Source organism: Galactobacter valiniphilus (assembly GCF_003575975.1).
Classification (GTDB): domain Bacteria; phylum Actinomycetota; class Actinomycetes; order Actinomycetales; family Micrococcaceae; genus Galactobacter; species Galactobacter valiniphilus.
Genome location: NZ_QQXK01000012.1, coordinates 1 through 55,508 on the forward strand (window position 1 = coordinate 1; position 55,508 = coordinate 55,508).

Sequence of the window (55,508 nt, forward strand, 5' to 3'; positions counted from 1 at the left end):
TCGCGTTCTTCGACCGGTCCGGCACCAGCAACGGCCCCACGGAGGCCATCAACGGCCGCCTCGAACACCTCCGCGGCACCGCCCTCGGCTTCCGCAACCTCAGCCACTACATCGCCAGATCACTACTCGAGTCAGGAGGATTCAGACCCCAACTACACCCTCGTTCGTGAAGAGCCCCAAAAGGCCACCAGCGGGGGCCATCCCAAATAGATCGCTCCTCGGTCGATGCCGTTTGAGCGCGGCTGCGTCTCCACTTACGCACTCGTTCGTGTCGAGCATGGGCACTTTGGCCGCTAGCCGCCGGCCGACGAGACCCTTGCCCGATGAGCGGCGGTCCGGCGGCTCGTCTCGCTCGAGGAGCGGCGAGAGCAGAACCGTTGGACGCCCGACGCCCCCGAGGTGCCTCACGAGGTCTGGGCTACCGACGACGTCGACGCTGGCGGCAAGCGTTGGAGCGAGCGGTTTCCCACGAAGTACCCGGCGGTAGCGTAGATGGCAGAGCAGGTGCCGTCGGTGCGCTCGGGGGTGCATCAGCGGCATGAGGTGCGACGGTCTGGTTGTGCGGCGCTACCGACTGCGGGAATGGCGAGCCGATGAGCCAGCACCGCCGCGACGGGCCAGTGCGAGGCCAGCTCCTGTTAGATCTCAATGCGGCGACGCGCGGGTCGCGCGGGGACTACCCGCTCGCGGCTCCGACGAGGCGGTCGTGAACGAGGAAGATGTGGCGGACGTGTTGGTAGGCCGCGAGGGCGGCGACCGGGCTCGAGAGTTCCACGCCCACGAGTGGGGTCACGCGGCGCTTTGCTGGGCCTTCCAGGAAGGGCGTTCAGAGAATGGCTGGGCGCACGTCGGACGCGATGACGCCGCACGGCTACGGCCTCCTTTGGGACGTTCAGCTCGAACAGTCGCCCGAGCGCGGGGATGACTTCTTCGCCCAGCGCCCAGCACAGGGCCGGCAAACAGGCTGAGGCACCGTAGACCGAGTAGTTGGCACGCAATCGGCGCCCGAGTCGACGCATCCCCCGAGGCTAGCTTCTCCTAAATGGTGGCACAGACTTGGCCCTGTCTTGTTAATAGGGGGGCATCGGTTCGAATCCGGCGAGGGGCTCGAACGCGGTTCCCCTGTCCTGACGGGGGTATCGCTTTTCTTCTGCATGGATGCGACCGGCCAGCGCGGCCGGCGCGAGCCGGTGACCGGGGCATCAGTGGCATCATGGGCGCAACTGTTGGCGACGCTGGGGGAGTGCCGTGAAGAAGTCCAGGTCCATGACCGCGCTGGCGGTCGCAGCCGTGCTTGCGCTGACCGCCTGCGGCCAGGGCGGGGTGCCGGGGGTGCCCGGGCTCAGCTCCGGGGGAGGCGCCACCGCGCAGTCGGTGAGCCCGCCCGCCCCTGGAGGGGGCGTTGATCCGAGCGGCCCGCCGTCCCTGCCCTCGGCCGGCCCGGTCAGCCCAGGCGGCCCGGAAGGCACGCCGGACACCCCGGGGTCGCAGGGCCCCGAGGGCGCAGCACCCATCCCCGCCACCGGCAACCGCGCTGGCGGCGTGGTCCTGGAGACCCCCAGCAGCATGGCGCCGACGGGCGGCGGCCACCTGACGAGCGCGGAACTCCAGGCCGCGGAGGACGCCACCTCGGTGGCGCCCGGCGGGGCCCGCCCCCGCGGCGTGGACTCCTCCGGATCGCCCGAACAGCTCATCATCTACGCGGACCTGCTGTGCTCGCACTGCGCCAATTTCCAGAACACCAACGCGGCGGCGATCTCCCAGTAGCTCGCTGAAAAGAAGGTCACCGTGGAGTACCGGCTCGTGCCGATCCTGCCCTCCGGCTCCGCGTACCCGGCGCGCGCCGCCAACGCCCTGTACTGCGTGGCCGACAAGGATCCGGCAGGTTTCCTCCCAGCCATGAAGGCCCTGTACGCGGATCAGCGCGAGCGCAGCGACGAGGAACTGGCTTCTGTGGTCACGCAGGCCGGCGGTCCCGACGTGAGCGAATGCATCGCCAGGGGCACCTTCCGTCCCTACGCCGCGGTCTCCAAGGGCAACATGCTGCTGGACGGCGTTCCGGGAACCCCTGCGATCTTCATGAACGGTGAGGAGTTCGACGGCGCGAGCTTCGACGAGTTCAAGGCCTGGGTCGAGGAGCGCTTCTAAACAGCACTGGGTGCTCAGCGCTGGCGCAGCCGAGGAATGGTCGAAAGCTCCGCAAACCATTGTTGGGGGAGCTCGTGGGACTTGGTCGCCTGCAGCGTGACTTGCGTGGACACGGCGTTCCCCTTCAACCTCAGCCATGCGAGGGCCAGTACCCCTCCCGAGGCGAGGTGCTGGACTACCGGAGCGAAGTGCACGCTACTCGCGGCGGACAACGTACCGACGGGCTGCCCATCGATGCGGACTTCGATGACGTCCTTCGGTGACTTGGCCGTGCCGCCAACCGTCACGTGGAGCGTGCCGAGTGCGAGTCCGTCGCCCGCAGGCGAGACGTATCGCGCCAAGGTGCCCTGGTACTTCTCCTCGCCGGTGAGTTGGAGGGCGTTGCCCCACGGAAGCAATGACGAGGCGGCTTCGGGAGGGTCGTTGACGGGGATCAGCAGGTGCGGATCTTTGAGGGCCAAGCGGAGATTCGCGAAGTAGCGGGGCTTGCGCGGCTTGTCGTAGTCCTTGCGCGCGACGGCCCACAAGTTGGCCCGCGCCGTGGGGGCGAAGCCCGCCCTGACGAGGTCCATCAGCACCGGTTGGTACTCCCGCGCGTCGTCGCGTCCGAGATATCCGGCGGTGCGGCCGCCCAGTTGCACGGCGACAGCGTTCGCATCGTGCGGATTGTCCGGCTCCGGCACGAGAGTGGCGGTCAGGTCCTCCAGAACCATCTCTTCGTCGAGCCGGGGTGCGCGCCCCAGCGCGGCGTGAATCGCCTCCATGTAGGCAAACTCCGCCTCGACCTCGACTCCCGGCCGGCCGCTTCCGCCGGCGAGCGGGTAGGGGGCGCGAGCACCCGTGGGCTGGCGCTCGCGCGTGCTTGCGGGAGCCGGGCGGCGACCGAACAGCCTGCGCTTGCGGGGCGCCTCCTCGGTCGCGGCGACGACAGCGGCGGACGTGGCCGAGACTCGAGCTTCAACGGGACGTTGCAGCGGAACCAGCGGGTCGTGGACCGCTGCCCCGTTACTCGCTGCCGTGTCGGTCCAGTTCGTCCCGTCCCAATATCGGTGCTGATGCCGTCCCGTCGGGTCCGGGTACCAGTCGGCGGGCGGGGACGGGGGCAGCTGATTCATGCGGAGACCTCCGGGGGACGGCGCTGCAGAATGAAGTGAGCACCACCCAAAGGAGAACGGGCGTTTGGCGCGAGGGGCCGGCCCGGATCACAGGCCATCAGGGGAACAACGCCCGACGCCGCGTCGTTGAGTCTTCATGGAACCTCACCTCGAGCGGCGCTCGCCGCCGGTGGCGGCTCCGCCCCAGCAGCATCCCTCCCCAGGAGTAGTAGACGTGAGCAACCCCGCCTCCCCGCTGAAGGTCGCCGTGCTCGGTGCCGGCCACGTGGGCACCGTGCTGGCCCGCCTGTCAGTGGCCGCCGGCCACGACGTGCGCCTGGCCACGACCCGAGACGCCCGCGAGCTGGCCCTCATCGCCGACTTCCTGGTCCCCGGCGTCACCGCCACGTCCATCCCGGAGGCCGTCTCCGACGCCGACCTGGTCATCGCCGCCGTGCCGCTGCACCGCTACCGCACGCTGGATGTCGAGGCGCTGCGCGGCAAGGTCGTGGTTGACCTCATGAATTACTGGGCAGGCACCGACGGGCGCATCGACGAGTTCGAGGTGCCGGACACCTCCGCCGAGGTGATCGCCGCCTTCCTGGACGGCTCCCAGACCGTCAAGACGCTGAACCACATCGGCTACCACGAGATGGAATCCGACCACCGCCCCGCCGGCGACCCCGAGCGCCGTGCCGTGGCGCTTGCCGGCAACGACGAGGACGCCAAGGCCCTCGTGGCCCGCTTCCTCGACGAGATCGGCTTCGACCCGGTGGACGCCGGCGACCTCGCCGCGAGCGCCGGCTTCCAGCCAGGCACCCCCATCTTCAACGGCTCCTTCGACGCGCAGCAGATGCGCGCCGCGCTCGACGTCGCCGTGCCCGAGCCCCAGCGCGCCTGACCCGGACGCCCGGCGCAGCCGGGTTCAGCCCGGCCAACCCGGCCCGCGCCCACCGGGCGTTGCCCGCGAACGCGGGCACGCGCCGTCGGGCACCGGGCCCCTGATCGCAAGGCCCCCTGCTGACAAGACAGGTGCCCGAGCAACGCGAAAGGCCCTCCCCGTGAAGGGGAGAGCCTTTCGCGTGGTCGGCGCTACGGCTCAGGCGTCGTAAGTGTAGAAGCCCTTGCCGGTCGCGCGGCCGAGCTCGCCGGCGTCGATCTTTTCCTTGAGCTTGGCGGCCACGGCCTGGTGGGCCGGGTCGGGGTTCGAGGAGGTGATGTTGTAGGCCGTGGTCAGGCCCACCACGTCGAACACCTGGAACGGACCCATGGGCGAACCGGTGGCGAGCTTCCAGGTCTTGTCGATGGTCTCCGGATCGGCGAAGTCGCCGGCCCACAGGCCCGCCGCGGCGTCGAGCCACGGCACCAGGAGGGAGTTGAGCAGGTAGCCGGCCTTCTCCTTCTTCAGGACGATCGGCACCATGCCCATCTCGGCGGCGTACTCCTCGACCTCGCGCTTGGTCTCCTCGGAGGTGGCGGGCACGGGCATGACCTCGGCCGTGTTGTGCTTCCAGATCTCGTTGGCGAAGTGCAGCGCCAGGAACTTCTCCGGGCGGTCCGTCGCGTCGACAATGTCGGAGGGCAGCAGGGTGGAGGAGTTGGTCGCGAAGATCGTCTTCTCCGGGGCCACGGCCGAGAGCTTCTCGTAGGTGCCGCGCTTGATCTCGATCTTCTCCGGCACGGCCTCGATGACGAGGTCGGCGTCCTTCACGGCCTCGGCGAGATCGGCGGTGAAGGTCATCGACTCGAGGGCGGCCTGGGCCTTGCCACCGGCGGCGCCGTCGACCTCGGCCTCGTAGCGCTTGGCCAGGCCGGCCGCGCGCTCGCGGCCGGCGGCCACGGCGTCGTCGTTGATGTCATAGGCCGTGACGGTCTTGCCGGCAAACGCCGCCTGGTAAGCGATCTGGGAACCGAGGACGCCGGTGCCGAGGACCGTGACGTGCTGGATGTTGCTCATCGTGACTCCTGCTGTGTGGTTGGGGTGTTGTTGACGACCTCGGTGCGGTTCAGGGCCCGCACGAGGAGTTCGAATTGGCCTCGCAGGTCCGCCCGGGAGAGCAGCGGGAAGCCGGCGCGAGCGCGGCGCGCCACGCTGAGTTGGATCGCGTCCCAGGCGGCGGAGCCCGCGAGGCGGGCCTCCGTGGCGAGGTGCCCGACGGCGGCCGGGGCCGCGGGTGCCTCGCCCGCCGGGGCGGGGGGCTGGGTGGGATCCACCTCAGTGGCGGCCGCGCCGGAGGCGCTCGCGAGCGATGCGGCGAGCTCCTCGAAGGGCTCGGCGATGGCCAGCTCCCAGCGGCGCGCGATGCGCTCGCCCTCGCTGAGGTAGTCGCCGCCTATGGTGGGGAAGAGTAGCTCGCGCTGATAGAGGGCCGCGTTGTCCGGGCGCTCGTCACCGATCGCCAGGAGCGCGCCGGCCAGAGCGTCCACGCGTCCCACGGTGTCCAGCGGGTCCAGCGCGGCGGCGGTCGAGAGGCCGCGGTCAAGGGCCGCCTCGAAGCGCGTGTTGAGCGCCAGGACGAGCAGCTCGGTCTTGGAGCAGGCGTAGCGGAAGAGGGTTCCCTCGGCGACGTCTGCGGCGCGGGCGATGGCCTCCGTCGTCACGTCCGCGAAGGGGGCCTCGTCGAAGAGGGTGGCCGCAGCGTCTGCGATGCGGGCCGCGCGCTCGAGCTTGCCGCGTTCGCGGCGGCCGAGCGGCTGGGGCTGCGTGCTCACGGGGCCTCCTTTCCGGGTCGCTTTCCCACCGAGGCGAATTCCTGAGTGGACTCATGAATGAGTCTACTCATTTTTTCGACGGTGGAGTGTCTGCTCCCTCACACGCGATGTTGCCCCGCGCAGGCCCCACGCCGGCCGCGCGCGTTGTAGCGTGGGCGCCGTGATCGAGTTCCAGCACGTGGGCAAGGACTATCCGGACGGCACGCGCGCCGTGGGCGACGTGTCGCTGAGCCTCGAGGCGGGCAGCTGCACCGTGCTCGTCGGCTCCAGCGGCAGCGGCAAGACGACGCTCCTGCGCATGGTCAACCGCATGGTGGAGCCGAGCCGCGGGCGCGTGCTCGTGGACGGCCGCGCTGTGCGCGAGGCCAATCCCGTCCAGCTCCGCCGCGAGATCGGCTACGTCATGCAGGGCTCCGGCCTGCTCCCGCACCGCACGGTCCTCGCGAACGTGGAGACCGTGCCGCTGCTGCGCGGGGAGAGCAAGCAGGAGTCGCGGCGCCGCGCCCTGCTGCAATTGGAGCGCGTGGGGCTGGACCCCCTCAGCTACTCCCGCTATCCGGGCCAGCTCTCCGGTGGCCAGCAGCAGCGCGTTGGCGTGGCCCGCGCCCTCGCCTCCGATCCCGACGTGCTGCTCATGGACGAGCCCTTCGGTGCCGTCGACCCGCTCGTCCGCGCCGAACTACAGGCCCAGCTGCGTGCCCTGCAGGACGAGCTGAAGAAGACCATCCTCTTCGTTACCCACGACATGGACGAGGCCCTGCTCCTCGCCGACCGGATCGTGGTGCTGCGCCCCGGCGGCGAAATCGCCCAGGACGCCACCCCCGAGGAGATTGTCTCCGCCCCCGCCGACGACTTTGTGCGCGGCTTCCTGGGCCTGGACAGCGCCCAGCGCGCGCTGCACCTGCAGCCAGGCGCGGCCGGCGATGTGGTGCTCGATCGTTTCGGCCGGCCGCTCGGCGTGGTGCCGCGCGCGCCCCAGGAGTCCTGAACCGTGCAGTGGATCCTCGCCAACGGCCAGTTGCTGCTGCAACGCACCCTAGAACACCTGTCCCTCGCGCTGCCTGCCGTGGTGCTGGCCCTGCTGCTCTCCCTGCCGCTCGGTTGGCTCGCCGCGCGCTTTAGCGCCTCGCGTTGGTTGTTGGTCTCCGGGACGGGCCTGCTCTACGCGATCCCCTCGCTCCCGCTCTTTGTCATGCTTCCGGCGATCCTCGGCACGGGGCTACGCAGCCCCATCAACGTTGTCGCGGCGCTCACGCTGTACGGCGTGGCGCTCATGGTGCGTTCCGTGAGCGACGCCCTGCGCGCCGTGGACCCCACCGTGCTCGACGCGGCCAAGGCCCAGGGCATGGGCGGCTGGCGGCTCACCTTCGGCGTGCAGCTACCGCTCGCGATCCCTGCCCTCACCGCCGGCTGGCGCGTCGTGGCGGTCTCGACCGTCTCGCTCGTGACCGTGTCAGGCGTGCTCGGCCTGCCCTCGCTCGGCCTGCTCTTTGTTGACGGCTTCCAGCGCGGCATCACGGAGGAGATCGTGGCCGGCCTTGTGCTGACCGTGGTCCTCGCCGTGCTGCTCGACCAGCTCATCAGCCTGCTCGGCCGCCTCCTGGCGCCGTGGGCCCGGCGGGCGGTGGCGGCATGAACCTCTTCGCTCAAGCCCTCGCCTGGGTCTTCGACCCCGCGAACTGGGCCGGCCCGGACGGCCTCGGGATCCGCCTGGCCGAGCACCTCGGCTACACGGCTCTCATCCTGGCCATCTCCGCCGTCGTCGGCATCCCCCTCGGTTACCTCGTGGGGCACACCGGCCGCGGCCGCAATCTGGTGGTGTTGCTCTCTGGGGCCGCCCGCGCCCTACCCTCGCTCGGCCTCGTGACGCTCCTGGCGCTGTGGTTGGGGCTCGGGCTTCCGGCTCCCGTCATCGCGATGGTGGTGCTCGCGCTGCCGCCGATCCTCGCCGGCGGGTACGCGGGTGTCGACGCCGTGCCTCGCACCGTGACGGACGCCGCCAAGGCCCAAGGCATGAGCCCCCTCCAGGTCCTCACCAAGGTGGAGGCGCCCCTGGGGCTGGGGCTGCTCATGGGCGGCGTGCGCTCGGCCACGCTTCAGGTCGTCTCCACCGTCATGCTGGCCGCCTACGTCAGCGCGGGAGGCCTGGGCCGCCCGCTCTTCCTCGGCCTGAAGACGCAGGATTACCCCATGATGCTCGGGGCCTCCTTGGTGACCATCGCGCTCGCCTTGGCGCTCGACGTCGTGCTGGCCGGCCTCCAGCGCTGGTTTGCCCGCCGGGGCAGGTGACGCTGTCGGGCCAGCGGGTTAGGGTGGCAAAGCCCGGGTACCCGGGCCCTGTCGGACGAAAAGAGTTGCCATGCGTACGTCCATCCAGTCCACCAGCGCGGCGGGTCGCGGCGGCGTCACCCGGCGGCGCGCCCTGGCCGCCGGCGGCGCGGCCGTCCTTGCCTTGACCCTGGGGGCCTGTGGGTCCTCGGATCCCCTTGCCTCGTCCTCTGCGTCCGGTTCGGCGGCTTCCGGCGCCCTCGTGGTCGGCTCGCAGCAGTACTACTCGAACGAGATCGTGGCCGAGCTGTATGCCCAGTCCCTCGAGCACGCGGGATTCACGGTCACGCGGCAGTACCAGATCGGCCAGCGCGAGGTCTACATGGACCAGGTCAAGGCCGGCAAGATCGACGTCTTCCCCGAGTACACGGGCAATCTGCTGCAGTACCTCGACAAGTCGGCCACCGCGACCGATCCGGCCGAGGTGCTCTCGGCCCTGCGCAGGGCGCTGCCGAGCGGGCTGAGCGCGCTGGAGCCGGCCGCCGCCACCGATCAGGACAGCTTCAACGTCACGAAGGCCACGGCGGATCAGTATGGGCTCAAGACCATCGCCGACCTCTCCAAGCTCCCGCAGCCCGTGAAGATCGCCGGAAACTCCGAGCTGGCCAAGCGCCCGTACGGGCCGGAGGGGCTCAAGTCCGCCTACGGCATCGAGGCGGAGATCTCGCCGGTGGAGGACGGCGGCGGCCCGCTCACGGTCAAGGCCCTCAAGGACGGCTCGGTGCCTGTCGCCGACCTCTACTCCGCCAGCCCGGCGATCGCCACCGAGGGATTCGTGACCCTCGAGGACCCCAAGCACCTCGTCCTGCCGCAGAACGTGGTGGCGCTGGCGTCCTCCAAGGTGGATGACAAGGCCAAGGCGGCGATCGCGGCCGTGGACGCCAAGCTCAGCACCGAGGCGCTCGTGGAGCTGAACCGCAAGAGCGTCGAGGACAAGGCCAGCAGTGCCACCCTCGCCAAGGACTGGCTCACGCAGCAGGGCCTGCTCTAAGCCGGGCCCCGCGGCGCGCCGATGCGCGCCGCGGGGAGAGGTCGATTTGGAAGTGCGCGCGAGACCGGATAAACTTGTCGAGTACGCCGAATCACTTCGGTTCGTGGATCTTTAGCTCAGTTGGTTAGAGCGTTCGCTTCACACGCGAGAGGTCGCTGGTTCGAGTCCAGTAAGATCCACTATCGCACCCTGCACGAAGGACCCGCTCCGCTGGAGCGGGTCCTTCGTCGTTTCAGCGCCCCTGCGCCCGTTCAGGTGTGCGTTCCGGCGGCGCTCTCCTCCTTCACCCGGCGTTCTCCTCCCGCATTTTTCGTTCCATCCCGTACAGAAGGGGCGGGATGGAACGAAAAGTGCGGGACGGGGGCGACGGCGCGGGGTGGGCCCCAGCGTCGTCGGGCACCTTGTCGCCGGGCGTCTTGTCGCTGGGCACTCGACGGGTGGAACAGCGCGGGCGGCCGGCACCAAGGGTGCCGGCCGCCCGTTTCGCGCCGGGAGTGGGGCTCAGGCCTCGTTCTTGAGCAGCTCCAGCACGCGGGGCTTGACCTCGGTGCCGAGCAGCTCGATGCTGCGCAGGTTATCGGCGTGCGGCAGCGAGCCGTGGGAGTACTTCACGTCGAGGCGGTTCAGCCCCAGCCCGCCCGCGATGCGCGTGAGCTTCGCCGCCACCGTCTCGGGCGAGCCCACGGCGAGGTTTCCGTCCTCCTCCGCGGCGGCCATGAACTGGCCCTTGGTGTAGGGCGGCCAGCCGCGGTCGGCGCCGATGCGATCCATGGAGGCCTGGTAGTGCGGCCACAGGGTCGTCAGGGCCTCCTGGTCGGTCTCCGCAACGAAGCCGTGCACGTGGGCGCCGATGGGCTGCTCGGTGCCGTCGAGCTCGCCGAGGGCGCGGCGGTAGAGGTTGGCCAGCGGCTTGAAGGAGAGCGGATCGCCGCCGATGATCGCGAGGAAGAGCGGCAGGTTGTGGCGGGCAGCGCGGATCACGGACTGCGGGGAACCGCCCACGCCCACCCAGGTGAACAGGCGGCCGTCGTCCTCGATCTCCGGGTAGGCCTTGGCGTTCGTCAGCGACGGGCGCAGCTTGCCCTCCCAGGTCACTGGCTCGTTCTTGAGCAGCTGGGCCAGAAGGTCGAGCTTCTCCTCGAAGAGCTCCTCGTAGTTGCGCAGGTCAAGGCCGAAGAGCGGGAAGGACTCGATGAAGGAGCCGCGGCCGGCGATGATCTCGGCGCGGCGGTTGGAGAGGGCGTCCACCGTGGCGAAGCGCTCCATGACGCGCACCGGATCATCGGAGCTGAGCACGGTCACGGCGGAGCCGAGGCGGATGCGCTCGGTGGCCTGCGCCACGGCGGCGAGGACCACCTCGGGCGAGGTGACGGAGTAATCGGGACGGTGATGCTCGCCCACGCCAAAGAAGTCGAGGCCGGCGGCCTCGGCGGCGACGCCCTCGGCCACGACGTCGCGGATCACCTGGGCGTGCGAGGTGACGCCGCCGCCGGGCGCGGCGGTGATGTCGCCGAAGGTCTCGACGCCGATCTGCAGCTCGGACTGCGCGGTGGGGGCCTCGACGATGCCGGTGGGGGTGCTCATGTCTCTCCTGACCGTTCCGCCGCGATCCGGCGAACTCTTTGACGTGTCAACTATATCCGATGCCGGGCATTCCCGCACGCCCCGTGTCCAAGTTCTCATGCCAGTTCACACCGCGTCCCTGGGCCGCGGCCAGCGCCCGCTCGTAGAGTGGGAAACACAGCCAGTCACCGTTGCTTCAGGAGGAATCACGGGCGTGAAGAAGCCGAGTCCTCAGCGCCAGCCAGGCGAGGACACCGCGGCACACCTCGCGGTGCCGCTGCCCGCCGTCCCGCCCTCGGCCGCCGGCGCGCTGCGCACCGATGCGCCGGCCCCGGGAGAGGGGGTGCCCACGCCCCGGGTCTCGCTCCTGCGCCAGGTGACCGCGAGCCAGCTGGCCGCCGACGGCACCCCGGTGCCCAGCGGCACCCAGGCCGGCCCCGCCGCGTCGTCGGGCAGCGAAGCGCCGCCGGCGCGACCCGCCGGCCACGCCGGTGGCACCACCCAGTCGCCCGCCGAAGCGAGTCCCTCCACCTCCCCGTACGTGCTCCAGCAGGGCGCCAGCACCACGGCGGTCCCGCAGCAGGCGCACCCGCAGGCGCGCCGGCTGCTGCGCCGCTTCATCGAGGACCAGGCCCCGCCCACCACGACGTTCAACATCGTTGACCGGCTCGTGGGGTCCCCGTATGCCAACCCCACCGTGGCCCCGACGCCGGAGAGCGTCGAGGAGCTCGCGCGCCCCGTGCTGCTCTTCGCCCTGGATCTGGCCGAGGCCATGTTCCGCTGGGGCGCCGGCGCGCTGGACGTGGAGACGAGCGTCATCGCCGTCACCGCCTCGCTGGGCCTGCGGCACGTGGACGTGGACATCACCAACCAGTCGGTCCACCTGAACCACGCCCCGCCCGAGGGGCTGCCCGTCTCGATGCTGCGCGTCGTGCGTTCCTCGAGCGATAACTACGCCGGCCTCACCCTGGTGCATCAGCTCGTCGCCGACATCACGGCCGGCCGCGTGGGGCTCGAGTTTGCCCGCAACCGCCTGCGCTCCATCCGGCGCAGGCACAAGCCGTACTCCAAGCCGATCGTCCTGGCCGCCGGCGCGCTCTTTGCCGGCTTCTTCGTGCTCGTGATCGGCGGCAGCGTCAACGGCGCGCTCGCCGCGACGGGTTCCTCGCTGCTCGTGACGCTCGTGACGCGGCTCGGCTCGCGCTGGAGCGTCCCGTCCTTCTTCTCCGTGGCGGCCGGCATGTTCGTGGCCACGGTCGTGGCGTTTGTGCTGTTCCAGCTCGACTGGCTCAGTCATCCCGAACTGGTCGTGGCCGGCGGCATGATGCTCCTGCTCCCGAGCGGGCGCTTCGTCTCGGCGGTGCAGGACGGCATCTACGGCTTCCCGGTCACGGCGGTGGGGCGGCTCTTCTCGGCGCTGCTGACCTATGCCTCGATCATCTCCGGCATCTTGGTGGGCGTCGCGGCCTGGAGGGCCTTCTCCACGCGCGACCTCGACCTCGCCGCCGCCCCGGATTCGCCCTCGCTTCCGCTGCCGATCCTGTGCCTGCTCGTGGCCGGTGCGGTGGTGTGCGGCGCCGTGGTGCAGCAGGTGGCCCTGCGGCACCTGTGGATCATCGCCGCTATCTCCGTGGCCGGTTACCTGGTGCTGCGCCTCTTCACCGACTACGTCTGGCACAGCCCGCGCCTCGCCCCGGCCATCGCGGCCGTGGTGATCGGCCTGTTGGCCCGCTGGATCGGCCTGCGCATCGGCACCACGCCGCTGGTCCTGGCGGTCCCTGCGATCGTCATCCTGCTGCCCGGCCTCTCGATCTTCCGCGCCATGTACCGCATGGCGGACGACAACGAGATCAGCGCGGGCCTCGTGGGCATGTTCAACGCCTTCGCCGTGATCATGGGCATCGCCGCCGGCGTGGCCCTGGGCGACACGCTCGCCCGTCCCTTCACGAAGGATTGGAACGCACGCGCCCGCAAGCGGATCCGCCGGCGCTGACGTCCCGTGGCCGCGCGGGGCCCGGCCGTGTGGCCGGGCCCCGCGCGTGGTTAGAACAGGGTGCCCGACGACGCGTCGTCGCCGAAGGCGGGGAGGCGCCAGTCCACGGGGTCCACGCCGAGCGCGGCGAGGGCCTCGTTGGCGCGGGTGAAGGGCCTCGACCCGAAGAAGCCCCGGCGCGCGGAGAGCGGCGATGGGTGTGCCGTCGCGATGATCGGGTGATCGCCCAGGAGCGGCGTCAGCTCCTGCGCGTGTTTGCCCCACAGGATGGCGACCGGCGCCCCCGGGCGCGCGCCGAGGTGCGCCACGACCGCGTCGGTGACGGCGCCCCAGCCGAGGCGGGCGTGGGACCCTGCTTCGCCCGCCGCCACCGTGAGCGTTCGGTTCAGCAGCAGGACGCCCTGTTCCTCCCATGCGCTCAGATCGCCGTGCGAGGGCGGGGTGAGCCCCACGTCCGCGCGGAGCTCCTCGTAGATGTTGGCGAGGCTGCGCGGCAGCGGCCGCACCGTCGCCTCGGTGGAGAAGGACAGGCCAACGGCGTGCCCCGGCGTGGGGTAGGGATCCTGGCCCACGATGAGCACCTTGACGGCCTCGGGCGCCATTCCCAGCGCCCGCCAGACGCGCGGCTCGGGCGGAAGGAGGCGCTCGCCGTCGTGCGCCCTGGCCTCGAGGGCGGCGCCCAGCGCGGTCAAGCGCTCCCTGAGCGGCGCGAGCACGGGGAGCCAAGCGGCATGCACCCCGCGCTCGCCCCACGCCTCGGCGGAGTCGAGGAGGCCGGGGGAGGGGACGATGCTGCGGTGGCTCATGCCACCATGCTCCCAGCCCCGTCCTCCCGGTGCACACAGGCTCGGCCCCGTAGGATGGACGCCGTACCCAAGCGGAGGAGGAGGCAAGCGCGTGGAGACCGGGGAGGAACCCGTCGCCGAGGCGCGGGACACCCCGCTGACGCCGACGGAGCAGAAGATGCTTCGCCTGGAGTCGCGCCCCTTCAAGTACGCAGGTGCCAAGCAGGAGGCGATCCGCGCGCTCCTGAACCTGAGCAGTGCCGTCTACTACCAACGCCTGAACCGGCTCATCGACTCCGAGGCGGCCGAGGCCTTCGACCCCCAGCTTGTCCGGCGCCTGCGGGCCTCCCGCCCGGCGCCCCTGGCAGCGAGCAGCACCCCCGTGCGCCGCTCGCTCCCGGGCCCGGACACTGAACACGAGGAAAGCTAAGCGATGAACGAGTACCCCCGCGACGAGTTCGACGACGTCTCGGAGCACACCCGCCGCGAGGGTGCCCACCGTTCGTTCGTGCAGCTGCGCGACCCCCGCACGGGGCTCTGGGCCCTCATCGTGTGCGGCGTGCTGGCGCTCATCGTCGGCGTGCTCATGTTCACCGTGGTCAAGCCCTGGGCCTCCTCCGCGCTGTCCACCGCGAGCGAGTCAACCGAGACCACGACGAGCGGCAGCGTGACGGGTGCGGCCTCCAGCGCGGCCGGCTCCGCCGCGCCGTCCTCCTCCGAGAGCGCCCCCGCGAGCACCGAGGCCTCCAGCTCCGCCCCCGCCTCCTCCGAGGCTCCCTCCACGAGCGCCTCCGCGAGCGAATCCACCGCCGCGAGCAGCACACCCGCCAGCACGAGCGCCGCCGCCGCGGACCTGTCCACCTCCGTCGGCGTGTACAACGCGACCTCCGTGTCCGGCCTGGCCCAGAAGTCGGCCGCCATGCTGAGCAACGGCGGCTACAGCACCGTGCGCACCAACAACTGGGGCAAGAAGGCCTCGACCTCCACGGTCTACTACAAGACCTCGGCGAACCGCGCGACGGCCGAGGCCATCGCCGCGAAGCTCGGGATCTCCTCGGTGGCCCAGGTTTCCAACATCCCGGCGCCCGTCTCCGTGGTGCTCGGCGCGGATCAGCTGACCCGCTGACCCGGCCGCCGGGCGCGGCGCCTGGCCGGCACCTGGCCGGCACCCGGCGCGGCGGCAGGCCTGTGGCCTGGCTCCGGACCGGGCCTCGGACGGGGCCTCGGACCGGGCCCGTCGCCGGGTGCCTCGCCGCTTCCCCACCCGGCTCGCTTAGCCCTCGGCGCAACGCGCCCGCCCGTCTTGCACTCGGGGTGGTCGAGTGCCAACATGGAGTTAGCACTCCTGCGGTGAGACTGCCAGGCACGGCCTGCGCGGGCTCTGCCGCACGGAGATCACCGGAACCGGTGAGGTGAGGCGACATTGCCCGGCGCCACAGTCGTCGCGGTGATTCGCCGTCCGTCGCGGGCACCTGCCGCCGTTCCGAGAACGCACGTCAGTTCCGGAAAGGACACGCAATCGCCATGGCCAAGACCATTGCATTCGACGAGGAAGCCCGCCGCGGCCTGGAGAAGGGTCTGAACACCCTGGCCGACGCCGTCAAGGTCACGCTCGGCCCCCGCGGCCGCAACGTGGTGCTGGAGAAGAAGTGGGGCGCCCCCACGATCACCAACGATGGTGTCTCCATCGCCAAGGAGATCGAGCTCGAGGATCCCTACGAGAAGATCGGTGCCGAGCTCGTCAAGGAGGTCGCCAAGAAGACCGACGACGTCGCTGGCGACGGCACCACCACCGCCACCGTCCTGGCCCAGGCCCTCGTCAAGGAAGGCCTGCGCAACGTTGCCGCCGGCGCCGACCCGATCTCGCTCAAGCGCGGCATCGAGAAGGCCGTCGCCGCCGTGACGGAGGAGCTCCTGGCCGCCGCCAAGGAGATCGAAACCAAGGAAGAGATCGCCGCCACCGCGTCCATCTCCGCCGGTGACACCCAGGTCGGCGGCCTCATCGCCGAGGCCCTGGACAAGGTCGGCAAGGAGGGCGTGATCACGGTCGAGGAGTCCAACACCTTCGGCCTGACGCTTGAGCTCACCGAGGGCATGCGCTTCGACAAGGGCTACATCTCCGCGTACTTCGTCTCCGATGGCGAGCGCCAGGAGACCGTGCTGGAGGATCCCTACATCCTCATCGTCAACTCCAAGATCTCCGCCGTGAAGGACCTCGTCCCGGTGCTGGAGAAGGTCATGCAGACCGGCAAACCGCTGCTGATCATCGCCGAGGACGTCGAGTCCGAGCCGCTGGCCACCCTGGTCCTGAACAAGATCCGTGGCACCTTCAAGTCCGTCGCCGTCAAGGCCCCGGGCTTCGGCGACCGCCGCAAGGCCATGCTGGCCGACATCGCCATCCTGACCGGCGGCCAGGTCATCTCCGAGGAGATCGGCCTCAAGCTGGACACCGCCGGCATCGAGCTGCTCGGCAAGGCCCGCAAGGTCGTCGTGACCAAGGATGAGACCACCATCGTCGAGGGCGCCGGCTCCGCCGAGGAGATCGCCGGTCGCGTGCAGCAGATCCGCGCCGAGATCGAGAACACCGATTCCGATTACGACCGCGAGAAGCTGCAGGAGCGCCTGGCGAAGCTGGCCGGCGGCGTGGCCGTCATCAAGGTCGGCGCCGCCACCGAGGTCGAGGTCAAGGAGCGCAAGCACCGCATCGAGGATGCCGTGCGCAACGCCAAGGCAGCCGTGGAAGAGGGCATCGTCGCCGGCGGCGGCGTGGCCCTGATCCAGGCCGGCAACAAGGCCTTCGAGAAGCTCTCCCTGGAGGGCGACGAGGCCACGGGCGCCAACATCGTCAAGGTCGGCATCGAGGCCCCGCTGAAGCAGATCGCCTTCAACGCCGGCCTGGAGCCGGGCGTTGTCGCCGACAAGGTCAAGTCCCTGCCCGCCGGCTCCGGCCTCAACGCCGCCACCGGCGTGTACGAGGACCTGCTGGCCGCTGGCGTCAACGACCCGGTGAAGGTCACGCGTTCCGCCCTGCAGAACGCCGCCTCCATTGCCGGCCTGTTCCTCACCACCGAGGCCGTCGTGGCCGACAAGCCGGAGAAGAACGCCCCGGCCGCCGGTGGCGACGAGATGGGCGGCATGGGCGGCTTCTGAGCCTCCCCCGCTTTCTCAAGCACAGCCAGCGGCCCCTCGCTTCACGCGAGGGGCCGCTGGCCTTTTGTGTGCCCGACGGCGGGTGGCCGGCTTCCCCGGCCGGGTGCTGCTGCCAGGTACCACGTGCCAGGAGCCGGGTGCCGGGTGCTGGGTGCCGCTCGCAAGGCCCGTCGCCCCATCCCGCCTTTTTCGTTCAGTCCCGGGCAAAGCGTGCGGGATTCGACGAAAAAGGCGGGAGTCCAGGGTGAGGAAGGCCCGACGGCGGGTGGTCGGGGAGCGGCTCCGGGCGCGGCTACCCCTGGGAGTGTTCGAGCCCGCGGAGCTCGGCCTCGAGATTGGCGCGGGCGGGTGCCTCCCACGCCTCGTGGGCCGTGCGCGTCGAGTAGAGGCGCTCCCGGCCCAGCAGCGTGCGCAGCACCGCGGCGCGGCCGGTGGCGAAGTCGGTGTCGCTCACGTGGGCGTAGTCGCGGCGCACGTCCTCCACGTAGCGCCGGTAGGAGGCCTCGGGGCGGGCGAGGACGCGCAGATCGGCGTCGCTGAGAAGGGCCGCCGCCGCGTCCTGAGGCTCGTGGTGGGCCGTCATGAGGATCAGTTCCCCGACCCGGCGAATGCTGCCGCGCGCCTCGAGGCCCTCCAGGTCGCTCGCCGCGAGCTCGGCGGAGGCCGCCTCGTCCGCGCCGGCCACGCCGTCGTACACGGCGTCGTGCCACCAGGCGGCGAGCCGGGCGGCCCGGGCGTCGGCGGCAGGGGAGGCGCCGCCCGGGCTCCGTTCGGCCTCGCGCGGGGCGAGCCAATCGAGCCCCCGCAGGACCTGCGCCAGGTGGCGGCGGTCGTGGTAGTGCCGTTCGGGGCCGGCCCAGCGACCCAGCAGGTCATCGACCAAGCCGCCCGAGTCCGGCAGTAGCACCCCGAAGTCGCGGCGCAGCCAGGCGTCGTGTCGGTCTGGGCGCTCGCGCGCGGGGATCCGCAGGCCGCCCCGGATGAGGCGGCGCGTGAGTTCGGTGGCCGACACGGACTCGGCGCCCGCCGCCACGAGCTCGGCGTGACGCCGGGCCGGGACGTCGTAGTGGTCCCGGTCGAAGGCGCGGTCGGGAAGCCCCGCCGCTCGGGCGAAGGCGTGCAGTTCCTCGAGCGAAGCATCCGAGACGAGGTGCGAGAACGTGGTGCCGTGGGCGGGCCACAACGGCGGGTCGATCAGGATGCTCATGTGGCGAGCCTACGGCGGCCCCGCAAAGTTACCCGCCGGTCTGTCTGGACACCGTCAGGAAATATCCTAGAGTCGAGTGGTCCTCATCACATCTTTTGAAAGGCCAGCATGCTGACCTCTTCAGGTAGGACGTCCAACGTCCCCACTTCTGCCCGTGTTGACCGCTCCCGCCCCGGCCGCCTCGGATGGCGCGTTGTCGGGACCGTCGGGGCCTCCCTCGCCCTGGCCGCCGTCTCGCTCGTCCCGGCGCAGGCGGCACCGTCACCCGTCGTTGAGGGCTCCCAGCCGCCCGTGGCGGCGTCCGCCGCCTCGACGCAGTACAACGCCTCGTGGTCCCTTCCTTCCTTCTACGAGGAGACCCAGCTGGCCACGAACGGCCAGGGCGGCTTCCCGAACTACCGCATCCCGGCGCTCACCGTGGCTCCCAACGGCGACCTGCTCGCGTCCTACGACGGACGCCCCACGGGCGGCGATGCCCCGGGCCCGAACTCCATCCTGCAGCGCCGCAGCACCGACGGCGGCAAGAGCTGGGGCGCCCAGACCGTGGTGGCCGCCGGCGTCACGAGCGCCCCCAAGCGCGGCTACTCCGATCCCAGCTACATCGTGGATCGCCAGACGGGGGAGATCTTCAACTTCCACGTCCTCTCCTTCGACCAGGGCTTCTTCGGGTCCACGGCCGGAACGAGCCTGGAGAACCGCAATGTGCTGCATGCGGCTCTCTCCCGCTCCACCGACAACGGTGTGACCTGGAGCGGCGAGGTCATCACCGACCAGATCACCCCGCAGGCCGGCTGGATCTCCCGCTTTGCCGCCTCCGGGCAGGGCATCCAGCTGCGCTACGGCCCGCACGCCGGCCGACTGGTGCAGCAGTTCACGATCCGCACGTCCGCGGGTGCGCTGCAGGCCGTGAGCGTCTACTCGGATGACCACGGCGCCAGCTGGAAGGCCGGCACGTCCGTGGGGACGGGGATGGACGAGAACAAGACCGTGGAGCTCTCCGACGGCACGATCATGCTCAACTCCCGTGACTCGGCAGGCTCCAAGGCCCGCAAGGTCGCCTACTCCACGGATGGGGGAGTGAGCTACGGCGAGGTTACGCTCGACCGCAATCTGCCCGATCCCACCAACAATGCCTCGGTGCTGCGCGCGTTCCCGGATGCGCCCCAGGGCTCGGCCGAGGCCAAGGTCTTGCTCTTCTCCAACGCCGGCAGCACCTCCTCGCGCACCAACGGCACGGTGCGCATCTCCTTCGACGACGGCAAGACGTGGTCCGGCTCGCGGGTCTTCCAGACCGGCGGCATGGCCTACTCGACGCTGGCGACGCTGCCCGACGGATCCATCGGGCTGCTCTACGAGCCGGACGGAGGCAACGGCGGCATCCGCTTCGCGCGCTTCAGCCTGGCGTGGCTCGGGGCCCTGCCCGTCACCGTGACGGCCGAGGCCGCCGAACTCGAGCTGGGCACCCACGGGAAGGCGAAGGGCACCGCGACCACCGACGTTACCGTCACCCTCAGCAACGTCTCCTCCTCCGCGCTCAAGCTGGACCGCGTGGCGCTGGCCGCCGGCCCGGGCTGGACGGGAGAGGACAAGGGCGTCGGCACCCTGCGCCCCGGGCAGAGCAAGCGGGTCAAGCTCAAGCTGACCTCGCCGCGCGGCCTCCACGCCGGTGACTACATCGGCCTCGTGACCGTGACCGCAGGGGCTGAGTCCTCCACCTCCAAGGTGGCGCTGAACCTGCCCGCGACGGGCGAGGAGCTCGTCACGGTCGCGGCCCAGGCCGAGGGCACCGGAGAGGTGTCCGTGGGGGACAAGGTGGCCGTTACGTACCGCGTGAGCAACCGCTCGCAGGCGACGCTCGCCCTGGTGCCGACCGGCGACCTGAGCGGGTTCAGCCGCCCGTCGGCGCCGAACTGCGGCTACTCGGCGCTGGCCGCCGGCTCGTCCTACACCTGCACCACGGCCTTCCACACGGTGACGGCTGCCGATCTCGCCGCCGGCGGCTTCACCCCGAGCACCTCCTGGGAGCTGCGCGTCGGTGGGTACTCCGGGACGCTGATCCAGACGCTGCGCCGCAACGGCCCGTTGGTGCCGCTGACCGAGGCCCGGTAGCTGCACCGAGTCGGCGGGCCGAACCCGAACGGTGGGGGCGGGGTGTCTTCGAGACGCCCCGCCCCTTCGTCTGCCCAGCCGGTTCATCCGGCCGTGGGGAGTTCGCCCTCCCGGGTCACGGTCCGCGGGAGGCCGCGTCTCCCCTTGGTCCTCAGGAGGAGAACAGGCTCGCGTTGGCCCGTTCCACCTCGTCGTACTGGGTGGAGGCGCTGCTGAGGGCGCGGCTGATCTGCGCCAGGGACTCCTCGACCTTGGACTGGACCTGCCTCCACTGGGTGATGAGCCCCTGGAACTGCTGGCTGGCCGCGCCGCTCCACGAGCCGCTCAGGTCTTGCAGCGAGGCGTGCATGCTCGAGACCTCGGAGCGCACCCGCTCCGCCGTGGCGAGCACCTGTGCGCTCTTGGTGCGCATGAGCGCTGTGTCGGTGCTGAACGTGGCCATGGTTCCTCCTGTAGTCCGGGATGCCGCCATCCGCGTGACGGCCGGAACCCCACTCTTCCGCGCCACGAGCCCGGCCACGGCCGGGCGGTCGCCGGCTGGGGAGGACCCACCGAGGTGCGTGCGCTGTGAGGGGACCGGCCCGCCGTCGTTCAGCGCCCGGGTCAGCGCCGCCGGCGCGGCGAGCCCCCGCCGCCCGGCCCGTTCTCCGGGCCATCAACGGCGTCGCCCGGTCCGCCGCCGTCGCGCTTGTCGGCCTTGTCCGTGCCCTTGTCGTCCTTGCGCTCGCCACGGCGGGAAAACGTGCTGCGCAGCAGCTGCAGGGAGCGCGTGACCGGGGCGGCCTCGCGCCCGCGCGCGGGCTCTGCCTCGTCGGCCGTCTCGGCCTCGGCCTCGTCCACGGCCTCCGGGGGAGCCACATAGGGGACGCGCAGGGACATGGTGGCGCCGCCCTCGGGCGTCTCGCTGAGCCGGATGCCGCCGTCGTGCTGCTTGGCGATGGCCGCGACGATGGCCAGGCCCAGACCCGTGCCGCCGGTCTCGCGCTGGCGGGAGATGTCGCCCCGGTAGAAGCGTTCAAAGATGCGGGCCGCGTCCTCGGCCGGGATGCCGTGGCCGTGGTCAACGATCGCGAGGACGGCGTCCGAATGGCCGGCGATCACCTCGCGCACGCCCACGGCCACCTCGATGGGCGTGCCGGCCGGGGTGTAGCGCAGGGCGTTGGTCATGAGGTTCACGACCACCTGGCGCAGCTTCGACTCGTCGCCCATCGTGGGAGCCGAGCGCGGCGGCGCCCCATCGATCCCGACGAGCCGCACCTGGCGGTCCGGCGCATTCACGCGGGCGTCTGCGACGGCGTCGCCGGCGATGACCAGGAGGTCCACTGGCTCGGACTCGAGCGGCCGCTCCTCATCGAGGCGGGCCAGCATGAGCAGGTCCTCGACGAGCTGCGACATGCGCTTGGCCTCGTTCTCGATGCGTCCGATCGCCTGATCCAGCGGCTCCCCGGCAGGGATGCCGCCGTGGCGATACAGCTCCGAGTAGCCGCGAATCGTCACCAAGGGGGTGCGCAGCTCGTGCGAGGCGTCCTGGACAAAGCGACGCATCTTGTCCTCGGACGCCGCCTGGGCGCGGAACGAGGCCTCGATCCGGGCGAGCATGGCGTTCAGAGACGCGGAGAGTCGCCCCACCTCGGTCTCAATGGGGTACTCCTCGACGCGCCTGGCCAGATCGCCGCCCGCGATCGCCGCGGCCGTCCGCTCCACCTTGATGAGCGGCCGGAAGGCACGCGTCGTGACGGCGTAGCCGATGAGGGACATGACCATGGTGGCGAGGGTTCCCACGAGCAGGATGGAGGCCACCGCGCGCTCGGTGTTGCCGACCGTCTCGGCGAGCGGCGTGGCGATGATCGCCGAGCCCTGGGAACCGAGGTCGGCCACGGCGATGACCCTCCAGCCGCGGGAGGTCGCGGTGGTGCCAGGCACCGTGAAGGGCGTTCTCTCCCGCTCCACCACCGTGTCCGGCAGCAAGGAACTGATGGCCGGCCGGTCCGTCCCGCCCACGCTGTTCTCGAAGATCTGCTGCCCTGCCTCGTCGAACACCGCCCCGTAGAACGTGGCGGTGCCGACGGTGCCGGTGCCCGTGATGTAGCTCTGCCCCGCCTCGATGGCCTCGTCCATGGCGAGGGTCATGGTGCGGGAATTGGCGCGCAGATCGGCGTCGACGCGCGCGATCAGGGCCGAACGCGTGGACTGGGCCGTGCCCCACGCGGTGGCGACGATGCCGGCCATCATGAGGGCGGCCATGAGCGCCACGAGCTTGGTGCGGAGGGAGACGTGACGCAGAAGGCGCGTCAGGGACTGCATGGTGTGATCTCGTCCTGAGGGGCTGTGCGGCTCAGCGGCGGTCGGCCGTGCGCAGGAGGTAGCCCACGCCGCGCTTGGTCTGGATCATCGGCTCCCACTCATCGCGGGAGTCGATCTTGCGGCGCAGATAGGAGATGTAGGACTCCACGATCGAGGCGTCGCCGTTGAAGTCGTACTCCCACACGTGGTCCAGGATCTGGGCCTTCGAGAGCACGCGGTTGGGGTTCATCATGAGGTAGCGCAGGAGCTTGAACTCGGTGGGGGAGAGGTCGATGACCTCGCCCGCCCGGCGGACCTCGTGCGCGTCGTCGTCCATCTGCAGGTCATCGACCACCAGGAGGGCGTTCTCCTCGTCCGGTTGGGTGCGGCGCAGCACGGCGCGGATGCGGGCCACCACCTCGTCGAGGCTGAAGGGCTTGGTGACGTAGTCGTCGCCGCCGACGGTCAGGCCCTGGACCTTGTCTTGGGTGTCGTCGCGGGCGGTCAGGAAGACCACGGGGAAGTGCCGGCCGGCCGCGCGCAGGCGGCGCGTGATGGTGAAGCCGTCCATATCGGGGAGCATCACGTCGAGCACGGCGAGGTCCGGTTCGTCGCGCTCGACGGCGGCGAGGGCCTCGCGTCCGTTGGCGGCGGCGGTCACGTCGAAGCCTGCGAAGCGCAGGGACGTGGAGAGCAGTTCACGGATGTTCGGCTCGTCGTCGACAACGAGCAACTTGGCCTCGGGCTGCTGGGCATTCATGGCTTCATCCTTGGCAGTCGAACTGGGAGTTCCCTGGGCGATCACTGTACGCCCGGCGCACGGGAGCGGGAAGGGTTTTCTACGGGAGAGGCCCGGCACCCCGTGGGCGGGGTGCCGGGCCTCAAACGCTGAGGGGCTCGGGGCTACAGGCCGGCTGCGCGGTCCGAGCGACGGCGGTCCCGGACGGCCACGAGGAGGAGAGAGACGAGACCGATGAAGGCCAGCGGCAGGCCCCACAGCCCCACGGCCATGAACGGGGGCCACACGGCGATGTCGGAGAAGTACTCGACGAGGATCGCCACGAGGGACAGGAGGGACACGATCATCGCGGCCACGGTCACCACGAGGAGGGTGCCGCGGACGGCGCCGCCGGACTGGGTTGCTTGCTGCTGAGCCACGGGAACAGTTTAGGCGTCTTTTGAGGGCGCCAGCAGTGCATGTCGGGCCCGCCGGGCACCCTGGCGGTACGCTGGGGGAAGACTCGCGGCCGTCAGCGGCCGTTTTCCGGGCGCCCCGGGCCATGCAGGTCGCGGCGCGGCGCCGCAGCATGACACGACAGGAGTGGCCAAGAGCATGGCACGCGCAATCAAGCTGGACACCCAGCTGGCCGAGGCGGTGCGCGAGGCGCACGAGGCGCTCATCCCGCTCGTTCCCGCCGGTTCCGTCGGCGAACACCTCGGTGCCACGGCCGATGCCGATCGCCTCGTGACGCATCGCTTCGAGGCGAGCGTGACGGGCTACCGCGGCTGGGAGTGGTACGTGACGTTGGGCCGCGCCTCCCGATCCAAGGTCGTCACGGTGTGTGAGTCCGGGCTGCTGCCGGGGCCCGACGCGCTGCTCTCGCCCGATTGGGTGCCGTGGTCCGAGCGCATGAGCGCCGCCGAGTTGGCCTCGGCCCGGGGCGAGGCCACGCCCGACGACGCGGCGGCTGAGCCGGGCGAGAACGTCGCCGAGGCGGCGGCCGGGGAGACGGACGACACGGCCGCTAGCGCGGCCGAGGACGCCCAGCAGGACGAGCCGGCGGCCGGCGCCGCCGAGCCGGAGGACGACGCCTCGGACGGGGCGGACGATGCTGCGTCTGACGACGAGGCCTCGGACGAGGAAGCCGACGGGGCACCCGCCGCGCGTGCCCCGCGCCGTCGCCGCCGTCGTCGTCGTTCCTAAGGAACTCACCCCGGCGCCGGGCCACCGGCCCCGCCACCCCGCAACGCAGGAGGGGCCAGCCCGCCGGGCTGGCCCCTCCTGCGTTGCGCGGACGAGGATCAGGCGAGCTCGCCGAGCACGTGATCGATGCAGCGCGTCAGGGCGGTGACGTCCTCGGGATCGATGCTCACGAAGGTCGCGATGCGTAGCTGGTTGCGGCCCAGCTTGCGGTAGGGCTCCGTGTCAACGATGCCGTTGGCGCGCAGGGCCTTGGCGATCTGCTCGGCGTCCACTGACTCGTCGAAGTCGATGGTGCAGATGACCTGCGAGCGCTCGTCCGGGTTGGAGACGAAGGGCTTGGCCAGCGGGTGCGCCTCGGCCCACTGGTACAGGCGCGAGGAGGAATCCGCGGTGCGGGCGGTGGCCCAATCGAGGCCACCGTTCTCGTTCATCCAGCGGACCTGGTTCTCCAGGGTCACGAGGGTCGTGAGCGAGGGCGTGTTGTAGGTCTGGTTCTTGACCGAGTTGTCCACGGCGGTCTTCAGGTTCAGGAAGTCCGGGATCCAGCGATCGGAGGACGCGATGCGCTCCACGCGCTCCAGCGCGGCGGGGGAGAAGAGGCCGATCCACAGGCCGCCGTCGGAGGCGAAGTTCTTCTGGGGGCCGAAGTAGTAGACATCGGACTGGGAGACGTCCACGGGCAGGCCGCCCGCGCCGGAGGTGGCGTCGACGAGGACCAGCGCGTCATCGTCGGCGCCGGCCACGCGCTGCACGGGGGCAAACACGCCGGTGGAGGTCTCGTTGTGCGGCCACGCGTACACGTCCACACCCTCGGTGGCGTGCGGGGCCGGGCGGGTGCCGGGCTCGGCGGAGACGATCTCGGACGCGGCCAGGAACGGGGCCTTGTCGGTCGCCTTGGCGAACTTGGAACCGAACTCGCCGAAGGAGAGGTGCTGGGCCTTGTTCTGCACGAGGCCGAAGGCGGCGGCGTCCCAGAACGCGGTGGAACCGCCGACGCCCATGACGACCTCGTAGCCCTCGGGGGCCTTGAAGAGTTCGGCGAGGCCCTCCTGCGTGGCCTTCACGAGGTTCTTGACGGGGGCCTGGCGGTGCGAGGTGCCCAGCAGGGAAGCGCCAGCGGCGACGATCGCCTGGACCTGCTCGTCGCGGACCTTGGACGGGCCGGCACCGAAGCGTCCGTCCTTCGGGAGGAGGTCGGTGGGGATGGTGGGCTGCTCGGGCACGGGAGTACTCCTATGAAGTGCGCTGGTTCTGGCCCCGCTGGCTGTGTGGAGCCCTTTCCATGGTGGCGCACGAGGTGCCAAGGCGCCGCATCGTCGCACCTTATGTGACCGCGGCCCGGCGCCGGACCACGGGAGGTGAGGAAGGGCTAAGGTGGATGGTGGCCAATGCCCCGGCCGTCGCACCCAAGCCCAGCCTGAAGGAGCCGCGCGCGTGTCCGACCTCATCGACACCACCGAGATGTACCTCCGCACCGTTCTGGAGCTGGAGGAGGAGGGCATCGTGGCCCTGCGCGCTCGCATCGCCGAGCGCCTCGGTCACTCCGGCCCCACGGTGTCGCAGACGGTGGCGCGCATGGAACGCGATGGCCTCCTGGTGGTCAGCGAGGACCGGCACCTCGAGCTCACCGAGCTGGGGCGCCGCAGGGCCACCGAGGTGATGCGCAAGCACCGCCTCGCCGAGCGCCTGCTCGCCGACGTCATCCGGCTCGACTGGGAGTACGTCCACGAGGAGGCGTGCCGCTGGGAGCACGTCATGAGCGAGCGCGTGGAGCGCCGGCTTTTCGAGCTGCTCGGCCGTCCCGAGGAGTCGCCGTACGGCAACCCCATCCCGGGACTCGAGGCCTTCGGCGGCAACGCCGTGAGCTCCTTCGGTTCAGGGGTCCGCTCGCTCGAGGCGGTGTTGCGCGACGAGGCGCCCGCCGCCATGACGATCGAACGGCTGGCCGAGACCATCCAGGTGGATCCCGAGCTGCTGGCCCAGCTCAGCGAGGGCGGTATTCGCCCCGGCGCCCGGATCACGGCGGAGATGCAGGGCGAGTACGCGGTGGTTCGCGTCGAGGGCGTCGAGGGCGCGCTCGAGCTGCCGCCCGAGGTGAGCGCCCACCTGTTCGTGGCCGTGCTCTAGGACACCCAGGAGGGGTCGGGTTTCCCCTCACCTTCCACGGTTTTGCCCAGCTTCCCGAGACCTGATTGTTATCTTGCTCGAGACATTGCTAGGGTAGACCCGGTTGTCGTCACCATTCCGTGACCTAAAACCCCCAAGACATCCCCCTCTGGAAGGACCCCCGTGGTCGATTCGAAGAACTCCGGGCGTCGGCGCGCGCTCGCCGAGCACGCGGCGCCGAGCGCCGCGCAGCTGGAGCTGCCGCGCCGTTTCTCCGGTCAGGGGCGTCATGCCGAGCCCGCAAACGCCCTTGAGTTGAGCCGCCGCGTGGCCGAGCTCGCCGAGGCGCGTGCGCTGGGCGCTGCACTCCTGGAGCAGAACCCCACCATCCCGGCGATCGCCGAGCCCGTGGCCGTGGCCCCCAGTCGCCGCCAGCTGCTCGCCGCCGAGCGCGCCACGCGCTCCTCCGCGCCGGCCGCTCGTGTCGCCACGGTGGGCCCGCGCACGCGCCGCGAGGCCCGCGAACTGGCGCCCGTGCGCAAGCGCAACCGCTTCGTCGCCACACTCCCGCATCAGGCCGCCGCCGCTGCCGCCGCGACCGGTCTCATCGCCGCCGCCGTGGTGCCGCAGGCCACCGCGAGCAAGCCGGAGCAGGCGCAGGCCCTGGACGCCGACCTGGCCGCCAGCACCAAGATCGTTGCCAAGGACGTCGTTGCCCCCACGGGCAAGGCCGTCACCTCCCTCGCCACCGTCAAGGCCGAGCTGGGCGAGGAGGGCGCCATGGAGGCGCTCGCCAAGTCCACGGGCGGCGACTTCAGCAAGTTGACCGCGGAGCAGAAGGATGGCCTCCTGAGCCAGCCGCTCTCCACCGTGCGCATCACCTCGCCGTTCGGCGCCCGCCCCGATCCGTGGGGCGGCGGCGGCACGGTGGGTCACATCGGCATGGACTACGGCATCCAGTGCGGCACCGAGGTCCACGTGGCCGCCGCGGGCACCGTGGTCCAGGCCGAAAGCGCCGGCCACTCCGGACTGCGGGTGACCGTGGATCACGGCAACGGCCTGAAGACCACGTACAACCACAACTCCGAGCTCAAGGTGAAGGTGGGCGACAAGCTCTCCCGCGGAGACGTCGTCTCGCTCTCCGGCACCACGGGCAATTCGACCGGCTGCCACCTGCACTTTGAGGTGTACATCGACGACAAGCCGGTCAACCCCGCCGACTGGGTGTGAGATTCTTCCGGCGTCCGTGATCTGAACGTGACAATCGCGGCGCCGATACGTTACTGTTATCTAGTGCCCCTCCCCACCGGGAGGGGCACCCGCCTCCGGCAAGCCGAGCACTGCCACCGGAAGCGGTCATTCACAACATCGCTGGCAGTGGCGGGGGACCCAACATCGGTCCCGGGAAACCGGGTCCTTGGGGTTAAGCAACCACGCGGTTGCCGGGAGACTCCCTCCCGAATCCGACAGCTCACCTCGTAGGCACAGGGAGAGGTACAACCATCGTGACCAAGCGTCAGGAAACCGCACGCCACCGTGCGGCACAGACCACGGGTTCGCTCGAGGTGCTGTCCAAGGCCGTCGCCACCAATGCCGGCACCGTGACCCGCCAGGCGGCCGTCATCGCCGCAGCCGGTGGCCTCGTGGTCACCCTGGGTGTCTCCGGCGCCGCAGTGGCCCCGGCCGAGCCCGCAGCCAAAGCTGACAACAACACCGCCGCCCTGGACATCCAGCGCGTCTCGGCCACGCAGGTCGTTGCCGCCAAGGTGAGCGCCAAGGCCCTCAAGGCCACCATGCCGCTCGTCAAGGTCAAGGCCGCTCCGGCCGCCGACGTCGTCGAGGCCCCCGCCGCCTCCGCCGTCACCCTGACCGCCGATGCCCCGGCCGCCTCCGAGTCGACGTCCTCCACCTCGACGTCGACGTCCTCCACCTCGACGTCCTCGCGCACCTCCGGCTCGTCCTCGAACTCGTCGAGCTCCTCCAGCTCCTCGTCTTCTTCCTCTTCTTCCTCCTCGAGCACGGCGAAGAAGGCCTCCTCCTCCGAGGACGACGGCGCCACCTCGAGCAACCCCAAGGGCTCCAGCGTCGCTGCCACGGCCGCCTCATACAAGGGCGCCCCGTACGTCCTCGGCGGCAACACCCCGTCCGGCTGGGACTGCTCCGGCTTCGTCCGCTACGTCTACGCGCAGCACGGCATGAACATCTCCGCCCGCACCGCGCGCGGCATCTGGACCGGCGGTCAGTTCGTGAAGACGAACAACCCCAAGCCGGGCGACATCATCATCCAGCGCAACGGTGGCCACATCGCCATCTACCTGGGCGGCGGCAAGTACATCGGTGCGCAGAACCCCAGCTCCGGCACGGCGTTCCGTAACCTGGGTAGCACGTACGACACGTTCAACGGCTACTACACCTGGGTCGGCTGAGCCGCCTTACCTAGCGTGAACACTTCCACGAGGACCCGCCCTTTGGGCGGGTCCTCGTGCGTTGTAGGCCCGGGTGAACTCCGGGTGTCCGCGCGGCGTCGGCTCGCCCCGCGGCAGCGTGCCCCGTGGCCTGGGTCTCCCCAAGAGCGCCGGCTGCCCGTAGTCTGGACGAGGCCGGGCAGCCCGGCTGGCGTGCCAGATGGAACCCGAGGACCGCGATGCGAACACTCGTCCTGAATGCCGGATTCGAACCGCTTGCCGTGGTCAGCGACCGACGCGCAGTGGTTCTGGTGATGCGCGCCCGCGCCACGGTGCTGGAGGTCTCCGCGGATCCGCTGCGTTCCCCCGGCACCAAGCTGGACCGGCCCAGCGTCATCCTGCTCGACCGCTATGTGCGCCCCGTGGTGCGCCGCCCGGGCCCGGTCTCTCGCCGTGCGGTGTTGCGCAGGGACGCCTACCGCTGCGCGTATTGCCAGGCGGAGGCCGACACGATCGATCACGTGGTGCCGCGTTCGCGCGGGGGCGGGTCCTCGTGGGCCAACCTCGTGGCCTGCTGCCGGCGCTGCAATCACCTCAAGGCCGATCGTCTCCTCGAGGAGCTGGGGTGGCGGCTTGATCGCACGCCGCGGGAGCCCGCGTGGAGCGTGCGGCCCGGGCTGTGGGATGGTTCCTCGGCGCCCGACGACGCGTGGCTTGCTTACCTGGGCGGCGTCGCCGCCTGAAGCGGCCGGGAGCGCCTAGAGCAGCGTGGGCAGGATGCGTTCGCGCAGCAACGGTGCTAGATCGTCGCGGAGGACGGCCTCGGCCGGGACCAGCCACGCGCCCTCGGCAAGCTCGGCACCCACCGTGCCGTCGCCGTCGTGCTCTGCATCCCAGCTCGCGGCAAAGAGGTGAGCCGTGAGCGTGGTGTCTGCCTCGTTGGCCGCGGGCCCCTCCCACACACCCAGGGAGCTGAGGCGCCCGGGCGCCCACTCGACGCCGAGTTCCTCGCTCAGCTCGCGCAAGGCGGCTTGAAGGGGAGCCTCGCCCGGCTCAAGCTTGCCGCCGGGTTGCATCCACCGCTGGGTGCCCGCCTTGCGCACGGCGAGGAGGCGCCCTTCCGAATCGGTGATGCGGACAGCGGCAATGTTGAGGTGATCGGACACACTCTCACGCTAGCATCGAGGGCGTCGATCCTTCTGCGCGAGCTCCCCGTCTCTCACCCGGCTTCCCTGTCACCGCCGGGCGGACGAGTTTAGGCGCGCCGAACCCGTGAGAGTGAGAACACATGCAACGAGGCACCAACCTCGGCCGGCTGGGCGGTTACAACCAGGCGGTCGTGCTGGAATCCATTCGGCGCGCCAGCGATGGAGTGTCCCGAGTGGAACTGGCGGCCTCGACCGGGCTGTCCCCTCAGACCATCTCGAATGTTGTCCGCCGCCTGCTGGATGGGCAGTGGGTCCGCGAGGCCGGAACCGTGATCTCTGGTCCGGGCAAGCCGCGAACCCTCGTTGAACTGGTGCCTGATCGCCTCGTCAGCGTCGGCATTCACCTCGATCCCTCGGTGCTGACGTACGTCATCGTGGATCTGCGCGGCAACATCCTGGAGCGCCACAGGGCGCCGTTGCCAGGGGCCGCGAGCCCGCAGGAGACCCTGGACGCCATGGTGGCCGAGGTCAACGCACTCATCGCGGCCAGCGGCTACCAGCGTGAGAACGTCGTGGGCGTCGGGATCGCCGCGCCCGGCCCGGTGGACGTGGAGGGCGGGCGACTGGTCCAGCCGCCGCTGCTGACCGGCTGGAACGAGGTGGCGCTCGTGGAGCCGCTGCGCGAGGCGCTCGGGCTCGAGGTGCTGCTGGCCAAGGACACCGTCGCGGCGGCGACCGCCGAGGTGTGGGTCGGAGCGGGTCAGACCCTCGCCGATTTCGTGAGCGTCTACGTCGGCACCGGTGTCGGCGCCGGCCTCGTGCTGGGTGGTTCGGTGCTGGCCGGCCAGACCGGCAACGCCGGCGAGCTAGGGCACGTGCTTTCTGGCAGCGTGGTGCCCGAAGTGTGCTCGGTGTGTGGCCGCCACGACTGCCTCGCGGTGAATCTCAACTTCGACACCATTGTGCGTCGCGGCCGGGAGGCCGGCATCGATGTGCCCGATGTGAGCGGGAGGCCGCTCAGCGAGCACATCGCCGCGGCAACGCAGGTGATGGCGGAAGCCGCCCATGGCAACGTTGCGGCGAGCGAGGTGGCGCGGGAACTGGCCGCCCATGTTTCGCTGGCCGTGGGACACATTGCGAGCCTGCTTGACGTGGACCAGGTGGTCATCTGCGGGCCGCTCTGGGAGGTGCTCCGTGGCTTCGCCGAGGGCACCGTGACCGAGCACATCAACCTGAATTTCCGTGGTACTCTGCCGCGCGACGTGGTCGTGACGAGCTCCGAGCTGGGCGGCTGGATCGCCGCCATCGGGGGGGCCTGCGTGGTGCTCGAGGACCTGCTTGCACCCAAGACGAGCGGACTTCTCCTGCGCTGACCGCAGCCCTAGTGCAACGTCTTTTCGCCTCTCATTTGACAAAGTATCACTGGATGCGTTGACATACCTTTCGTGAGAGTGCGGCGAGCGGCCGCCCATCGCACGAGATTGAGAGCTTGCAAGAGCCCCTTCGCGTCGGTGGGGGAACGGCGGTGGCTTTGACCGGGGGGACACCTCGCGTTGGTCGCCGGTTCGGTCTCGGGGCGAGGGAGCTCCCGAAGGCCGGGCCGGCGACCGCTTACGTGGCGGGGATGCCCGCAGGAAAAACACCAGGGCGGTCGGCTGTGTCAGCCGACCGCCCTGGTGTTTGTTGTCGTTGTTGGCGTGCGCTGCGCACGCGTGGTGCCCCTGACCGGAATCGAACCGATGACCTGCCCTTTAGGAGAGGGCCGCTCTATCCTACTGAGCTACAGAGGCGAACCGCGGTGCGGAGAACCGCACCGGGAACCATCCTAGCGGCCGCCGGACTGCTGCAAGGACGGGTCGCGCCAGCGGCGCAGGAATTCGCGGATGAAGGCGGTCACGAGCACCGCGATGGTCATGAGGACGCACGCGACGAGCAGGATCCACGAGGCGATCGTGAGCACATTGGCGGCGCCGAGCAGGCCGTTGTCCTGGCGGCCGAGCAGCTCGTCCACCACGATGTTCTGGGCGATGCCCACCACCAGGAACAGCGCGGGCGGGATGAAGAGCAGGCGGCGCCAGGCCGTCTTGGGGGCGTACAGCCCCACGGAGACCACGGCCACGAGCGAGATGAGCGCCGTGAAGATGGTGCCGGCGGTCTTGTGTACCCACGAGAGCTGCCCGCGGTCGTCGCCCGTCATGACCGAGCGCAGGGCGTCCACGTCGGCGCCCGAGTAGCCGAAGGGGCGGTGATCCAGCATGGTCACGCCGCCCACGAGATCCTTCATCTGTCCCAGCACGGACAGGTGGTAATACCAGCCCATGAAGAGCGTGAAGACGATGAGCACGGCCACGAGGATCGCGGGGTTGCCCTGCGGCTCGCTTTCCGGCTGGGCCGCGGGCTGAACCGGGCGGGGGACGGGGGAGCCCTGGGGGCGTTTGTTGCGCGAGCGCTTGGAGGACATGCTTCCCATTATCGCCGACGGGGGCCGCGCCTAGAATGGTCGGTGCCATGGATGCTCTCTTCGCCGATACCCCGTCCCCCCGCCAGCTGCCCACCGCGCAGGAACTGGTGGCAGGGCTGAACCCTCAGCAGAAGCAGGCAGTGGAGCATGCGGGCTCCCCGCTGCTCATCGTGGCCGGCGCCGGCTCCGGCAAGACGCGCGTGCTGACGCACCGCATCGCGCATCTGCTCGCCACGGGCCGCGCCCGCCCGGGAGAGATCCTGGCCATCACCTTCACGAACAAGGCCGCCGCGGAGATGCGCGAGCGCCTGCAGGGCCTCGTCGGCCCCGTCGCGGATCGCATGTGGGTTTCCACCTTCCACTCCTCGGCCGTGCGCATCCTGCGCCGCGAGGCCTCCGCCGTCGGCCTGAAATCCTCCTTCTCGATCTACGACTCGGCGGATTCCCTGCGCCTGGCCACACTCGTGGCCAAGGGCCTCGAGCTGGACCCCAAGCGCTTTGCCCCCAAGGCCCTGCTGAACAAGATCTCGGCCCTCAAGAACGATCTCATCGACGCCGAGGACTACGCTGCGACGGTCTCGGACAACGACCCCTTCGCGCGCGCCGTGGCCCAGGTCTACTCGGGCTACACGCAGCGCCTGCGCCAGGCCAACGCCATGGACTTCGACGACCTCATCGCCCAGGTGGTCTACCTCTTCCGCGCCTTCCCCGCCGTGGCGGACGATTACCGCCGGCGCTTCCGCCACGTCATGGTTGACGAGTACCAGGACACCAACCACGCGCAGTACGCGCTGGTCCGCGAGCTCACGGGCCCGGACGGTCACACGCCCCCCGGCGAGCTCACCGTGGTGGGCGACTCCGACCAGTCCATCTACGCCTTCCGTGGCGCCGACATCCGCAACATCGTGGAGTTCGAGAAGGACTACCCCGAGGCCACCACCATCAAGCTGGAGCAGAACTATCGCTCCACGCAGCGCATCCTCTCCGCCGCCAACGCCGTGATCTCCAACAACCCCGACCGCCCGGCCAAGCGCCTGTGGACGGCCGAGGGCGACGGCGAGCTCATCACGGGATACGTCGCCGAGTCGGAGCAGGCCGAGGCCAAGTGGATCGCCGACGAGATCCTGCGCCTGCAGGACGACGAGGGCATCCGCCCCGGCGACGTCGCGATCTTCTACCGCACCAACGCGCAGTCGCGCTCCCTCGAGGAGCAGCTCATGCGCGTTGACCTGCGCTACAAGGTGGTCGGCGGAACGCGCTTCTACGACCGCAAGGAGATCAAGGACGCCATCGCGTACCTGCGCATCCTCGTGAACCCGGACGACGACATCTCGGTGCGCCGCGTCCTCAACGAGCCCAAGCGCGGCATCGGCGATCGCGCGGAGGGCGCCGTGGCGGCCCTCGCCGAGCGCGAGCGCATCCCCTTCATGGAGGCGCTGCGCCGCGCTGAAAACGCCCCGGGCATCGCCACGCGCTCCCTGAACTCCGTGACGGGCTTCGTGAAGCTCATCGACGACCTCTCCACCGTGGCGGAGGGCTCCGGTCCCGTGGCGGCCCTCGAGGCCGTCCTGGAGCAGACCGGCTACCTGCAGACGCTGCGCCTCTCCTCCGACCCGCAGGACGAGTCCCGCGTGGAAAACCTCGCCGAGCTCGTGGCCGTGGTCCGCGACTTCGTGAAGGACCACCCGGAGGAGGGCCTGGCCGCCTTCCTCGAGCAGGTCTCGCTCGTCGCCGACGCCGACCAGATCCCGGACGCGCCGGAGGACGCCGAGGGCATCGACATGGCCGCCCGCGAGGGCCAGGTCACGCTCATGACGCTGCACACCGCCAAGGGCCTCGAGTTCCCCGTGGTCTTCCTGACGGGCATGGAGCACGGGATCTTCCCGCACCAGCGCTCGATCACGGACCCGAGCGAGCTCGCCGAGGAACGCCGCCTGGCCTATGTGGGCCTGACCCGCGCCCGCAAGCGCCTCTACCTCTCGCGCGCCGAATACCGTTCCCTGTGGGGGCAGTCCCAGTACAACCCGGCGAGCCAGTTCCTCGAGGAGATCCCGGCCGAGCTGGTGCGCTGGGAGCGCGAGGGAAGCACCCGTACCCCCGTGGGCTTTGGCGGCGCCGGCAACGGCGGCTGGGCGAACAGCCGCTACGACCGTGGCTCCAGCTGGGGCTCCAACTCGCCCTCCTGGGCGGTTCCCGGGGCCGGTTCCAGCGCCCGCCGGTCGGGCGATCCCGCGCCGCACCGGCTCATCACCTCGCCCAGCGAACGGGCTGCAGCCCGCCAGGCCAGCCGCGCGGCGTCGGGCGCTGCGCCCCAGGGCGACGGCGAAATCCTGGTCCTCGCGGCCGGCGACAAGGTCAACCACACGACCTTCGGCGACGGCGTCGTGATGAGCACCGAGGGCACCGGTCCCAAGACCGTGGCCAAGGTGGTGTTCGACAGCGTGGGGGAGAAGCGCCTCCTGCTGCGCTACGCGCCGCTGAGCAAGGCGTAAGTGAGCGCCGTCACAGGCTTTTCTCTACGCGTTGTCGAACTGGGTGATCGGGACAATGCGCGCTAGTCTGCTAGATGGCGTCATGCGCGCCGTGGGGCCCTCGGGCCCCAACGCCGACCAGGTGTGAAGCACCCAGCGCAAGGGAGCGCTTCATGCGAGGCCGGTGCATCCATGACTTCTTCAGGAAGAGGACACAACCGTGGACCTGTATGAGTACCAGGCACGCGACATGTTCGAGAAGCACGGCGTCCCCGTGCTGGCCGGCATCGTTGCGACCACCCCGGACGAGGCCAAGGCGGCTGCTGAGAAGATCGGCGGCGTCGTTGTCGTCAAGGCTCAGGTCAAGGTCGGCGGCCGCGGCAAGGCCGGCGGCGTGAAGGTCGCCAAGACCCCGGACGAGGCGTACTCGTACGCCGAGCAGATCCTGGGCATGGACATCAAGGGCCACACGGTCAACACCGTCATGATCGCCCAGGGTGCCGACATCGCCGAGGAGTTCTACTTCTCCGTGCTGCTGGACCGCGCGAACCGCAACTACCTCGCCATGTGCTCCGTTGAGGGCGGCATGGAGATCGAGGTCCTCGCCGTGGAGCGCCCCGAGGCGCTGGCCCGCGTTGCCGTTGACCCGACCGTGGGCATCGACGCCGCCAAGGCCGACGAGATCGTCGCCGCCGCCGGCTTCGACGCCGAGAAGGCCCCCAAGGTCGCCGCCGTCATCCTGAAGCTGTGGGACGTCTTCAAGAACGAGGACGCCACCCTGGTCGAGGTCAACCCGCTGGTCGCCACGGGCGCCGGCGACATCGTTGCCCTGGACGGCAAGGTCTCCCTGGACGACAACGCCTCCGAGGTCCGCCACCACGAGCACGAAGAGCTCGAGGACAAGGCCACCGAGAACCCGCTCGAGGCCAAGGCCAAGGCCTCCGGCCTGAACTACGTCAAGCTCGATGGCCAGGTCGGCATCATCGGCAACGGCGCCGGTCTCGTCATGTCCACGCTGGACGTCGTGGCCTACGCCGGCGAGAACCACGGCAACGTGAAGCCCGCCAACTTCCTGGACATCGGCGGCGGTGCCTCGGCCGAGGTCATGGCCAACGGCCTCGACGTCATCCTGGGCGACGAGCAGGTCAAGTCCGTGTTCGTGAACGTCTTCGGCGGCATCACCGCGTGCGACGCCGTCGCCACCGGCATCGTGCAGGCCCTGGAGATCCTGGGCGAGAAGGCCACCAAGCCGCTCGTGGTGCGTCTGGACGGCAACAACGTCGTCGAGGGTCGCCAGATCCTCGCCGATGCCAACCACCCGCTCGTGCACATGGCCGATACCATGGACGAAGGCGCCGACAAGGCCGCCCAGCTGGCCAACGCCTGAGAGGACCGAAGAAACTATGTCTATCTTCATCAACAAGGATTCCAAGGTCATCGTTCAGGGCATCACCGGCTCTGAGGGTGCCAAGCACACCCAGCGCATGCTGGCCGCTGGCACCAACATCGTGGGCGGCGTGAACGCCCGCAAGGCCGGCCAGGTGGTCTCCCACGAGGGTCGCGACATCAAGGTGTACGGCACCGTGGCCGAAGCCATGGCCGAGACCGGCGCCGACGTCTCGATCGCCTTCGTGCCGCCGGCCTTCACCAAGGACGCCGCCGTCGAGGCCATCGAGGCCGGCATCGGCCTGCTCGTGGTCATCACCGAGGGCGTGCCGGTGCAGGACTCCGCCGAGTTCTACAACCTCTCCCTGAAGAAGCTGGGCGCCGACGGCAAGCCGGTCACCCGCATCATCGGCCCCAACTGCCCGGGCATCATCACCCCCGGCGAGTCGCTCGTGGGCATCACCCCCGCGAACATCACCGGCAAGGGTGGCGTCGGCCTGGTCTCCAAGTCGGGCACGCTGACCTACCAGATGATGTACGAGCTGCGCGATCTGGGCTTCTCCACCGCCATCGGCATCGGCGGCGACCCGGTCATCGGCACCACGCACATCGACGCCCTCGAGGCCTTCGAGAACGATCCGGAGACCAAGGCGATCGTCATGATCGGCGAGATCGGCGGCGACGCCGAGGAGCGCGCCGCGGCGTACATCAAGGATCATGTCACGAAGCCGGTCGTCGGCTACGTGGCCGGCTTCACCGCCCCGGAGGGCAAGACCATGGGCCACGCCGGCGCCATCGTCTCCGGCTCCTCGGGCACCGCCCAGGCCAAGAAGGAGGCCCTCGAGGCCGCCGGCGTCAAGGTCGGCAAGACGCCGTCCGAGGCCGCCCGCCTGCTGCGCGAGGTCTACCCCGCCTGAACCTGTCTGGATCACGCTGAAGGGCCCCGTTCCTCCCCGTTTGGGGGAGGGGCGGGGCCCTTTCGCGTGCCCGACGTGGAGCGCCGACCAGACTTTGCGTGCCTTGCGCCGTGAAGAAGACCGGAGAACCGCGCAAGGCACGCAAACTCGCGGGGGCACCCACGGGCCGACGCCGCCGTCCCCGGCCACGCGGCGTCGTGCGTTGGTTGGGTGAGACTCAGTCGGAGAGCAGGTCCCTGATGTCCTCGGCCGTGAGGGCCGAGCCGAAGCCATCGCCGCCGTCCATGACGGAGGAGATGAGCTCGCGCTTGGCGTCCTGCAGGGCCACGACCTTTTCCTCGATGGTCCCCTCGGAGACGAGGCGGTAGACCATGACGTTGCGGGTCTGGCCGATGCGGTGGGCGCGGTCGACGGCCTGGGCCTCGGCGGCGGGGTTCCACCACGGGTCAAGCAGGAAGCAGTAGTCGGCCTCCGTCAGGTTCAGGCCGAAGCCGCCGGCCTTCAGCGAGATGAGGAAGACGGGGGCGTCACCCTCCTTGAACTCGTTGATGGCGTCCTCGCGGCGGCGCGTGGAGCCGTCGAGGTAGGCGTACTTGATGCCGGAGGCGTCGAGGCGCTCTGCGGCCTTGCGCAGGAAGGAAGTGAACTGGCTGAACACGAGGGCGCGGTGGCCCTCGGGCAGCAGCGCCTCGAGGTGCTCCTGGAGGACGTCCAGCTTGGCGGAGCCGACCTTGGTGTACTCGTCGTCCACGAGGGCGGCGTCCAGGGCCAGGAGGCGCAGCAGCGTCAGCGACTGGAAGATCGTGAAGCGGTTGCGGTCCATGTCCTCCACGAGGCGCAGGACCTTCTGACGTTCGTGCTGCAGGTGCGTGTCGTAGATCTTGCGGTGCTTCTCGGAGAGCTCCACCTTGAGCACCTGCTCCTGCTTCGAGGGCAGGTCGGTGACCACGGCGTCCTTGGTGCGGCGCAGCATGAAGGGCCGCACGCGCTTGCGCAGGCGCTCCAGCTCCGTGGTGGCCTCGCCGCGCTCGATGGGCCGCGAGTACTGCTCGGCGTACTTGGTGGACGAGGGGAACAGGCCGGGGGAGGTGATGGCCAACAGGGCCCACAGCTCCATGAGGTTGTTCTCCATGGGGGTACCCGTGATGGCCAGCTTGACGCGGGCGCGCAGATCGCGGGCCGTGTGGTGGGCCTTGGTCGCCTTGTTCTTCACGAACTGGGCCTCGTCCAGGACCAGGGCGGCCCAATCGGCGCTCTGGTAGGCGTCGGCGTCGAGGCGGAAGAGCGTGTAGGACGTGACGACCACGTCGACGCCCTCCAGCGTCTCGTGCAGCGGGGCCTTGGCCTTGGCCTGCGTGTCGCGGATGGCCATGGCGTTGATGTTCGGCGAGAAGCGCTTGATCTCGGCGAGCCAGTTGGGCACCACCGAGGTGGGTGCGACGACGAGCACGGGGCCAGGGCCGCCGGCCGCGACCGAGAGGTTGCGCTTGGCTGGGGTGTCCCACTCCTGCTTCATGTGCGCCAGGAGCGCGATCATCTGGAGTGTCTTACCGAGACCCATGTCATCGGCGAGGATGCCGCCGAGGCCCTGCTGCCACAGCGAGGCAAGCCAGCGGAAGCCCTCGAGCTGGTAGGGGCGCAAGGTCGCGTCGACCGAGCTGGGAAGATCCACCTCTAGGCCCTGGCCCAGGTTGGCCAGGCCGGAGATGGCGGCGTGCCAGGAGTCCGGGCCCTCCACCGTGGTCGCGAGCGACTCGAGCTCCTCCCAGAGGGAGACCTGGTAGCGCGTGATGCGCAGCGGGTCCTTTTTGGAGTCGGTGAGCTGGCTGGCCTCGGTGACGAGGGCGCGCAGCTTCTCGAAGAGCGGCTGCTCCAGCGACACGTAGGTCTTGTCGCTCATGAGCAGGCGGGTCTGGCCCTGGGACAGGGCGCGCAGGATGTCGGCGTAGGGGATCTGGCGACCGCCGACCGTGATGATCAGGCCCAGGTCGAACCAGTCGTGCTTCTCCGACTCCACCGTGGTGACGGTGAGCTCGGGGGCCTCCGTGAGCTCGCGGTAGGCCGGGCGGGTTCCGACCTCCTCGATGCGCACATCGGCGAGGGCCTCGAGGGCCGGGAGGGTGCGGCGGACAAAGTCCACCGTGTCCAGGCCCTGCAGCACGCGCGGGGCCAGCTCGCGGCCGTCCAGCGCGGGGGACTTGGCCAGGACGGCCAGAACCGACTGCTCCACGGCGTCCTCGGCGGCGCGGTCGCGCGCGTCGGGATCGATGCCGTCGGGTCCGTAGTCGATGTCGAAGCTCAGGGCCACGATGTCGTCGGGGCGGAACTGCGTGGTCACCTTCATGACCGGCGGCTGGATGACCGGCAGCTCCACGGAGCCGTCGGGGCTCGTGAGCGAGACGCGACGGGCCAGGCGGGAGAAGACGCCGGAGAAGAAGTCGCGGATCTGCTCGGCCGGGACCGTCACGACCTGCGGGCGGACCACGAGGTGGCGGGCCGGCTCGTCGATGCGGGTCTCGGTGGGGGCCAGCTGCAGCGTGCGGCCGTCCGGCGCCATGGCGTACGCGCCGTGGCGGCCCACGGTGCCGAGGGGCTCGGCGTCGTCCATGACGAGGCGGCGCTCGCCCAGGTGCAGCACGGGCTCGAGGATGAGGTCGCCCTCGCCCTCGCGGCGGGCCTCGAGGCCCACGGACGCGCTCTCTTGCAGCTCGATCCCGGCGACCTCGCCGCTGCCGATGAGGGAGATGCCGAGCTTGTCGGCCTCGCGCAGGAGCGGCCAGATCAGGGCGGAGGAGAAGTCATCCAGCAGCAGCCAGTCGTTGTCCTCGCCGAAGTACAGCTCGCCGTTGGCGCGGTAGAGCGGCACGAACTGGCAGAACCAGCGGTGCTGCTCGGGGTCGAGCGCCAGGCCGTAGGTCTTGAAGGAGATGGTGTTCCAGCGCAGGTTGCCGCGGACCCAGCGGTCCTCGGCGTTGAGAACCATGGGGCGCACGGCGAGCTGCCAGCGGCCGCGGACGCCGCGGGCGTGCGTGGCGCCCTGGCCGGGCACGTACTGGCGGCGCGAGCCATCGCGCGTGTCCTGCAGCTCGAACTGCAGGGCCATGGGCTGGTACTTCGGCGGCGCCTCGGCCCCGCGCGGGCCGCGGCCGGCCTCGAGGACGCGCTCAAAGGTCTGCTTCCAGCCGGAGTCCTTGACGGGGGCGTTCGCGGCGGTGGCCGCGGCCTCGTCCGCCTCCTGGCGGTGGCGCTTGTTCGACGCGATGAGGAGCGCGGCGCAGTGCAGGCACGCGCCCTCGGGGTCCGTGGCGCAGGCGGAGTCCTGGACGACCCAGGCGCCCTTCTCCTCGGCGAGGTCAACGGAGCAGGCGTGCTCCACGCCGCCCTCCGCGACCCGTGCGCTCAGCGCGGTGCCGTCCCAGTCGAGCGTGGAAATGAGCTCCGGCGTCACGAGGGTTTGGCCGCGGGCAAAGGACCCGCCGCCCACCTTTCGGAGGACTTCGCGGGCATCGATCATGGGGAAAGGCGCGGAAGAAGACATCGTCCCCATTTTTCCATCAGGAGGGGGCGCAGGGGAAATCATTCCGTGGCGCTTCTCCCGCCTAGTCTGGTGGGCATGATCACACGCTTGGGGCGATCCGCTCCCCGCATCCTCGACCTGGAGTCGCTGCAGGAGTTTGACCGCCGGGCGGCCAAGGCCACGGCGATGCGCGGTTGGCACCTCTACGGCCTGGACCTGACGCAGCGCGAGGGGGCGCTCGAGGCGTTGAATCCGGCGGGGGCCGTGCTCGTGGATTGCACGTTGACGCCGGAATCCGAGGCGCGCCTGCGGGCCGCCGGCGCCTACGTCGTGGCCGACGGCGCCGAGGTCGGCCCCGTCGAGGCGGAGCGCCACAGCCTCTACACGCCGCAGGAGCTCTACGCCGGGCTGAAGAAGGGGCCGTACGAGCGCGTTCCCGACGCGCGGATCTACGCGTGGGCCCGCACTCACCTGGGCGTCTCGGGGGAGAACCCGGCGCTGGCCGACGATTCGCGGGCGGCCACGCGCCTCGCCGCGATGCACGATCACTCGATCGCCACGGCGCTGCACGCCGCCGTGGAGTCCGGGCCGCTCTCCGGGCGGCCGCTCGTGGGCGTCATGGGTGGGCACGGCGCCCAGCGTGGAGGGGCCGACTACGCGGACGCAGCCGCGCTCGGGCGGGCTATCGTCAACGCCGGCGGCCGGGTGGCCACGGGCGGCGGGCCGGGTGCCATGGAGGCGGCCAACCTCGGCGGCTACCTGGCCGGCCTGTCGCAGGCCGAGTTTGAGGCCGAGCTCGGTGCCCTCTCCGCGGTCCCCTCACCCGTGCCGGATCCCGGTGCCTGGGCCCGCGCCGCCTTCGAGGTCCTCGAACGGCACCCGCACGGCGAGACGGGTCTCGGCGTGCCGACGTGGTTCTACGGACACGAGCCGCCCAACGTCTTCGCCACCCACATCGCCAAGTACTTCTCCAACGCCCAGCGCGAGGCGGTGCTGCTCGTCGTGGCGACGGGTGGCACGGTCATGCTCCCGGGGCGGGCCGGCACGGTGCAGGAGATCTTCCAGGAGGCCTGCGACGGCTACTACGGCGCGGCCGAGAAGGTGGCCCCGCTCGTTCTGTGGGGGAGCAGGTACTGGACCGAGACGCTCCCGGCCTGGCCCCTGCTGCTGGCCCTCTCCCAGGGGTCCCCGCTCGAGGGCCGCGTGCACCTCGTTGACACCATCCCCGAGGCGCTCGCCGCCCTCGGCCTCGGCTGAGCGCGCGGTTCCCTCCCTGAACGACGACGCGGGGCGGCTTTCGTGCGAAAGCCGCCCCGCGTCGGAAGGGCAGTGAAGCGGTGAGCGGCTACGCCGCTCCCGTGCCGAAGAGCAGGCCGACCAGGTAGGTCACGCCCGCGGCGCCCAGGCCGATGGCGAGCTGGCGCAGGCCGCGCTTGAGCGGCGAGGCGCCCGAGAGCAGGCCCACGATGCCGCCCGTCACGAGCAGGGCGATGCCGACCAGCACGGCGGCCGTGACGATCGCCGTCAGGCCGCTCAGGCCCAACAGATACGGCACGATCGCCACGACGGCGCCGGCCGAGAAGCACAGGAACGAGGAGAACGCGGCGCCGATGGCCGAGCCCATGGTGTCCGGCTCGTCGTCGTCCGGCAGCTTCTCGCCCTCCTTGTAGCCAACGGGCAGCGAGGTCGAGGGATCGCAATCGCACGAGAGTCGTCCGATGCGCTCGGCGGCGCGGTGCTCGGCCGCCTCCTCGCTCATGCCACGGGCGAGGTAGACGAGCTTGAGCTCGTTCTCGTCCAGGTTGAGGTCGGGTGCGGCGCGCAGGGTCGCGTGCGTGGGGTGCGCGGCGTTGACGAGCTCGCGCTGCGAACGCACCGAGACGAACTCGCCGGCACCCATCGAGAGCGCGCCGGCGAGCAGGCCGGCCACGCCGGAGAAGAGGACAAACGAGCTCGAGACGCCCGTGGCGCCGATGCCGAGGACGAGGGCCAGATTGGAGACCAGGCCGTCGTTGGCGCCGAACACGGCGGCGCGGAAGTTGCCCGAGAGGCGCAGGCGGCCCTCCGTCGCGAGCGAGCGGACGACCTCCTCGTGGACGAGCTCGTCGGCCGCCATGGCGCGCGTGGCGTCCTGATCCTTGGCATAGGGCGAGTTGCCCTCCGCCCGCTGGGCCAGGGCCAGGATGAAGACCGAGCCGAAGCGCTTGGCCAGGAAGCGCAGGAGGGCGCGCTGCGGCGAGGGCGGGCTCGGCTTGGCGTGCTCGCCGAGGAGCGTGCGCCAGTGCTCGGCGTGACGGGCCTCGGCCTGCGCCAGGCCCGCGAGGACGCGTGCCTCCTCGGGATCCTTGCTGCGGGAGGCGAGGGCCTCGTAGATGCCGCCCTCGGCCTCCTCGTCGGCGAGGTAGCGGCGCCAGCGGCGGATCTGGGAGGGGGAGGGCTGCGTGGTGCGCTCTGCGGCTGCGTTCACGATGACTCCTGAAGGGGAAAGGATGCGTGCGACGCCCGCTGCGCACGTCCTCGGGCGCGCGGCATCGCTTGGGCACGAGTCTAGGAATCCTGCCGAGCGCGTGCGGCGCGAGTTCTTGGGGCGGCTTAACCCCGGCGCCCGGCCGCCGCCCGGCGGTCCGCCAGGGCCCCGATCCAGACGGCGGCGAGGACCGTCCACGCGGCCGTGAGCGCCACGGCCGGCCACCACGTGTAGCGGAAGTGGGCGGCCGGGATCACGGGGAAGTAAGCCAGCTGATAGAGCAGGGCCGACGACGCAGCGACGAGGACCAAGGCGCGGGCCCGCCCGGCCCAGCGCGCCGCCACGAGCGCGGCGGCGCCCGCCGCGAGCCAGAACCACGGCAGGTAGATCCAACCAAGGTGCTTCTGCCACACCTCGAGCACCCACCAGCGGGAGAGGTCATCGGCCGGCCCGGCCGCGTTGCCGAGGCCCACGGGCGCCGCGTCCTTGCGCCAGCCCGTGTCCCACCACACCAGATCGGCGCGGCCCAGGTAGAGGCCGTAGGTCGCGAAGCGGTACTCGAGATAGCGGGCCGGGTGCTGGGGGATCGTGGCGAGCCAGTAGCGCTTGAGCTCGGGCCCGTCCGCGATGGGCGCGTAGTACTTGCCGTCCACCCCACGCCCGTAACACTTCCAATAGGCGTCCCAGATGACACCCTTCTTGGCGCAGAGGGCCTGCGCGGAGAGCAGGTGCTCCTTGAAGGCGGGCGAGAGATCGGAGGCGCGCAGTTCATCGGCCGGCACCGTGAAGATCACGTCGTCCAGCATGATCTGGTTGGACTGGCCCGTGCGCTGGACGTCCTTGAGCTTGACGATGACCTTGTCGGCGGCGAGCGTCGCCCCGGCGAAGACGCCGGTGCCGACCAACGTGGCCAGGCCGAGGGCCAGCGCCGCGCTCAAGCGGCGGCGCGGGCGCGGCGGCAGGCCGCGGGCCTCGCGCCGGGCACGCAGCGCGCGCCAGGCCTGCCAGGCGACGAAGGCGATGAAGGGGAGCGCCGCGACGAGCGCGTTGCGGCGGACCATGGCCCCGTAGCCGAGGGCCGTGAGCGCGGGCAGCAACCACCACCAGGAGCGCGGACGCAGGCCGTCGACCCGCTCGAGCAGGAGCAGGGCGAGGAGGAGCGCCACCCCCATCTGGGTGTCCTTGAAGAGGATCCCTGCCTGGCTGAGCACGGCCGGGGCGAGCGGGAACAGCACCCCGGCGAGGCTGAGCCAGCGCCGCCCGGTGTAGCGGGCGATGAGCCGGGCGAGCAGCCAGCCGCAGCAGAGCAGGCCGAGCAGCTGCACGGCCAGGAGCGAGGAGATCTGGCCCGTGAGCCGCAGCAGCGCCTCCCACAGGGCCGACATGACCGGCGGATGCCAGTCGCTGAAGGGGATGGTGCCGAGGGCCTGATCGGCCTGGTTCCGGATGTCGTTGTTGGCCCGGCCGGGCGCGTTGGCCGCCCACAGGAACGCGAGCAGCGGCAGTTGAAGCGCGGCGAGCACGGCACCCCAGCGCCAGCCCGTGGCGGCCCAGGGCCCGACGGCGCGGGGCGGGGCGCCGTCGCCCGCCCCGCGGGCGTTCCGGCCGCCGCTGGCGCCCGCGGTGGCGGTCGGGGTAGCGGTCGCGGGCTCGGGGCCTGCCGCGGGCTCTGCCGCGGCCTCCGGCGCGGTCGGGTGCGCCCCGACGCGCGGCTCAGCCGACATGGCGGGCGGCCGCGATGCTCGCCGCGACGGGGCGCGGCACCGGGGCGGAGGCAGGGGCGTGCGCGGGGGCCGCGGGGGCGGTGGCGGGCACCGGGACACCACGCCGGGGCGCGCCGGCCCGCGCGGGGCGCAGGGGCGCCGTGCGCCGGGGCATTCCCGGCTCGATCCTGGAGGCGCGCGTGGGGGCCGGGGCGGCGAGGGCGAGGTAGCGCAGGCGGGCGACCTCGCGGCGCGCGAGCCGCTGACCGTCGAGCACGAGGCCCGCCACCCCGGACAGGGCGGCCAACAGGGCGCAGCTGGCCGCGAGCACGGCGGTGGGGAGCCGCGGGACGAGGCCCGTACTGAGAAACTCGGCGATGACCGGGGCCCCAAAGCACACGCTGCCGAGGGCCAGGAGCGCCGTGATGACCCCGTAGAACGCGGTGGGGCGCTCCACCCGGAGCAGGCGGGCGAGGGTTAACAGGATCCGCACGCCGTCCTTGACCGTGGAGAGCTTCGACTCGCTGCCGGCCGGGCGGTCGCGGAAGCCCACGGGGTGCTCGGCCCCCGGCAGGCGCAGCGCCATCTGATGCACAGTCAGCTCGGTCTCGATCTCGAATCGCTTGGACAGCGCCGGGAAGGACTTCACGAAGCGGCGCGAGTACACGCGGTAGCCGGAGAGCATGTCGGAGACGGTGTCGCCGAAGAGCCGGCCGGTGAGCCGGTTGAAGGCCGCGTTGCCGGCGGCGTGGCCGGGGCGGTAGGCGCTGTTGTTCGGATCGTCCTGGCGCACGCCAAGCACGTGATCGCACGGGCCGCTCATGAGCTTGTCGATCATGGCCGGCAGATCGGCCGCCTCGTAGGTGTCGTCGCCGTCGATCGTGACGTAGACGTCGGCCTCGATGTCGGAGAAGGCGCGCCGGATGACGTTGCCCTTGCCTGCCCGCTCCTCGCTGCGCACCACGGCACCGGCCTCGCGGGCCCGCTGGGCCGTGGCGTCCGTGCTGCGGTTGTCGTACACGTAGACCGTGATGCCGGGGACGGCGGCCTTGAGGTCCGTGACCACCTTGGCCACGGTCACCTCCTCGTTGTGGCACGGCACGATGGCGGCGATCCGTGGTGCCTTCCCGCGGCGCGCTCCGGCCGCCAGCTGCGCGGGCTCGATCTGCCCCATGTGGTCCCCTCCGGTGGTGCTCGTTCCTGCCCGGAAACGCTAGGGGGAGGGGTTGGCCCCCACATGCCGCTCAGGCAAACACCAGGCGACGCTTTGTTCAGCTCACGTGCACCCAGGGCCGGCGGGTCACGTCCGGCTCGGCCTCGCGCAGCACCTCGCGGGTGAGCGGGGCGATCTCGCCCTGGCCCAGGAAGACGAAGCGCACGAAGTTGCGCACGGGGGCGCCCTCGGTCCAGCGGAAGTAGACGTGCGGCATGACGTGGCGCTGGTCGCGGATGGCCAGGAGTACGGCGGCGATGGCGGTCGGAACGGAGCTGGCCTTGACCTCCAGGACACCGAAGCCATGACGGTGCACACCACGGACCGTGAGTTCCTCCGTGAACTCGGAGGAGTCGTCCACTTTGACCTCCAGGAAGAGCGGGTTCCGCGTGCCTCCCATGGTGTTGGAGGCCAGGACGTGCTCGCGCTTGTGCCGGTAGCGGGCGGCGGTCATGCGGTTGGGCTCGTGGGCGATGATCTGCACCTGGCGCTCGTGCTCCCCGGAGGCCAGGACCTCGAGGGCGGACTCGGTAAAGGTCACGCTCGTGGCGCGCACCTCGGTGGAGCGGCGGAAGCGACTGGCCAGGGAGACCGCCACGATGCCCACGATGAAGAAGGCGGCCACCTTGAGGCCGTCGGGGCGCTCGATGCAATTGGCGATGAGCGTGTACAGGAACACGAGGGTGATGGCGCCGAAGCCGAACGCCGAGCGGCGGCGGCCGTTGCGGCGCTGCTGGAGCGTCACGGCAAAGGCCGCCGAGGTGATGAGCACCAGCACGCCCGTGGCGTACGCGCCGCCCTGCGCCGTGACGTCGGCGCGGAAGATGATCGTCACCACCGCGGCGACGGCGCCGAGGAAGAGCACGAGGGGACGCGTGGCGGCGGCCCACTGCGGGGCCATGCCGTAGCGCGGCAGGTAGCGCGGGATGAGGTTGAGCAGGCCGGCGATCGCCGAGGCGCCGGCAAACCAGAGGATCGCGATCGTGATGATGTCGTAGGCGGAGCCGAAGCCCTCGCCGAGCAGATCGTGGGCCAGGTACGCCAGGGCGCGGCCGTTGGCCGAGCCGCCCTCCTCGAACTCCTCCGCCGGGATGAGCATGGTCGTGGCGATGGAGGAGGTGAGCAGGAAGGTGCTCATGATGAGGGCGGCGGTGCCGAGCAGGCGGCGCGTCCCCGCAATGCGCCCGGCGGGGTTGGCAGCGGTGTCGTGGGGGCCGCTCTTGATCTGCGGCATGACCGCCACGCCGGTCTCGAAGCCGGAGAGGCCCAGCGCCAGCTTCGGGAAGACCACCAGGGCGATGAGCAGGATGGACATGACATCCGGGTGAGCCGTGGTGAGCACCGACCACCAATCGCTCACGTAGTGGGCGTTCGCCGCGATGTGGGCAAGCGAGACGACGATGACCACGGCGTTGAACGCGAGGAAGATGCCAACGAGACCCATCGCCAGCTTGATGACCTCGTTGAAGCCGCCGAGGAAGAGGAGCACCAGGCCGCCGATGAGCACCAGGGTGATGGCGACGCGGTGGTCGTCGAAGACCTCGGGCACCAGCGGGTTCTCCACGATGTGGGCCGTGGCATCCGCAGCGGAGAGGGTCGTGGTGATCATGAAGTCGGTCGCCGCGAAGCCCAGCAACACGAGGACGAGGAGCTTGCCCCACCAGGCCGGGAGCAGGCGCTCGAGCATGGCGATGGAGCCCATGCCGTTGGGGGAGGCCTTGGCCACCATGCGGTAGACCGGGAGGGCGCCGAAGACCGTGATGAGGATCAGCACCACGGTGGCCAGCGGTGCCACGGCGCCCGCCGCCAGGGCGGCGATGGCCGGCTGGTAGCCGAGCGTGGAGAAGTAATCGAGGCCGGAGAGGCACATGACCTGCCACCACGGGTGGCCGTCTCGGTGCTTGTCCTTGCCCGTCGCTCGGGGGCGTGCTGCGTACGTCACCGGTAGAGAGTACGCACGCCCGCGCATGCGTCCTCGACAGATTCCGTGAGGATTGTGTGAGGATTCCTGGCCCGTGCCTCGGATCACTCGGCCGGGCCGGGCGCGGGCGGCATCAGCGGGGCAGCGGGCGCACGTATCCGGCGCGGTCGCGGCGGTCCACGAGGGCCTCCAACACGCCGCGCGCCGGGGCCGGATCGGCGCTCGCCGCCGACGCCACGTAGCACGGTCGGAACACCGGGGAGGCGCCCGGGACGTCGCTCGCATAGGACAGCGCGTCGTAGCGCCCGCCCGTCGCGGTCACGAGCAGCGCGCCGGCCGCGACGTCCCACGGCTTCACGTCCACCCCGAGCACCACGTCGTGGCTCCCGGCTGCCACACCCGCGAGGGAGAGCGAGGCGCACACGGGCCGCCGCACGGTCGCGTAGGCCTCGATCAGCGCCCCGAGGTCGCGCAGCGCCGCATCGCCTTCGGCCCGCACCGCTTCGCCGCCCGGATGATCGGTGGCGAGCGCGTTGCGTGCCGCCTCCCCGCGCCCGTGGGGCGCCAGCGCCACCCCACCCAGCCACGCGGCGTCGGGCACCGCCGCGAACACCTCACCCGTGGCCGGGGCGTGGATCACGCCGGCGACGGGCACGCCGCCCACGCACGCGGCGATCGAGATCGCGAAGGTGGGCAGGGCGTGCACAAAGTTGCTGGTCCCGTCGATGGGATCGATGACCCAGGTCAGCTCGCCGCTGCCGCGGCGGCCCAGCTCCTCGCCCAGGAAGGCGGCAGTCGGCCCGTGGGAGGCCAAATGCTCGACGACGCTCGCCTCCGTTGCGCGGTCGAGTTCCGTCACGAGGTCGTGCCGGGAGGTCTTGGTGCTCACCGTGGCGCCCTGGGTGCCGGCCGCGAAGGCCGCCTCGAGGCGCGGTGCGGCGCTCGCCGCGGCCGCGACGGCCAGTTCGAGGAGAAGCTCGGGGGATTCGATGGGCGCGCTCACAGCGACGAGCCTACGCGGGGCGCCAACCACCGCGCCGGCGGGGTGCCGCGCCCGGCGTTGAACGTGGGAGACTGGTCAGCGTGTCAGTTCCACCTCGCGCCGCGCCCCTGAGCGGTCTTGCCCTTGCTCTCGAGGATCGCTGGCACGATTGGCGGCTCGTGCAGGCCAAGCGCCGCGAGTGGCAACCCACCGTCCTGCCGTTCCGCGGCTACGGGCTCTCGGGCGCCGACGGGTGGGTCCGCGTCATGGCCCGCGTGGTCATGGCCCCGCCCGGGCGCTTCGACGGCGGCCGCCACCTTCCCGCCGTCGTCGAGGACGGCGTGCGCGGCTGGCGCAACTTCATCTCTCCCACCGTCAGCGGCGCCGAGGTGACCGTGACCGTGGACGGGCGCTGCTTCACCGTGCGCGCCGACCGCGGCGGCGTGGTCGACGCCCGCGTCGCCGTGGAGCTGGCCCCCGGCTGGCACCCCATCCAGCTGCAGGTCGAGGGCAGCGAACGCGCCACGGCCGCCGCCTTTGTGGTGGCGGAGGACGAGACGTTCGGCATGGTCTGCGACGTGGACGACACCGTGGTGGTCACGGCCCTTCCCCGCCCCATGCTGGCCGCCTGGAACTCCTTTGTGCTGGACGAGCACGCCCGCAACCCCACCCCTGGTATGGCCGTGCTGCTGGATCGCATCACGGGGCAGCATCCCGCCGCGCCCACGCTCTACCTCTCCACGGGGGCCTGGAACGTGAACCTGACCCTCACGCGCTTCCTCGGACGCAACCTCTACCCGGACGGCGCGTTGTTGCTCACCGACTGGGGGCCCACGCCCGGGCGGCTCTTCCGCTCCGGCACGCAGCACAAGGTGGACAATCTGCGCCGGCTCGCGAGCGAGTTCCCGCACATCAAGTGGCTGCTCATCGGCGACGACGGGCAGCACGATCCGGAGATCTACGCCGAGTTTGCCCGCCGTTACCCGCAGAACGTGCGGGCCATCGTCATCCGGCAGCTCACGCCGTCGCAGGCCGTCATGGCCGGCGGGCGCAGCGCCGGCATCATGAAATCGACCCCGGGCATCCCGTGGGTCTACGCGCCGGACGGCGGCCGGATCGCCGCGCGGTTGGAGGACCTCGGCCTCCTCGCGCTCCCGCCGCAGCCGGACGCGGACAGGGAGGAACACTAGGTGAGTCGCGTCAGCGTCGACATCGCCCTGCGCTGGGCGGACATGGACGCCTACGGGCACGTCAATAACGTCAATCAGGTGCGCCTCATGGAGGAGGCCCGCGTGGCCGCCTTCGGCGTTCCGGGCGGCACCGGCGAACCGGTCGGCCGTCCGGGCAAGGTCGACCTCTTCGAGAACGTCGGCGAGCACATCCTGATCCTCGTGGTGGATCACTCGATCAGCTACGTGGCCCAGCTGCCCTACCGCGATGTGCCGGTGCGCATCGAGGTGTGGATCGATCAGGTCAAGGGTGCCTCCTTCCGGGTGAACTACGAGTTCTTCGACGGGCACACGGGCGAGCTGACCACGCGCGCCACCACCACGCTGGCGCTGTTCGACGACGAGACGCAGCGCCTCGTGCGCCTGCCCGCCGAGCACCGCGCCGCCTTCAAGGCGTATGCGGACGACGCGCAGGTGTCGGCGTGAGGCCGGAAGGCGACGGTGCACGCCCGGCGCGAGCCGCGCGTCCGGCCCGGCCGCAGCAGCTGGCCGAGGTGGTGGCGAGCGAGCGCATCGGCGAGCACCTGGTCCGCCTGACCCTGGGCGGGCCCGGCCTGTCCGGCTTCAAGCCCAAGGCAGCCACGGATCAGTACGTGAAGTTCCTCTTCGCCGACCCGGCGCTGGGGCTCACCCCGCCCTTTGACCTGGATGCGATCCGCGCGCAGCACGGTCCGGAGGGTGTGCCCGTGCGCCGCACCTATTCGGTGCGCGCCGTGCGCCGTTCCGCGGCCGACACCGAGATCGACGTGGACGTTGTGGTGCACGGCGCCGACGGCATCGCCGGCCCCTGGGCCGCCGCGGTGCGGCCGGGCGACGTCGTGTGCTTCTCCGGGCCCGGAGGCAAATACGCCCCCGAGCCCGGGGCCTGGCACCTGTTGGCCGGGGACGAGGCGGCCCTGCCGGCCATCGCCGCCGCGCTCGAGGCGATGGGCCCCGAGGAGCGCGGCGTGGCAGTGCTCGACGTCGCCGGTCCCGGCGACCGGCTGGAGCTCGCAGCGCCGGCCGGCGTCGAGCTGCGCTGGGTGGAACGTGGAGGCGAGTGGACGCCCGCGTCCTCCCGCCTCGAGGAGGCGGTCCGCGCCGTCGAGCTCCCGGTGGATACCTCTGCCGTCCGCGCCTTCGTTCACGGCGAGCGGGAGACCATGAAGTCCCTGCGCGCCTACCTCGTGGGTGAGCGCGGGCTGGAGCGCTCGCAGCTCTCCCTCTCGGCCTATTGGGCCTACGGCCGCGCCGAGGATGCCTTCCAGGCGGAGAAGCGCGAGCCGATCGGGAAGATCTTCCCCGAGGACGCCTGAGCCCCTTTTGTGACGCGCCTCACCGTGCCCTAGTATGGTGAGGCGCGTCACGCCCATCCGGCCGGCGCGCGCAGCAGCCTTCCAAAGGAGCCTCGCCGTGACCGCACGCCCCCTGCAGCCCGCCTTCTCCGGCCGCGCGCTCTTCCTGCGCACCGTCCCGGCGTGGGTGGGGGTGAGCCTCGTGACCCTCGTGCTTGGCGCCTGGGCGCTGGCCTCCGGCGCGCCGTCGCTGGCCAACGCGTGGGCCGGCCTGGCGCTCGGGTCCTCGCTGCTCGTGGGCCTGGGCAGCGCGCTGTCAGCGGCGGAGAGCACGCGCTTCCGCCTCGCGGCTGTCACGATGATCGGCGCCCTCGGCGGGGCGGGCATCATCGCCGCCGCCTACGCGCTCTGAGCTCCACCCGGCACGCGGCCGCCGCCTACGGCGCCGCGGCCGCCGAGTACGCGCGGCTGCTTCCGGACCTGTCCTTCGAGGCAGCGTCCGACGTCGCGTGGTTGCGTCGCTGGGCTGGCCTCGCCTCCGCGCACGCGCCGCTGCCGGTCGTGGACGCGGGCTGCGGGACCGGTCGGCTCCTGCCCTTCCTGCGCGGCTGCGGGCTCGACCCTGTCATCGGCGTTGACCCGAGTGCGGGGATGCTGGCGCACGCTCGGAGCATGCACCCGGAGGGCGAGTGGCGCGACGGCAGCCTCGAGCACCTGCCTCTCGCTGATGCCTCAGCCTGCGGGGTGCTCGGCTGGTACTCGATGATCCATCTTGACGGCGACGGCCTGGCGGCGGCCGCTCGCGAGTGCGCCCGCGTCCTCGCGCCGGGCGCACCGCTCCTGTGGGGCTTCCACAGCGGGGCGGCCGATGCGCCGTCGCGACACCTGGCCGTGGACGGCGAGCCGCTCGTGGTGCGCGCGCTCCCGGTGCCGGTGGTGGTCGCGGCCCTCGTGTCCGCCGGGCTCGAGCTCGTGGCCTCGGGACGGCGAGAGCCCCGGCCGGGCGAACGCGCGGCGCAGGGCATGGTGATCGCTCGCCGCGCGCGCTGACGGAGGCCTCTGTCACGATGGGGGGCATGAACGAACGCTCCGACGGCTACCGCCTCCTCCCCGTCCCGCCCGAGGCCAGACGCTACCGCCAGCTGCGCGCCCTCTCCGGGCTGAGCCCCATCACCCAAGCCCAGGCCGAGCGCACGATCGAGGGCACGTGGGCCTGGCGCAGCGTCGTCGATGCGGCCGGGGAGACCGTGGCGATGGGCCGCGTGGTGGGGGACGGCGGCTGGTACTTCCTCGTGGCGGACATGGCCACGTTGCCCGAGCACCAGGGCAAGGGGCTCGGCCGGGCCGTGCTCGTCTCGCTCCTGGAGGAGATCCGCGACCGCGCCGAGGAGGGCGCGTACGTGACGCTCACGGCCGATCCGCCGGGGCGACGGCTTTACGAGTCGCTCGGCTTCCGCGATGTGGCGCCCGGCGGAACCGGCATGTCGCTGCGGCTTTGACGCCCGCGGACCGCACCTGCCCTGGCCGCGGGGGAGCGCAGCCCCTACCGTGGATGCATGGAGAAGAACTGGGATCCCGAGGCGCCCGTCGTCGCGCCCGAGGAGAGCGGGTTGGGGGAGCGGGCCTCCGGTGCGTGGCAGGGGTATCTCATCGTGCAACGCAACGCGCTCGAACTGCCACTGACGGCCGGGATGCAGGCCGACAACTCGCTGCGGGACCTGCCGGAGGCCACGTCGCTCTACATCGAGCCGACGCCGCCGCCGTTCGAGATCCCCACGATGCCTCAGGACCGGCCCTGAGCGCGGACGAGGAGGGCACGGCCGTCGAGGTGGTGATCGACGGCGCAGCCGTCGACTCGATCGCCGCGTTTTACGCCGAGCTCAACCAGCAGCTGATGCGCGGCGAGGACTGGGAACTGGGGCCGAGCCTTGATGCGCTCAACGACCTGCTCTACGGCGGCATCGGCGCGCTGGCCGGAGCCGCGCTTCAACGCTGGGAGATCACCGATCACGCCGCGATGGCCGCCGCGCTGGGTGTCGAGACCACGCGGAAATGGCTGCTGGCCAAGCTGGACCCGGAGGGCCCCTTCGACCGCCCGGCGATCCGAGAGCGGCTCGCGCGCCTGGAGGCGACCGGCCACGAGACCTATTTCGAGCTCCTCCTCGAGGTGTTCGCCGATCACCCACAGGTCGAGCTACTCCTGCGCTGAGGCCGAAAGGCGCGTCTCGCGGGCCGCCCCGGAAGGATCTTTCAACTTTTTTGGCGCGTGACCCATCCGCGCGCGCATCCGCTCCGAACGGAGGGCATCAACCATCACGATCCCCTCGCTTAGGAGTGATTCAGATGTTCCCGAAGCTCACGATGAAGACCACGGCCCTCGGGCTCGGCGCCGCCGCACTGGCCCTGAGCCTGGCTGCCTGCAGCTCCAACGCCTCGGCCCCGGCGTCCTCGACCGCCGGCAGCTCGTCCGCCTCGAGCGCGCCGTCCAGCTCGATGGCGACCATGGATCACAGCACGATGGGCTCGAGCTCGGCGGCGGCCGCGGCCCTGGTTCCCGTCGGCACGGGGGATCCGTTCGCCGACGCCATGACCGCTGCGAGCCACATGCCCATGACGGGCAAGACCCTTGCCGACGGCATCGTGAAGGCCGCCGGCATCAAGGGCGACCCCGACTCCGATGCGGCGGGGCTGCGCGCGGCCCTCACCTCGAACCTGCAGGAGCACGTCTACCTCGCCGGCATCGGCGTCGCCACGGCGTACACCAAGGGCGCAGACTCCGCCGAGTTCAAGGCGGCGGCCGCCGCGATCGATAAGAACGCCGTGGCGCTGGCCGACATGGTCGGGACGCTGGACCCGAAGATGAAGGATCCGGTGCTCAAGGTCTGGCGCGCGCACATCGGCTACTTCGTCGACTACGCGGTCGCCGCGAAGAAGGGCGACAAGGCCGGCAAGGAGAAGGCCCAGGCCGAGCTGAGCCAGTACACCAAGGACGCGGGTGCCGCCCTCTCGGCCCTGGCCAAGGGCAAGATCAGCGCGGGCGACGTCACCGAGGGCCTGGTCCATCACGTGGCCTCGCTGTCCGAGGCGATCGATGCCCTGGCCGCCGGCAAGACGGAGGCCTACTCCAAGCTGCACGCGGCCGCCTCGCACGGCGGAGACTTCATCGCCAAGCTGGCCAACGCCCTGGCCGTGGGCAACGGGGTGAAGGGCGATGCCCTGGACGCCGCCTCCACGCTGCGCACCACGCTGGCCACGGGCCTGCAGGAGCATGTGTACCTGGCCTCGGTGGCGGTCTTCGTTGCCTACACCTCCGAGGGAGGCACGGATTCCGAGGCCTTCACGGCGGCGGCAGGAGCGTTGGATCACAACTCTCAGGCGCTGGCCGAGGCCATCGGCTCGGTGGCCGGCAAGGAGAAGCAGGAGGCGTTCCTGACCCTGTGGCGCGAGCACATCGGCTACTTCGTCGACTACGCCAACGCCGTGGCCAAGGGCGACAAGGCAGCGGCGACGAAGGCCCTCGAGGAGCTGAACGAGTACCGTCCCAAGGCCGGGGCGTTCTTCGAAGACATCAGCAAGGGCGAGCTCAAGGCCGACGCCATCGCTACGGGGCTCGGCGAGCACGTGACGACGCTGGCCGGAGCCATCGACTCCCTCAAGAAGGCCCTGGTCGGCTGATCCCCTGCCGACCCTCCCTCTGTCGCCGCGCCTCTCCCTCCCCTGGGGACCGGCGCGGCGACGGTGCCACCCCCCATCGCCCACGCACGAGCGGAGGCACCCTAGGATGACCGTCATGACGGAACACAACGCCTGTCCGCTCCCAGACCCGAGGTTTCGGTCGCTGCGCGCGACCGAGGCCGAGGAGCTCGGGGTGCTGGTGGAGCGTTGCGCCGCAGGGGATCGCGAGGCCTTCGCCGAGCTGTACAAAGTGGTGGCTCCGATCGTGCACGGTGTGTGCCGCCGGGTCATGGTGGATCGGGGGCTCGCCGAGGAGACCGCCCAGGACGTCATGGTGGAGCTGTGG

The 55,508-nt window shown here is 70.9% G+C and carries 53 protein-coding genes, 2 tRNA genes and 1 riboswitch (1 of these 56 running past the window's edge); of the genes, 34 read left to right on the forward strand and 21 right to left on the reverse strand.

What is annotated here, in order from left to right; translation table 11 throughout:
- The 3 genes from DWB68_RS07275 to DWB68_RS07285 form a co-directional block, all read left to right on the forward strand.
- A partial coding sequence (locus tag DWB68_RS07275) for a transposase (protein ID WP_147391616.1) occupies positions 1-170 on the forward strand: 170 nt, incomplete at its 5' end.
- Between the two features lie 1,096 nt (positions 171-1,266).
- Positions 1,267-1,767 carry a hypothetical protein gene (locus DWB68_RS07280; RefSeq protein WP_119424488.1) on the forward strand — a complete coding sequence of 167 codons (501 nt, stop codon included), beginning with the start codon at positions 1,267-1,269 and terminating at the stop codon, positions 1,765-1,767.
- A 21-nt stretch (positions 1,768-1,788) separates the two neighbouring features.
- A complete protein-coding gene (locus tag DWB68_RS07285) occupies positions 1,789-2,148 on the forward strand; it encodes a DsbA family protein (RefSeq protein ID WP_119424489.1) in 360 nt (119 codons plus the stop codon).
- Positions 2,149-2,162: 14 nt separating this feature from the next.
- Here the strand turns inward: DWB68_RS07285 and DWB68_RS07290 are convergent, their stop codons facing one another.
- Positions 2,163-3,263, reverse strand: coding sequence for a DUF2510 domain-containing protein (locus tag DWB68_RS07290; protein ID WP_119424490.1), 1,101 nt, complete (start codon positions 3,261-3,263; stop codon positions 2,163-2,165).
- A 214-nt stretch (positions 3,264-3,477) separates the two neighbouring features.
- On the opposite strand from DWB68_RS07290, the gene DWB68_RS07295 reads away from it, so the two are divergent.
- Complete coding sequence (locus tag DWB68_RS07295; protein WP_233548667.1) at positions 3,478-4,143, forward strand: NADPH-dependent F420 reductase; 666 nt, start codon at positions 3,478-3,480, stop codon at positions 4,141-4,143.
- 198 nt (positions 4,144-4,341) lie between these two features.
- On the opposite strand, the gene DWB68_RS07300 is transcribed toward DWB68_RS07295, so the two are convergent.
- Both DWB68_RS07300 and DWB68_RS07305 read right to left on the reverse strand, forming a co-directional pair.
- Positions 4,342-5,199, reverse strand: a complete 858-nt coding sequence (locus tag DWB68_RS07300) for a 3-hydroxyacyl-CoA dehydrogenase (protein ID WP_119424492.1) — start codon at positions 5,197-5,199, stop codon at positions 4,342-4,344.
- A complete protein-coding gene (locus tag DWB68_RS07305) occupies positions 5,196-5,954 on the reverse strand; it encodes a TetR/AcrR family transcriptional regulator (protein ID WP_158588239.1) in 759 nt (252 codons plus the stop codon). The genes DWB68_RS07300 and DWB68_RS07305 overlap by 4 nt, the downstream gene beginning before the upstream one ends.
- 160 nt (positions 5,955-6,114) lie before the next feature.
- Here DWB68_RS07305 and DWB68_RS07310 point away from each other — a divergent pair, with 160 nt between their 5' ends.
- From DWB68_RS07310 to DWB68_RS07330, 5 genes are all read left to right on the forward strand, one after another.
- A complete protein-coding gene (locus tag DWB68_RS07310) occupies positions 6,115-6,942 on the forward strand; it encodes an ABC transporter ATP-binding protein (RefSeq protein ID WP_119424556.1) in 828 nt (275 codons plus the stop codon).
- A gap of 3 nt (positions 6,943-6,945) precedes the next feature.
- A complete protein-coding gene (locus DWB68_RS07315) occupies positions 6,946-7,590 on the forward strand; it encodes an ABC transporter permease (protein ID WP_119424494.1) in 645 nt (214 codons plus the stop codon).
- Entirely contained in the window at positions 7,587-8,243 is a 657-nt protein-coding gene (locus DWB68_RS07320) for an ABC transporter permease (protein ID WP_119424557.1), read from the forward strand. The genes DWB68_RS07315 and DWB68_RS07320 overlap by 4 nt, the downstream gene beginning before the upstream one ends.
- Positions 8,244-8,313: 70 nt before the next feature.
- Complete coding sequence (locus DWB68_RS07325; RefSeq protein WP_119424495.1) at positions 8,314-9,273, forward strand: ABC transporter substrate-binding protein; 960 nt, start codon at positions 8,314-8,316, stop codon at positions 9,271-9,273.
- A 105-nt stretch (positions 9,274-9,378) separates the two neighbouring features.
- Positions 9,379-9,452 (forward strand) — tRNA-Val (locus tag DWB68_RS07330).
- A gap of 322 nt (positions 9,453-9,774) precedes the next feature.
- Here DWB68_RS07330 and DWB68_RS07335 read toward each other — a convergent pair.
- Positions 9,775-10,857, reverse strand: coding sequence for an LLM class flavin-dependent oxidoreductase (locus DWB68_RS07335; protein ID WP_119424496.1), 1,083 nt, complete (start codon positions 10,855-10,857; stop codon positions 9,775-9,777).
- 193 nt (positions 10,858-11,050) lie between these two features.
- Here DWB68_RS07335 and DWB68_RS07340 point away from each other — a divergent pair, with 193 nt between their 5' ends.
- Positions 11,051-12,829, forward strand: a complete 1,779-nt coding sequence (locus DWB68_RS07340) for a threonine/serine exporter family protein (protein WP_158588240.1) — start codon at positions 11,051-11,053, stop codon at positions 12,827-12,829.
- A 50-nt stretch (positions 12,830-12,879) separates the two neighbouring features.
- Here the strand turns inward: DWB68_RS07340 and DWB68_RS07345 are convergent, their stop codons facing one another.
- Entirely contained in the window at positions 12,880-13,635 is a 756-nt protein-coding gene (locus DWB68_RS07345) for a uracil-DNA glycosylase (protein WP_119424498.1), read from the reverse strand.
- Positions 13,636-13,726: 91 nt separating this feature from the next.
- Here DWB68_RS07345 and DWB68_RS07350 point away from each other — a divergent pair, with 91 nt between their 5' ends.
- From DWB68_RS07350 to groL, 3 genes are all read left to right on the forward strand, one after another.
- Positions 13,727-14,044 carry a DUF3263 domain-containing protein gene (locus DWB68_RS07350; protein ID WP_233548668.1) on the forward strand — a complete coding sequence of 106 codons (318 nt, stop codon included), beginning with the start codon at positions 13,727-13,729 and terminating at the stop codon, positions 14,042-14,044.
- A gap of 3 nt (positions 14,045-14,047) precedes the next feature.
- Entirely contained in the window at positions 14,048-14,740 is a 693-nt protein-coding gene (locus DWB68_RS07355) for a LytR C-terminal domain-containing protein (RefSeq protein ID WP_119424499.1), read from the forward strand.
- A 398-nt stretch (positions 14,741-15,138) separates the two neighbouring features.
- Positions 15,139-16,764: a chaperonin GroEL gene (groL, locus tag DWB68_RS07360; RefSeq protein ID WP_119424500.1), complete on the forward strand. Its 1,626-nt coding sequence runs from the start codon at positions 15,139-15,141 to the stop codon at positions 16,762-16,764.
- A gap of 292 nt (positions 16,765-17,056) precedes the next feature.
- Here the strand turns inward: groL and DWB68_RS07365 are convergent, their stop codons facing one another.
- The gene (locus DWB68_RS07365) at positions 17,057-17,971 is read right to left on the reverse strand and encodes a DUF4031 domain-containing protein (RefSeq protein WP_119424501.1); all 915 of its coding nucleotides are present in this window, start codon (positions 17,969-17,971) and stop codon (positions 17,057-17,059) included.
- Between the two features lie 108 nt (positions 17,972-18,079).
- Between DWB68_RS07365 and DWB68_RS07370 the strand changes: the two genes are divergently transcribed.
- The gene (locus DWB68_RS07370; protein WP_158588241.1) at positions 18,080-20,080 is read left to right on the forward strand and encodes an exo-alpha-sialidase; all 2,001 of its coding nucleotides are present in this window, start codon (positions 18,080-18,082) and stop codon (positions 20,078-20,080) included.
- 151 nt (positions 20,081-20,231) lie between these two features.
- Here the strand turns inward: DWB68_RS07370 and DWB68_RS07375 are convergent, their stop codons facing one another.
- From DWB68_RS07375 to DWB68_RS07390, 4 genes are all read right to left on the reverse strand, one after another.
- Positions 20,232-20,522 carry a WXG100 family type VII secretion target gene (locus DWB68_RS07375; RefSeq protein ID WP_119424502.1) on the reverse strand — a complete coding sequence of 97 codons (291 nt, stop codon included), beginning with the start codon at positions 20,520-20,522 and terminating at the stop codon, positions 20,232-20,234.
- Positions 20,523-20,683: 161 nt separating this feature from the next.
- Positions 20,684-22,384: a sensor histidine kinase gene (locus DWB68_RS07380; RefSeq protein WP_119424503.1), complete on the reverse strand. Its 1,701-nt coding sequence runs from the start codon at positions 22,382-22,384 to the stop codon at positions 20,684-20,686.
- Between the two features lie 31 nt (positions 22,385-22,415).
- Positions 22,416-23,123, reverse strand: a complete 708-nt coding sequence (locus DWB68_RS07385) for a response regulator transcription factor (RefSeq protein WP_119424504.1) — start codon at positions 23,121-23,123, stop codon at positions 22,416-22,418.
- Between the two features lie 143 nt (positions 23,124-23,266).
- Complete coding sequence (locus DWB68_RS07390) at positions 23,267-23,521, reverse strand: hypothetical protein (RefSeq protein WP_119424505.1); 255 nt, start codon at positions 23,519-23,521, stop codon at positions 23,267-23,269.
- 175 nt (positions 23,522-23,696) lie between these two features.
- Here DWB68_RS07390 and DWB68_RS07395 point away from each other — a divergent pair, with 175 nt between their 5' ends.
- On the forward strand, positions 23,697-24,287 hold the full coding sequence (locus DWB68_RS07395) for a DUF3027 domain-containing protein (protein ID WP_119424506.1): 591 nt from the start codon (positions 23,697-23,699) through the stop codon (positions 24,285-24,287).
- A gap of 98 nt (positions 24,288-24,385) precedes the next feature.
- Here the strand turns inward: DWB68_RS07395 and serC are convergent, their stop codons facing one another.
- Positions 24,386-25,510, reverse strand: coding sequence for a phosphoserine transaminase (gene serC / locus DWB68_RS07400; protein ID WP_233548669.1), 1,125 nt, complete (start codon positions 25,508-25,510; stop codon positions 24,386-24,388).
- Between the two features lie 211 nt (positions 25,511-25,721).
- Here serC and DWB68_RS07405 point away from each other — a divergent pair, with 211 nt between their 5' ends.
- The 4 genes from DWB68_RS07405 to DWB68_RS07420 all read left to right on the forward strand — a co-directional run bounded on the left by DWB68_RS07405 (position 25,722) and on the right by DWB68_RS07420 (position 29,541).
- Positions 25,722-26,414 carry a metal-dependent transcriptional regulator gene (locus DWB68_RS07405; RefSeq protein ID WP_119424560.1) on the forward strand — a complete coding sequence of 231 codons (693 nt, stop codon included), beginning with the start codon at positions 25,722-25,724 and terminating at the stop codon, positions 26,412-26,414.
- Between the two features lie 162 nt (positions 26,415-26,576).
- The gene (locus tag DWB68_RS07410; RefSeq protein ID WP_119424507.1) at positions 26,577-27,623 is read left to right on the forward strand and encodes a M23 family metallopeptidase; all 1,047 of its coding nucleotides are present in this window, start codon (positions 26,577-26,579) and stop codon (positions 27,621-27,623) included.
- 129 nt (positions 27,624-27,752) lie between these two features.
- Positions 27,753-27,892, forward strand: a riboswitch (cyclic di-AMP (ydaO/yuaA leader).
- A gap of 6 nt (positions 27,893-27,898) precedes the next feature.
- Positions 27,899-28,819, forward strand: a complete 921-nt coding sequence (locus DWB68_RS07415; protein ID WP_119424508.1) for a C40 family peptidase — start codon at positions 27,899-27,901, stop codon at positions 28,817-28,819.
- A 218-nt stretch (positions 28,820-29,037) separates the two neighbouring features.
- Positions 29,038-29,541: an HNH endonuclease gene (locus tag DWB68_RS07420; protein WP_119424509.1), complete on the forward strand. Its 504-nt coding sequence runs from the start codon at positions 29,038-29,040 to the stop codon at positions 29,539-29,541.
- Positions 29,542-29,556: 15 nt separating this feature from the next.
- Here DWB68_RS07420 and DWB68_RS07425 read toward each other — a convergent pair whose 3' ends face one another.
- Positions 29,557-29,964, reverse strand: coding sequence for an NUDIX hydrolase (locus DWB68_RS07425; protein WP_119424510.1), 408 nt, complete (start codon positions 29,962-29,964; stop codon positions 29,557-29,559).
- A gap of 122 nt (positions 29,965-30,086) precedes the next feature.
- On the opposite strand from DWB68_RS07425, the gene DWB68_RS07430 reads away from it, so the two are divergent.
- Positions 30,087-31,319, forward strand: a complete 1,233-nt coding sequence (locus tag DWB68_RS07430; protein ID WP_119424511.1) for an ROK family transcriptional regulator — start codon at positions 30,087-30,089, stop codon at positions 31,317-31,319.
- A gap of 340 nt (positions 31,320-31,659) precedes the next feature.
- On the opposite strand, the gene DWB68_RS07435 is transcribed toward DWB68_RS07430, so the two are convergent.
- Positions 31,660-31,736 (reverse strand) — tRNA-Arg (locus DWB68_RS07435).
- A 35-nt stretch (positions 31,737-31,771) separates the two neighbouring features.
- Positions 31,772-32,407 (reverse strand): hypothetical protein, encoded by a 636-nt coding sequence (locus DWB68_RS07440; RefSeq protein ID WP_119424512.1) that lies wholly within the window; start codon positions 32,405-32,407, stop codon positions 31,772-31,774.
- A gap of 35 nt (positions 32,408-32,442) precedes the next feature.
- Between DWB68_RS07440 and DWB68_RS07445 the strand changes: the two genes are divergently transcribed.
- From DWB68_RS07445 to sucD, 3 genes are all read left to right on the forward strand, one after another.
- On the forward strand, positions 32,443-34,899 hold the full coding sequence (locus DWB68_RS07445) for a UvrD-helicase domain-containing protein (protein WP_407645672.1): 2,457 nt from the start codon (positions 32,443-32,445) through the stop codon (positions 34,897-34,899).
- A 199-nt stretch (positions 34,900-35,098) separates the two neighbouring features.
- Complete coding sequence (gene sucC, locus DWB68_RS07450; RefSeq protein WP_119424514.1) at positions 35,099-36,265, forward strand: ADP-forming succinate--CoA ligase subunit beta; 1,167 nt, start codon at positions 35,099-35,101, stop codon at positions 36,263-36,265.
- A 16-nt stretch (positions 36,266-36,281) separates the two neighbouring features.
- Positions 36,282-37,181: a succinate--CoA ligase subunit alpha gene (sucD, locus tag DWB68_RS07455; RefSeq protein ID WP_119424515.1), complete on the forward strand. Its 900-nt coding sequence runs from the start codon at positions 36,282-36,284 to the stop codon at positions 37,179-37,181.
- A gap of 217 nt (positions 37,182-37,398) precedes the next feature.
- Here sucD and DWB68_RS07460 read toward each other — a convergent pair whose 3' ends face one another.
- Complete coding sequence (locus DWB68_RS07460) at positions 37,399-40,719, reverse strand: DEAD/DEAH box helicase (RefSeq protein ID WP_147391617.1); 3,321 nt, start codon at positions 40,717-40,719, stop codon at positions 37,399-37,401.
- Positions 40,720-40,794: 75 nt separating this feature from the next.
- On the opposite strand from DWB68_RS07460, the gene DWB68_RS16170 reads away from it, so the two are divergent.
- Positions 40,795-41,955, forward strand: coding sequence for an LOG family protein (locus DWB68_RS16170; protein ID WP_158588242.1), 1,161 nt, complete (start codon positions 40,795-40,797; stop codon positions 41,953-41,955).
- Positions 41,956-42,043: 88 nt separating this feature from the next.
- On the opposite strand, the gene DWB68_RS07465 is transcribed toward DWB68_RS16170, so the two are convergent.
- The 5 genes from DWB68_RS07465 to DWB68_RS07485 form a co-directional block, all read right to left on the reverse strand.
- Entirely contained in the window at positions 42,044-43,165 is a 1,122-nt protein-coding gene (locus DWB68_RS07465) for a VIT1/CCC1 transporter family protein (RefSeq protein ID WP_233548670.1), read from the reverse strand.
- Positions 43,166-43,290: 125 nt separating this feature from the next.
- Complete coding sequence (locus tag DWB68_RS07470) at positions 43,291-44,889, reverse strand: hypothetical protein (RefSeq protein ID WP_119424517.1); 1,599 nt, start codon at positions 44,887-44,889, stop codon at positions 43,291-43,293.
- Entirely contained in the window at positions 44,879-46,042 is a 1,164-nt protein-coding gene (locus DWB68_RS07475) for a glycosyltransferase (protein ID WP_119424518.1), read from the reverse strand. Before DWB68_RS07475 ends, DWB68_RS07470 begins: the two co-directional genes overlap by 11 nt.
- 97 nt (positions 46,043-46,139) lie before the next feature.
- Positions 46,140-47,951 (reverse strand): APC family permease, encoded by a 1,812-nt coding sequence (locus tag DWB68_RS07480; RefSeq protein WP_119424519.1) that lies wholly within the window; start codon positions 47,949-47,951, stop codon positions 46,140-46,142.
- Between the two features lie 184 nt (positions 47,952-48,135).
- Complete coding sequence (locus DWB68_RS07485) at positions 48,136-49,005, reverse strand: inositol monophosphatase family protein (protein WP_158588243.1); 870 nt, start codon at positions 49,003-49,005, stop codon at positions 48,136-48,138.
- Positions 49,006-49,085: 80 nt separating this feature from the next.
- Between DWB68_RS07485 and DWB68_RS07490 the strand changes: the two genes are divergently transcribed.
- The 8 genes from DWB68_RS07490 (at position 49,086) to DWB68_RS07515 (ending at position 53,696) form a co-directional block, all read left to right on the forward strand.
- Entirely contained in the window at positions 49,086-50,174 is a 1,089-nt protein-coding gene (locus DWB68_RS07490) for an App1 family protein (RefSeq protein ID WP_119424521.1), read from the forward strand.
- Positions 50,175-50,639: an acyl-CoA thioesterase gene (locus DWB68_RS07495; RefSeq protein ID WP_233548671.1), complete on the forward strand. Its 465-nt coding sequence runs from the start codon at positions 50,175-50,177 to the stop codon at positions 50,637-50,639. It begins immediately after the preceding gene.
- Positions 50,636-51,508, forward strand: coding sequence for a siderophore-interacting protein (locus DWB68_RS07500; RefSeq protein WP_119424522.1), 873 nt, complete (start codon positions 50,636-50,638; stop codon positions 51,506-51,508). Before DWB68_RS07495 ends, DWB68_RS07500 begins: the two co-directional genes overlap by 4 nt.
- A gap of 97 nt (positions 51,509-51,605) precedes the next feature.
- Positions 51,606-51,899, forward strand: a complete 294-nt coding sequence (locus DWB68_RS16175; protein WP_158588244.1) for a hypothetical protein — start codon at positions 51,606-51,608, stop codon at positions 51,897-51,899.
- 101 nt (positions 51,900-52,000) lie between these two features.
- Entirely contained in the window at positions 52,001-52,537 is a 537-nt protein-coding gene (locus DWB68_RS16180; protein ID WP_158588245.1) for a class I SAM-dependent methyltransferase, read from the forward strand.
- A 26-nt stretch (positions 52,538-52,563) separates the two neighbouring features.
- Positions 52,564-52,986: a GNAT family N-acetyltransferase gene (locus tag DWB68_RS07510; protein WP_119424524.1), complete on the forward strand. Its 423-nt coding sequence runs from the start codon at positions 52,564-52,566 to the stop codon at positions 52,984-52,986.
- Positions 52,987-53,043: 57 nt separating this feature from the next.
- Complete coding sequence (locus DWB68_RS16405; RefSeq protein WP_199700404.1) at positions 53,044-53,286, forward strand: hypothetical protein; 243 nt, start codon at positions 53,044-53,046, stop codon at positions 53,284-53,286.
- Positions 53,287-53,315: 29 nt separating this feature from the next.
- Positions 53,316-53,696 carry a ribonuclease inhibitor gene (locus DWB68_RS07515; RefSeq protein ID WP_199700405.1) on the forward strand — a complete coding sequence of 127 codons (381 nt, stop codon included), beginning with the start codon at positions 53,316-53,318 and terminating at the stop codon, positions 53,694-53,696.
- Between the two features lie 130 nt (positions 53,697-53,826).
- Here DWB68_RS07515 and DWB68_RS16185 read toward each other — a convergent pair whose 3' ends face one another.
- Positions 53,827-53,991, reverse strand: coding sequence for a hypothetical protein (locus tag DWB68_RS16185; RefSeq protein ID WP_158588246.1), 165 nt, complete (start codon positions 53,989-53,991; stop codon positions 53,827-53,829).
- Here DWB68_RS16185 and DWB68_RS07520 point away from each other — a divergent pair.
- Positions 53,990-55,162 (forward strand): hypothetical protein, encoded by a 1,173-nt coding sequence (locus DWB68_RS07520; protein WP_147391618.1) that lies wholly within the window; start codon positions 53,990-53,992, stop codon positions 55,160-55,162. The genes DWB68_RS16185 and DWB68_RS07520 overlap by 2 nt on opposite strands.
- A gap of 115 nt (positions 55,163-55,277) precedes the next feature.
- On the forward strand, positions 55,278-55,508 hold the start of the coding sequence (locus DWB68_RS07525; RefSeq protein ID WP_119424526.1) for a sigma-70 family RNA polymerase sigma factor. 366 nt of this gene lie beyond the right edge of the window; 231 of the gene's 597 nt are visible here — the first part of the coding sequence; its start codon is at positions 55,278-55,280; its stop codon lies off the right edge, out of view.

Coding starts and splice junctions, on each gene's coding strand:
- DWB68_RS07280 (WP_119424488.1), top strand. CDS start 1,267: ATGACCGCGCTGGCGGTCGCAGCCGTGCTTGCGCTGACCGCCTGCGGC.
- DWB68_RS07290 (WP_119424490.1), bottom strand. CDS start 3,263: ATGAATCAGCTGCCCCCGTCCCCGCCCGCCGACTGGTACCCGGACCCG.
- DWB68_RS07300 (WP_119424492.1), bottom strand. CDS start 5,199: ATGAGCAACATCCAGCACGTCACGGTCCTCGGCACCGGCGTCCTCGGT.
- DWB68_RS07320 (WP_119424557.1), top strand. CDS start 7,587: ATGAACCTCTTCGCTCAAGCCCTCGCCTGGGTCTTCGACCCCGCGAAC.
- DWB68_RS07325 (WP_119424495.1), top strand. CDS start 8,314: ATGCGTACGTCCATCCAGTCCACCAGCGCGGCGGGTCGCGGCGGCGTC.
- DWB68_RS07335 (WP_119424496.1), bottom strand. CDS start 10,857: ATGAGCACCCCCACCGGCATCGTCGAGGCCCCCACCGCGCAGTCCGAG.
- DWB68_RS07345 (WP_119424498.1), bottom strand. CDS start 13,635: ATGAGCCACCGCAGCATCGTCCCCTCCCCCGGCCTCCTCGACTCCGCC.
- DWB68_RS07355 (WP_119424499.1), top strand. CDS start 14,048: ATGAACGAGTACCCCCGCGACGAGTTCGACGACGTCTCGGAGCACACC.
- groL (WP_119424500.1), top strand. CDS start 15,139: ATGGCCAAGACCATTGCATTCGACGAGGAAGCCCGCCGCGGCCTGGAG.
- DWB68_RS07365 (WP_119424501.1), bottom strand. CDS start 17,971: ATGAGCATCCTGATCGACCCGCCGTTGTGGCCCGCCCACGGCACCACG.
- DWB68_RS07370 (WP_158588241.1), top strand. CDS start 18,080: ATGCTGACCTCTTCAGGTAGGACGTCCAACGTCCCCACTTCTGCCCGT.
- DWB68_RS07375 (WP_119424502.1), bottom strand. CDS start 20,522: ATGGCCACGTTCAGCACCGACACAGCGCTCATGCGCACCAAGAGCGCA.
- DWB68_RS07380 (WP_119424503.1), bottom strand. CDS start 22,384: ATGCAGTCCCTGACGCGCCTTCTGCGTCACGTCTCCCTCCGCACCAAG.
- DWB68_RS07385 (WP_119424504.1), bottom strand. CDS start 23,123: ATGAATGCCCAGCAGCCCGAGGCCAAGTTGCTCGTTGTCGACGACGAG.
- DWB68_RS07395 (WP_119424506.1), top strand. CDS start 23,697: ATGGCACGCGCAATCAAGCTGGACACCCAGCTGGCCGAGGCGGTGCGC.
- DWB68_RS07420 (WP_119424509.1), top strand. CDS start 29,038: ATGCGAACACTCGTCCTGAATGCCGGATTCGAACCGCTTGCCGTGGTC.
- DWB68_RS07430 (WP_119424511.1), top strand. CDS start 30,087: ATGCAACGAGGCACCAACCTCGGCCGGCTGGGCGGTTACAACCAGGCG.
- DWB68_RS07440 (WP_119424512.1), bottom strand. CDS start 32,407: ATGTCCTCCAAGCGCTCGCGCAACAAACGCCCCCAGGGCTCCCCCGTC.
- DWB68_RS07445 (WP_407645672.1), top strand. CDS start 32,443: ATGGTCGGTGCCATGGATGCTCTCTTCGCCGATACCCCGTCCCCCCGC.
- sucD (WP_119424515.1), top strand. CDS start 36,282: ATGTCTATCTTCATCAACAAGGATTCCAAGGTCATCGTTCAGGGCATC.
- DWB68_RS07460 (WP_147391617.1), bottom strand. CDS start 40,719: ATGTCTTCTTCCGCGCCTTTCCCCATGATCGATGCCCGCGAAGTCCTC.
- DWB68_RS16170 (WP_158588242.1), top strand. CDS start 40,795: ATGATCACACGCTTGGGGCGATCCGCTCCCCGCATCCTCGACCTGGAG.
- DWB68_RS07470 (WP_119424517.1), bottom strand. CDS start 44,889: ATGTCGGCTGAGCCGCGCGTCGGGGCGCACCCGACCGCGCCGGAGGCC.
- DWB68_RS07475 (WP_119424518.1), bottom strand. CDS start 46,042: ATGGGGCAGATCGAGCCCGCGCAGCTGGCGGCCGGAGCGCGCCGCGGG.
- DWB68_RS07480 (WP_119424519.1), bottom strand. CDS start 47,951: ATGTGCCTCTCCGGCCTCGATTACTTCTCCACGCTCGGCTACCAGCCG.
- DWB68_RS07510 (WP_119424524.1), top strand. CDS start 52,564: ATGAACGAACGCTCCGACGGCTACCGCCTCCTCCCCGTCCCGCCCGAG.
- DWB68_RS16405 (WP_199700404.1), top strand. CDS start 53,044: ATGGAGAAGAACTGGGATCCCGAGGCGCCCGTCGTCGCGCCCGAGGAG.
- DWB68_RS07520 (WP_147391618.1), top strand. CDS start 53,990: ATGGATCACAGCACGATGGGCTCGAGCTCGGCGGCGGCCGCGGCCCTG.
- DWB68_RS16185 (WP_158588246.1), bottom strand. CDS start 53,991: ATGGTCGCCATCGAGCTGGACGGCGCGCTCGAGGCGGACGAGCTGCCG.